The 57,671-nt window shown below is 46.2% G+C and carries 55 protein-coding genes and 1 tRNA gene (1 of these 56 cut by a window edge); 40 read left to right on the top strand and 16 right to left on the bottom strand.

Annotated elements, in window-relative coordinates:
- The 6 genes from BLV62_RS07005 to BLV62_RS06980 form a co-directional block, all read right to left on the bottom strand.
- Window positions 1-177 carry the start of a GNAT family N-acetyltransferase gene (locus BLV62_RS07005; RefSeq protein ID WP_089760085.1) on the bottom strand. Its footprint begins 333 nt before the window's first position, so the window shows 177 of its 510 coding nt (coding positions 1-177); the start codon lies at window positions 175-177; its stop codon lies off the left edge, out of view.
- A 158-nt stretch (window positions 178-335) separates the two neighbouring features.
- Window positions 336-1,049 carry a DUF4625 domain-containing protein gene (locus BLV62_RS07000; RefSeq protein ID WP_168927819.1) on the bottom strand — a complete coding sequence of 238 codons (714 nt, stop codon included), beginning with the start codon at window positions 1,047-1,049 and terminating at the stop codon, window positions 336-338.
- A gap of 41 nt (window positions 1,050-1,090) precedes the next feature.
- Window positions 1,091-1,576, bottom strand: a complete 486-nt coding sequence (locus tag BLV62_RS06995) for a DUF4625 domain-containing protein (RefSeq protein WP_089760082.1) — start codon at window positions 1,574-1,576, stop codon at window positions 1,091-1,093.
- Window positions 1,577-1,587: 11 nt separating this feature from the next.
- A complete protein-coding gene (locus tag BLV62_RS06990) occupies window positions 1,588-3,987 on the bottom strand; it encodes a TonB-dependent receptor (RefSeq protein WP_089760080.1) in 2,400 nt (799 codons plus the stop codon).
- 124 nt (window positions 3,988-4,111) lie between these two features.
- Entirely contained in the window at window positions 4,112-4,459 is a 348-nt protein-coding gene (locus BLV62_RS06985) for a hypothetical protein (protein WP_089760078.1), read from the bottom strand.
- Window positions 4,460-4,638: 179 nt separating this feature from the next.
- A complete protein-coding gene (locus BLV62_RS06980; RefSeq protein ID WP_089760076.1) occupies window positions 4,639-5,424 on the bottom strand; it encodes an AraC family transcriptional regulator in 786 nt (261 codons plus the stop codon).
- 121 nt (window positions 5,425-5,545) lie between these two features.
- Between BLV62_RS06980 and BLV62_RS06975 the strand changes: the two genes are divergently transcribed.
- The 5 genes from BLV62_RS06975 to BLV62_RS06955 all read left to right on the top strand — a co-directional run bounded on the left by BLV62_RS06975 (window position 5,546) and on the right by BLV62_RS06955 (window position 10,415).
- Window positions 5,546-6,883, top strand: a complete 1,338-nt coding sequence (locus tag BLV62_RS06975; RefSeq protein ID WP_089760075.1) for a TolC family protein — start codon at window positions 5,546-5,548, stop codon at window positions 6,881-6,883.
- A 4-nt stretch (window positions 6,884-6,887) separates the two neighbouring features.
- The gene (locus tag BLV62_RS06970; protein WP_089760073.1) at window positions 6,888-7,952 is read left to right on the top strand and encodes an HlyD family secretion protein; all 1,065 of its coding nucleotides are present in this window, start codon (window positions 6,888-6,890) and stop codon (window positions 7,950-7,952) included.
- Entirely contained in the window at window positions 7,945-9,534 is a 1,590-nt protein-coding gene (locus BLV62_RS06965) for an MFS transporter (RefSeq protein WP_089760071.1), read from the top strand. Before BLV62_RS06970 ends, BLV62_RS06965 begins: the two co-directional genes overlap by 8 nt.
- A 115-nt stretch (window positions 9,535-9,649) precedes the next feature.
- Window positions 9,650-10,129: a hypothetical protein gene (locus tag BLV62_RS06960; RefSeq protein WP_139169994.1), complete on the top strand. Its 480-nt coding sequence runs from the start codon at window positions 9,650-9,652 to the stop codon at window positions 10,127-10,129.
- 1 nt (window position 10,130) lies between these two features.
- The gene (locus BLV62_RS06955; RefSeq protein ID WP_089760068.1) at window positions 10,131-10,415 is read left to right on the top strand and encodes a hypothetical protein; all 285 of its coding nucleotides are present in this window, start codon (window positions 10,131-10,133) and stop codon (window positions 10,413-10,415) included.
- Between the two features lie 238 nt (window positions 10,416-10,653).
- On the opposite strand, the gene BLV62_RS06950 is transcribed toward BLV62_RS06955, so the two are convergent.
- On the bottom strand, window positions 10,654-12,255 hold the full coding sequence (locus tag BLV62_RS06950) for an NAD(P)/FAD-dependent oxidoreductase (RefSeq protein ID WP_089760066.1): 1,602 nt from the start codon (window positions 12,253-12,255) through the stop codon (window positions 10,654-10,656).
- Between the two features lie 304 nt (window positions 12,256-12,559).
- Entirely contained in the window at window positions 12,560-13,408 is an 849-nt protein-coding gene (locus BLV62_RS06945; RefSeq protein WP_089760064.1) for a hypothetical protein, read from the bottom strand.
- Between the two features lie 76 nt (window positions 13,409-13,484).
- Here BLV62_RS06945 and BLV62_RS06940 point away from each other — a divergent pair.
- Window positions 13,485-13,555, top strand: a tRNA-Gln gene (locus BLV62_RS06940).
- Window positions 13,556-13,636: 81 nt separating this feature from the next.
- Here the strand turns inward: BLV62_RS06940 and BLV62_RS06935 are convergent.
- Entirely contained in the window at window positions 13,637-15,745 is a 2,109-nt protein-coding gene (locus tag BLV62_RS06935) for a RagB/SusD family nutrient uptake outer membrane protein (protein ID WP_089760062.1), read from the bottom strand.
- A 535-nt stretch (window positions 15,746-16,280) separates the two neighbouring features.
- Between BLV62_RS06935 and BLV62_RS06930 the strand changes: the two genes are divergently transcribed.
- From BLV62_RS06930 to BLV62_RS06895, 8 genes are all read left to right on the top strand, one after another.
- Window positions 16,281-16,520 (top strand): hypothetical protein, encoded by a 240-nt coding sequence (locus BLV62_RS06930; RefSeq protein WP_089760060.1) that lies wholly within the window; start codon window positions 16,281-16,283, stop codon window positions 16,518-16,520.
- A 230-nt stretch (window positions 16,521-16,750) separates the two neighbouring features.
- Complete coding sequence (locus BLV62_RS06925) at window positions 16,751-17,599, top strand: hypothetical protein (RefSeq protein WP_139169992.1); 849 nt, start codon at window positions 16,751-16,753, stop codon at window positions 17,597-17,599.
- Window positions 17,600-17,686: 87 nt separating this feature from the next.
- On the top strand, window positions 17,687-18,238 hold the full coding sequence (locus BLV62_RS06920) for an RNA polymerase sigma factor (protein WP_089760057.1): 552 nt from the start codon (window positions 17,687-17,689) through the stop codon (window positions 18,236-18,238).
- A gap of 70 nt (window positions 18,239-18,308) precedes the next feature.
- Window positions 18,309-19,358, top strand: a complete 1,050-nt coding sequence (locus tag BLV62_RS06915; RefSeq protein WP_089760055.1) for a FecR family protein — start codon at window positions 18,309-18,311, stop codon at window positions 19,356-19,358.
- A 99-nt stretch (window positions 19,359-19,457) separates the two neighbouring features.
- Entirely contained in the window at window positions 19,458-22,811 is a 3,354-nt protein-coding gene (locus BLV62_RS06910; protein WP_211117724.1) for a TonB-dependent receptor, read from the top strand.
- Between the two features lie 11 nt (window positions 22,812-22,822).
- Window positions 22,823-24,220 (top strand): RagB/SusD family nutrient uptake outer membrane protein, encoded by a 1,398-nt coding sequence (locus tag BLV62_RS06905; RefSeq protein ID WP_089760053.1) that lies wholly within the window; start codon window positions 22,823-22,825, stop codon window positions 24,218-24,220.
- 8 nt (window positions 24,221-24,228) lie between these two features.
- Window positions 24,229-25,266 (top strand): cyanophycinase, encoded by a 1,038-nt coding sequence (locus BLV62_RS06900; RefSeq protein ID WP_089760051.1) that lies wholly within the window; start codon window positions 24,229-24,231, stop codon window positions 25,264-25,266.
- A gap of 12 nt (window positions 25,267-25,278) precedes the next feature.
- Window positions 25,279-26,307, top strand: a complete 1,029-nt coding sequence (locus BLV62_RS06895) for an isoaspartyl peptidase/L-asparaginase family protein (protein WP_089760049.1) — start codon at window positions 25,279-25,281, stop codon at window positions 26,305-26,307.
- A gap of 29 nt (window positions 26,308-26,336) precedes the next feature.
- Here BLV62_RS06895 and BLV62_RS06890 read toward each other — a convergent pair whose 3' ends face one another.
- The 5 genes from BLV62_RS06890 to BLV62_RS06870 all read right to left on the bottom strand — a co-directional run bounded on the left by BLV62_RS06890 (window position 26,337) and on the right by BLV62_RS06870 (window position 28,925).
- A complete protein-coding gene (locus tag BLV62_RS06890; protein WP_089760047.1) occupies window positions 26,337-26,702 on the bottom strand; it encodes a helix-turn-helix domain-containing protein in 366 nt (121 codons plus the stop codon).
- An 18-nt stretch (window positions 26,703-26,720) separates the two neighbouring features.
- Window positions 26,721-27,029, bottom strand: coding sequence for a type II toxin-antitoxin system HigB family toxin (locus BLV62_RS06885; protein ID WP_089760044.1), 309 nt, complete (start codon window positions 27,027-27,029; stop codon window positions 26,721-26,723).
- Between the two features lie 199 nt (window positions 27,030-27,228).
- Window positions 27,229-27,984, bottom strand: a complete 756-nt coding sequence (locus BLV62_RS06880; RefSeq protein ID WP_089760042.1) for an SOS response-associated peptidase — start codon at window positions 27,982-27,984, stop codon at window positions 27,229-27,231.
- A 4-nt stretch (window positions 27,985-27,988) separates the two neighbouring features.
- Window positions 27,989-28,483 (bottom strand): hypothetical protein, encoded by a 495-nt coding sequence (locus BLV62_RS06875; protein ID WP_139169990.1) that lies wholly within the window; start codon window positions 28,481-28,483, stop codon window positions 27,989-27,991.
- A gap of 22 nt (window positions 28,484-28,505) precedes the next feature.
- Complete coding sequence (locus tag BLV62_RS06870) at window positions 28,506-28,925, bottom strand: LexA family protein (protein ID WP_089760038.1); 420 nt, start codon at window positions 28,923-28,925, stop codon at window positions 28,506-28,508.
- A 431-nt stretch (window positions 28,926-29,356) separates the two neighbouring features.
- On the opposite strand from BLV62_RS06870, the gene hisG reads away from it, so the two are divergent.
- The 22 genes from hisG to BLV62_RS06760 all read left to right on the top strand — a co-directional run bounded on the left by hisG (window position 29,357) and on the right by BLV62_RS06760 (window position 50,753).
- Window positions 29,357-30,211, top strand: coding sequence for an ATP phosphoribosyltransferase (hisG, locus tag BLV62_RS06865; protein WP_089760036.1), 855 nt, complete (start codon window positions 29,357-29,359; stop codon window positions 30,209-30,211).
- Between the two features lie 12 nt (window positions 30,212-30,223).
- A complete protein-coding gene (gene hisD / locus BLV62_RS06860) occupies window positions 30,224-31,489 on the top strand; it encodes a histidinol dehydrogenase (protein WP_089760034.1) in 1,266 nt (421 codons plus the stop codon).
- Window positions 31,490-31,510: 21 nt separating this feature from the next.
- Window positions 31,511-32,584 (top strand): histidinol-phosphate transaminase, encoded by a 1,074-nt coding sequence (hisC, locus tag BLV62_RS06855; protein ID WP_211117723.1) that lies wholly within the window; start codon window positions 31,511-31,513, stop codon window positions 32,582-32,584.
- Entirely contained in the window at window positions 32,581-33,717 is a 1,137-nt protein-coding gene (gene hisB / locus BLV62_RS06850) for a bifunctional histidinol-phosphatase/imidazoleglycerol-phosphate dehydratase HisB (RefSeq protein WP_089760031.1), read from the top strand. The genes hisC and hisB overlap by 4 nt, the downstream gene beginning before the upstream one ends.
- Window positions 33,718-34,156: 439 nt before the next feature.
- Window positions 34,157-35,566: an anthranilate synthase component I family protein gene (locus BLV62_RS06845; protein ID WP_089760029.1), complete on the top strand. Its 1,410-nt coding sequence runs from the start codon at window positions 34,157-34,159 to the stop codon at window positions 35,564-35,566.
- Window position 35,567: 1 nt separating this feature from the next.
- Window positions 35,568-36,137 (top strand): anthranilate synthase component II, encoded by a 570-nt coding sequence (locus BLV62_RS06840; protein ID WP_089760027.1) that lies wholly within the window; start codon window positions 35,568-35,570, stop codon window positions 36,135-36,137.
- A 42-nt stretch (window positions 36,138-36,179) separates the two neighbouring features.
- Entirely contained in the window at window positions 36,180-37,175 is a 996-nt protein-coding gene (trpD, locus tag BLV62_RS06835) for an anthranilate phosphoribosyltransferase (RefSeq protein ID WP_089760025.1), read from the top strand.
- A gap of 10 nt (window positions 37,176-37,185) precedes the next feature.
- The gene (trpC, locus tag BLV62_RS06830; protein WP_089760023.1) at window positions 37,186-37,989 is read left to right on the top strand and encodes an indole-3-glycerol phosphate synthase TrpC; all 804 of its coding nucleotides are present in this window, start codon (window positions 37,186-37,188) and stop codon (window positions 37,987-37,989) included.
- A 4-nt stretch (window positions 37,990-37,993) separates the two neighbouring features.
- Window positions 37,994-38,629, top strand: a complete 636-nt coding sequence (locus BLV62_RS06825) for a phosphoribosylanthranilate isomerase (RefSeq protein ID WP_089760373.1) — start codon at window positions 37,994-37,996, stop codon at window positions 38,627-38,629.
- 6 nt (window positions 38,630-38,635) lie between these two features.
- Window positions 38,636-39,844, top strand: a complete 1,209-nt coding sequence (trpB, locus tag BLV62_RS06820) for a tryptophan synthase subunit beta (protein WP_089760021.1) — start codon at window positions 38,636-38,638, stop codon at window positions 39,842-39,844.
- Window positions 39,845-39,852: 8 nt separating this feature from the next.
- Complete coding sequence (gene trpA, locus BLV62_RS06815) at window positions 39,853-40,623, top strand: tryptophan synthase subunit alpha (protein ID WP_089760019.1); 771 nt, start codon at window positions 39,853-39,855, stop codon at window positions 40,621-40,623.
- Window positions 40,620-41,213: an imidazole glycerol phosphate synthase subunit HisH gene (gene hisH / locus BLV62_RS06810; protein ID WP_089760017.1), complete on the top strand. Its 594-nt coding sequence runs from the start codon at window positions 40,620-40,622 to the stop codon at window positions 41,211-41,213. The genes trpA and hisH overlap by 4 nt, the downstream gene beginning before the upstream one ends.
- A gap of 1 nt (window position 41,214) precedes the next feature.
- On the top strand, window positions 41,215-42,360 hold the full coding sequence (hisA, locus tag BLV62_RS06805; protein ID WP_089760015.1) for a 1-(5-phosphoribosyl)-5-[(5-phosphoribosylamino)methylideneamino]imidazole-4-carboxamide isomerase: 1,146 nt from the start codon (window positions 41,215-41,217) through the stop codon (window positions 42,358-42,360).
- 12 nt (window positions 42,361-42,372) lie between these two features.
- On the top strand, window positions 42,373-43,128 hold the full coding sequence (gene hisF, locus BLV62_RS06800) for an imidazole glycerol phosphate synthase subunit HisF (RefSeq protein ID WP_089760013.1): 756 nt from the start codon (window positions 42,373-42,375) through the stop codon (window positions 43,126-43,128).
- Window positions 43,129-43,145: 17 nt separating this feature from the next.
- The gene (gene hisIE / locus BLV62_RS06795; protein ID WP_089760012.1) at window positions 43,146-43,739 is read left to right on the top strand and encodes a bifunctional phosphoribosyl-AMP cyclohydrolase/phosphoribosyl-ATP diphosphatase HisIE; all 594 of its coding nucleotides are present in this window, start codon (window positions 43,146-43,148) and stop codon (window positions 43,737-43,739) included.
- Between the two features lie 156 nt (window positions 43,740-43,895).
- Complete coding sequence (locus tag BLV62_RS06790; RefSeq protein ID WP_089760010.1) at window positions 43,896-44,978, top strand: TlpA disulfide reductase family protein; 1,083 nt, start codon at window positions 43,896-43,898, stop codon at window positions 44,976-44,978.
- A 69-nt stretch (window positions 44,979-45,047) separates the two neighbouring features.
- Window positions 45,048-46,181: a TlpA disulfide reductase family protein gene (locus BLV62_RS06785; protein WP_089760009.1), complete on the top strand. Its 1,134-nt coding sequence runs from the start codon at window positions 45,048-45,050 to the stop codon at window positions 46,179-46,181.
- Window positions 46,182-46,560: 379 nt separating this feature from the next.
- The gene (locus tag BLV62_RS06780) at window positions 46,561-46,920 is read left to right on the top strand and encodes a BlaI/MecI/CopY family transcriptional regulator (RefSeq protein ID WP_089760007.1); all 360 of its coding nucleotides are present in this window, start codon (window positions 46,561-46,563) and stop codon (window positions 46,918-46,920) included.
- Between the two features lie 18 nt (window positions 46,921-46,938).
- Window positions 46,939-48,549, top strand: coding sequence for a M56 family metallopeptidase (locus tag BLV62_RS28765; protein WP_089760005.1), 1,611 nt, complete (start codon window positions 46,939-46,941; stop codon window positions 48,547-48,549).
- Between the two features lie 114 nt (window positions 48,550-48,663).
- Window positions 48,664-49,119, top strand: a complete 456-nt coding sequence (locus tag BLV62_RS06770) for a redoxin domain-containing protein (protein WP_089760004.1) — start codon at window positions 48,664-48,666, stop codon at window positions 49,117-49,119.
- Between the two features lie 2 nt (window positions 49,120-49,121).
- Window positions 49,122-49,280, top strand: coding sequence for a DsbA family protein (locus BLV62_RS06765; RefSeq protein ID WP_089760002.1), 159 nt, complete (start codon window positions 49,122-49,124; stop codon window positions 49,278-49,280).
- 117 nt (window positions 49,281-49,397) lie between these two features.
- Window positions 49,398-50,753, top strand: a complete 1,356-nt coding sequence (locus tag BLV62_RS06760; RefSeq protein WP_089760000.1) for a GH1 family beta-glucosidase — start codon at window positions 49,398-49,400, stop codon at window positions 50,751-50,753.
- Window positions 50,754-50,968: 215 nt separating this feature from the next.
- Here BLV62_RS06760 and BLV62_RS06755 read toward each other — a convergent pair whose 3' ends face one another.
- Together BLV62_RS06755 and BLV62_RS06750 are read right to left on the bottom strand one after the other, a co-directional pair.
- Complete coding sequence (locus tag BLV62_RS06755) at window positions 50,969-52,198, bottom strand: hypothetical protein (protein ID WP_139169988.1); 1,230 nt, start codon at window positions 52,196-52,198, stop codon at window positions 50,969-50,971.
- A gap of 9 nt (window positions 52,199-52,207) precedes the next feature.
- The gene (locus BLV62_RS06750) at window positions 52,208-53,527 is read right to left on the bottom strand and encodes a DUF4270 family protein (protein ID WP_089759996.1); all 1,320 of its coding nucleotides are present in this window, start codon (window positions 53,525-53,527) and stop codon (window positions 52,208-52,210) included.
- 247 nt (window positions 53,528-53,774) lie between these two features.
- Here BLV62_RS06750 and BLV62_RS06745 point away from each other — a divergent pair, with 247 nt between their 5' ends.
- From BLV62_RS06745 to BLV62_RS06730, 4 genes are all read left to right on the top strand, one after another.
- Window positions 53,775-54,773: a Kelch repeat-containing protein gene (locus BLV62_RS06745; protein WP_168927818.1), complete on the top strand. Its 999-nt coding sequence runs from the start codon at window positions 53,775-53,777 to the stop codon at window positions 54,771-54,773.
- Entirely contained in the window at window positions 54,766-55,107 is a 342-nt protein-coding gene (locus tag BLV62_RS06740; RefSeq protein WP_168927817.1) for a DUF4907 domain-containing protein, read from the top strand. Before BLV62_RS06745 ends, BLV62_RS06740 begins: the two co-directional genes overlap by 8 nt.
- Window positions 55,108-55,354: 247 nt before the next feature.
- On the top strand, window positions 55,355-56,539 hold the full coding sequence (locus BLV62_RS06735) for a sensor histidine kinase (RefSeq protein WP_168927816.1): 1,185 nt from the start codon (window positions 55,355-55,357) through the stop codon (window positions 56,537-56,539).
- A complete protein-coding gene (locus BLV62_RS06730) occupies window positions 56,536-57,261 on the top strand; it encodes a LytR/AlgR family response regulator transcription factor (protein WP_089759989.1) in 726 nt (241 codons plus the stop codon). Before BLV62_RS06735 ends, BLV62_RS06730 begins: the two co-directional genes overlap by 4 nt.
- The last annotated feature ends 410 nt before the right edge of the window (window positions 57,262-57,671 follow it).

The following is a 57,671-nucleotide window of genomic DNA, read 5'->3' as shown; positions in this document are numbered from 1 at the left end:
ATCTGCTAATACATAGCCATATCCTTTCTCTATGTCGTTGCGTACAACATCGGGGTTGGGATAACCATCCTGCCATTGGTTGCTGCCTTCTGCTTTTCTTCTTGCTATGCCGCCTTCCAGGATTTCCCAGATCTGGCCCAGCTCCGCTGGTACTGCTTTTCTGAATGTATATTCCATAACCTGATTGTGTTTAGATGGGCTGATATGCGCCGGTCAAAACTCCCGCAAAGGTCCGAAGACTGTTCAATCTTCCCAAACAATATTTTCCAATCAGATCTATCGGTAAAACCGATTTGAAAAGCCTGCCGGGAACGACCGGCAGGCTACCGTACAGCTTAAGGTTTGTCGAAATGCGTTTCAAATTCTTTTTGCTTTCCCTTCTGATCAGTAATGTTCAGGTGAACATGATAATGCCCTGCGGGCGCTTCACTGATGTTGATATGTTTATGAAGATGATAAGCAGTTTGACCTACCATCGCGGCATCCGTATAGGTAACAGACTTCTCCCAGTTACCATGGATCTCCACTTCTACTTTTGCGATCTTATTAGTGGCCGCAATTTCAGCTTCCAGGTGCAGATCTGAACCGTCGCTGTTCAAGCCTACTTCAAAACCGGTAGCAGTTGGCAAAGTAGGATCGGTTTTGATCTCAATCTCTGCTTCATGCGTTTTTTTCTGTCCACGTTGGTCGGTCACGGTTAACCGAAGTTGATAATGACCGGTAGCAGCTTCGGCAGGTATAATAATATGCTTATGGAATTCCGCATTTTTCAGACCTGCAAAACCGGCGGTGTATACAGAATCAAATTTCCATCCTGTACCTGAGGCAGGCTGAATGGTTACTTGTACGTTGGCAATAGTACCCGGCGCTGTTACCTGTGCTTCCACATGGATGTCGGAACCCGTATAGCCGGTCATGTTATTGCCGGAGCCTATTTCTATATCAGCCAGCGAAGGGCCGGGCGTCACTTCATCCTTGTCTTTGGAGCAGGATGTGAATAGCAGTGACAATGCAATTACCGGGATAAACCATTTTGAAATACGTCTCATAGTTTGTTTTGAATTTTTGATATGTGTGAAAATGTTTACGCTTACCTGATCTTGATGCTTAATCCTTTTATCGTTTGCCATCCTTCCGCGTCCGTTACCAGGATCATAAAGTGATAATCGCCCGGCTCAATATCCGCTGGCACGGGGATCTCGACGCTGGCGGAGTAGGAAGAAGAACCCGCCGGAATAGGAAAGGATTTAATGTAGAGGAAAGGGTTCACCGGCGTTTTTACCGGGTCCATCGTACAGTCATTTACCTCGGTGCTGTGCGAATGATGATCGAAATTATGATGCACGTCGAGCGAGAAGGAACCCAGTTGTACATTGTCTTTCAGCCGGGCTTTGAATACAAACGTTTCCCCACGTTTGATCTCGCTGCATTGTTTTGGAAAGGCATCGGCTGCACTTACGTCAATTGTCGGGTATTCGGTATCTACCGCTTTATCATCTTTTTTACAACTGCCCAGGAATAATATTCCCAACAGGCCGAAGGCTCCTAACGTTTTTACAAGATTTTCTCTCTTCATACTTATACTTTTTAATCTTTTATTTTGAATGGCACTTTCAGGCTCAATACTATATTTCTTCCCTGCTCCGGCAGTTCTATCAGCCTGTAGAAGCTGGTATGGTTCAGGTAACGGGTATTCAGTAAATTCTGCACCTGCAGGTTTACCTGCACTTCATGCCTGCCAACCGCTATCCTGCTGCCTGCCTGGAAATTGAATACCTGGTATCCCGGCGTCTTTTTCTCAGGAGGTACAATGTTGTTCTGGGCGCCGGTTATCCTGCAATCAAGCGAGCAGTAATTTTTTCTGAAAACCTTTCCCTGCCCTGGTTGCCAGGTAATATTGAACAAGGCCGAAGGGGGTGGAGAAAAAGGAAGCGTGTAGCCTTTCTTGTTACCTGACAGCTGCTCGGCATGCAGGTATTCTCCGCTTACTTCTGCCGAAAGGCATTCAAAAACCTGGTATCTTGCCTGTATTTCCCCACCATAGCGGAATACCCGGCTTTGAGCGTACTGGAATACCTGGTTGCCCGCGCCATAATTATAATCATGGGCAGAAGTCGGATTCAGGTAGATGTAATTAGGGAAGAAGTTGATGAATGGACTCACCTGTACCGACAACCTGCCGCTTGTCCAGCCAAGGCTCAGGTCTGCCTGGTACGATTGTTCCGGCGCTAAAGAAGGGTCGCCTTTCTCATAGCTGAAATAGTGATAGTTGACCCCATTGGCGGATAATTCTTTCGCAATAGGCATACGGAAGCTTTTCCCGATGTTGAACTTTGCATTGAAGTGATCTGCATTGTAATTCACGCCGGCCGACCATACCCAGCTATGGAATGTTCTGGCAAGATTTTCGGCCCTGGTAAGTCTTTTTGTTGTGGTTTCGCCGTCCTGCTCTATGGAGGAAGGGAACCAGTCGTCGTACCGCTGCATTGCCAGGCGCCCGTAATCGTAACGCATGGCCGCATGCAACAGGAACCGGTCATTCAACGTGATCTTGTCGTACAGGAAAATACCAGCCGTATGTTGGTAGAACGATGGTACCAGGAAGCTCCAGCCGCCTATCTTATTGTCCTGGTATTCTGTGTTCAGGCCTGCGGTAATGCGATGTTTGCCGGCAGTGAAATTATCCCGGAAATTGAGGGAGTAAACATGTTTATCGAACTGCCTTTCCAATGCAGCGGGGATGCCAAGCGTATCGGGATATACGGAAGGCATATAACCATGGTTCACATATTGGTTGAATTCCTGCCTGAAATTTCGTTGATATCCCAGCTCCAGTTCCAGCAGGTGCAGGCCTGTTTGCAGGCTGCTTTTGTTGATAACTTTGAAATGATTGACTTCCTGGCTGGGGTGAAGTATATCCCTGGATGACCTGTCGTGAAGCGCGTTATTTACCCGGCGAGGTTCAAGCCCGTGGGCATTGGCGAAGAAGCCGCTTTTACTGTATACGTTGCTTATATAGAATAAAGACCTGAAATGTTCCCCTAAGTAGCCGGTAGAGAGGTGCAGGCCTGATTCGCGCCCGGCGGTATTCCGGAGAAAGTTCTTGTGCAATCCCGCTGCATAACTGTATACATACACGGTATCGGCAGGTACGCGGTAGTCTGCATAGTTTTGATAGGTTACCCGTCCATCGGCCATCCATTTTTTATTGCGGGCATAGAAGTTGGCAGAACCTCCATAGAGGTTATTGTTGGTTTTGCCTATGAGTTCTATGGAGCCGCCCATGGTATTAGGCCCGGGCGGAGGAGGAGGGAGTACATTGATCGTACCGGCAATGGCGTCGGAGCCATAAATGAATGAGGCGGCGCCTTTAACCAGTTCAATTTCCCCGGCCGCAAACTGGTCTATCTCCAGGCCATGATCCGCTCCCCATTGCTGCCCTTCATGTTTGATCCCATTGTCGATAACCGCCACCCTGTTGAATCCCATTCCCCGTATCAGGGGTTTCGACTGGCCGGAGCCTATTCCAATGGTCTTGACGCCAGGCAACCGTTCCAGGGTTTTCATCAGGCTGCCGCCCAGGTGTTGCCTGATGAAGTCTGTTTTTATCACATCAAGGTTCAGCGATTCTTCATTTTTCCGGGTAGTGATATGATTATCTTTCACTACCACTTCCTCCAGCTCCGTTATACGCTTGTGCATAACGATCTCTACTCCCGCCCCGGGAATAACTACGGGAATTTTCTTTTCCCTGTAACCGGCCCGGGTAGCCGTGATCACGAATTCGCCGGCTTTGAGCCCGGCTACTGAAAAGTTCCCCGAAGGACCGGATGTAACAACATGATGCCCGGGGGTAATTAGGATCTTTACACCCGGTAACGGGGCGCCCTGGGCTGTCAGTACTTTTCCATGCAAGCCGGCATCCTGAGCAAAGGCTTTCGCCAGCCCCAGCAGGCAGGATATCAGAATATAGTATTTCTTAAACATACGGCACTAAACCTTGCAGGCAGGAACTGCCTGTAAAGCGGATTACGATGCATCTCCACCGGAGATACAGGTATAATTGAATGAATTACCGGCCGCTGTACCGCGGCCTGGCGTGGGAGAATAATTACGCGGCTACAGCAGGCGGGCCTTTGTTGGTAAAGGCGTTGAGCGTCATTTTATAGATACCTGCACAAACACGCCCGTTATGTTCTATAATGGCAGGTAATGGCGCTTCCAGGGTTGGAGGATAGGGCAGGTCAAAATCTTTGCCCTGGTGATGTATGTGATAGCTGCATGCCTTGCAAAGGGAAGTGATTGACCCCGATTTGCTATCCTTGAAATTTTCTGTATGCTCAATACAGGTATGAGAATGAAAGAAAGGAAGAAAGGTGGCATAGGTAAAGCAAACCAATAACAGGATCGCGAGAACCTGCCTGCCAAGCTTTATGATATGTGATAAATTCTTCCTCATTTATGCAACAAAGTTGCAAAATAAATTTTAAAAACCAAGATTATATTTTAAGGAAGAAAAATATTAATCGGGTCTGCTAACGGGAAGGGCGGCTGGCCACAAGACCAGCCGCCCTGGTATATATAGAAACTAAAGGCTTTTTATAGACATGAAGACGATTGGCATTTTAAAATATTGTATCAGTTCTTCCTGAAATCTGTAGGTCTGGAATTGGTGAATTCGTGGAATGCGTCGCTGAACGAACTGATGGAAGTATAACCCACGCTGTAGGCGATATCGCTGATAGGTTTGTTGGTTTTCAGGATCAGTTCAATGGCTTTAACCATTCTCAGGGTTTTTAAATACTGGAGGAATGAAATATGTAAAGATGCCTGGAAGAGCCGGGAGAGGGAGCGTTCACTGATGTTGAACCTGCGGCTTACCCCTTCCAGGGTTAAGCGTTCGGCGATATTTTTTTCCAGGTAGCGGGTGATCTGCTGCATGTGTTCATCGTCTGTTGTTGGCAGGATGATGGGGAGAGCTTTGTTGTTTAGTTCAGGCAGCAGTTTCTTTAACGCCACCAGGAACTCGAAATTTTCGTCCTTCTGGGTAACATGCCGGCCATCCCAGCGCTCAGAATAATTGATCATCTGGATCAGCAGCTCGCTGGCGGGGTAAATGCCCAGCTTTGTGTAAAAGACGTTACGGTCGTCGTCGTGGGCGTAAAAGTATAAAGAACGCAATACGGTGGCCGAATTAGCTATCCGGAGGATATGCGGCATGCCCTGCGGGATCCAGAAATAATGCCTCGCCGGCACCACATAGGTCTTGTAGTTGATGGTGATATAGGCGATCCCGCCTTCTACATAACTCAACTGACCTTTATTATGAGAATGCAAAGGGATCAGTTTTTCGGATTTCTCGTGCATTACAAACACCGAATTCCTTTGTTTATTAATCTCAGGTAAGGATGCTATTAAACCCATAATGCAAAGGTAAAAACAAATTGGCCGGAATGATGAAAAAATTGACTATTTATCGGAAACTGCAAATTATCAACCTGCCTAATTTTGCGCCACAGAATTGAACACACAGGTCCCAATTTTTATGAATCACAGAGCTAGGATCGCTGTCATGTGGGTTTTAATGGCAGTTTATGCGATCCCGATTTATGCACAAGATGCTGCAACGGAAGTAAACGACACCCTGAAAATTTCGTTATCACAAGCCTGGCAGAAAGCGGAATCATACAGCCGCAAAATAGCCATCAGTAAAAAAGCTACCGCCATTGCCGGCGATGAGATCAAAGACGCCATACGCGAACGCCTGCCGGAGCTGGAAGTAATGGGAAGTGCTGAAAAAGCTACCAACATACCTGTTTACGGTAACGGGATATTTACCAATCCTACCTCCCAGCACGAAGTGATACATAATCTTTACAAGGTCGGCGCAGACCTCTATCTTAATATCTATAACGGGAATAAGCTCAACCTGAAAATTGAAGAAAACAGGATACTACATCAACTGGCAGGTATACGTGAAGCCGAAACTGTTTCCGGTATTCGTTACCAGACCGCCGCATTGTACCTGGAACTGGAACAGGCTCTCATCTTCAGGGAATTGATATTGCAGGATATAGCAGATCAGCAGAAACAGTTAAAAGAAATACAATCGTTTCACCGGAACGGTACGGTGCTGAAAAGCGATGTGCTGCGGGTAGAACTGGATCTCTCCAAACGCCAGTTAACCCTGGTGAAGATCGAGAACGATATCCGGATCGCCAACCAGAAACTGAATATCATCATGGGCGAACCGGATGAAAGAGTTGTAAGGCCCGAGATAACGCAATTGCCAACCGACGCAGGAAGGTATACCGATTATCTTGAACAGGCCTTGCATCATTCTTACGCCTGGCATATTTCAGGTGCAGAAACTGAGATTAGCAGGCTGCACGTGAAGCAGGTGAAAGCGAATGTAAGACCTAAGATAGGCTTGTATGGCGATTTTTACTATGCCAATCCCCAGATCTTCCTTTATCCCTATAACCCGTCCTGGTATTCATTGGGCATAAGCGGCATTAAAGCTTCTTTCCCGCTTTCTTCTCTCTACCACAATACCTACAAATTGCAGTCGGCGCACCTGGAGCTGGAAAAAGAAGAAGAAGCGCATCACGATACGGAAGATAAAGTAAGGCAACAGGTGAAAGAAGCGTTCCTCCGCTACAAAGAGGCATTGGTGCAGATAGATGTTGCAAATACAAATGTAGCAAGGGCAGAAGAGAACGCCCGTATTATCAAAGTGACTTATTTCAACCAGGCCTCCCTGGTAACAGACCTGTTGGATGCAGATGTACAGCTGCTGCAATCCAGGTTCGAACTGGCCGCAGCTAAAGTATTGGCGCAGAACAGGTACTACTTACTCCAGCATATTACAGGCATCCTTTAATAAAATGAAAAAGAATTACATCGTAACAGACAGACTGATTACCCGGATCACAGGCTGGATGGCAGGGCTTATCGTGCTCGCATTGGCCATCTGGGGCGGCTACACAATCTGGCATTATTACAGGTTCGAAGAAACAAATGATGCGCAGGTGCAGGAATATGTTAACCCTGTTATCTCCCGCGCAGGCGGATTTATTGTAGCTGTAAAGTTTGAAGAAAATCAGCCGGTCAAACGGGGAGATACTCTGCTGATCATCGACAACCGGGAGTACGTGTTGCAACAGGAGCAAACGGAAGCGGCTATACGTAAAGCAGAGGCGCAGCTGCAGGTACTGGAGAGCAACATTCATACGCTGGAAAGAACCGCCGGCGCCGCCAGCGCGCAGATCAGCGGGGCCAGGGCAAAGGTCTGGAAACAGCAACTGGACTTCGACCGTTATCAACAGATGTATAAAGAAGAAGCAGCTACCAGGCAGCAACTGGAAAACATGCAGGCGACGCTGGATGTGAATAACAGCGAATACAAAACTGCCACAGAAAATTTCAATGCCGCCAGCTCGCGTATCGCTGATGTCCGCGCGGAAAAAGAGGTGGTACAGGCGGAATTGAAACGCCTGAAAGCCTTGCTCGACAGGCATAAGCTGGATGTCAGCTATACAGTGATCACCGCTTCTTATGATGGCCGTATGGGACGCCGCACGGTGGAAGTAGGCCAGATGATCGATGCCGGTGAAGTGCTTGCCTATATTGTTAACAACGAAACGGATAAATGGGTAGTTGCCAACTACAAGGAAACGCAGGTGGCCAATATGGCCATAGGAGACACCGTGGAAATAGTGGCGGACGCCTACCCGGGTCAGACTTTCAGGGGAACCGTCATCAGTCTTTCGCCGGCCACCGGTTCCAGCTTCTCGCTGCTCCCTCCCGATAACTCTACCGGCAACTATGTGAAGATAGTACAACGTATACCTGTCCGCATCCGGGTAGATGGACAGCGTAAAGAAATAGACAAACTGAAGGTAGGGATGAACGTTAACGTTTATCTGCCAAAACACCAGCATCATGGATAATGCGATTCCTATCTTCAAACAATGGACGCCGGAATGGTTGATCAGGTGCAGTCTTTTCCTGCTCATCCTGCCCAGTATTGTACTGTTCTTTTTGCCGCTTGCCAACGTCAATGCAGCGGCGGGGTTCTATGGTAGCGAACCGGCAGATATGCAGTTTGCAGTAGCCTTGTTTTACGCGGGTTATGTAGGGTTTTACAGCCTGGAAAGGCGTTTCTTCGTATTCATTGCAGCAAAGGAGTATTTTATCATCTTCACTTTCCTGCAGGTGCTGAGCTGTTTTACCTGCTATTTTGTACACGAGCTGTATATACTTTTCCCGGTTCGTTTCCTGCAGGGCATGTTGTTTGCCTGTACTGTGAACCTCTCGCTGTCATTGATGTTTACCCGCCTGCAGAGCGAACGAGCCAGGGAAGTCAGCTTCTCCGTGTTCTTTGGCTTCCTGCTCTGCGCCTTGCCGTTCAATAATTTCGTAACAGCCGACCTGATAGACGCATATAATTTCAACGTTGTTTATAAAGCTACTTTGTTTGCTTATGCGCCTTGCCTGTTCCTGTTGTTGCTGACAATGAACAATGTAAGACTGAATGTGAGGTTTCCCTTGTATAATCTCGACTGGCAAAGTTTTTCGCTTTACAGCATTATTCTAGTATTGCTCGGTTATATTATGGTTTACGGGCAGGAGTATTACTGGCTGGAAGATGTGCGGATCAGGTACAGCGTAATATCCATAGCCGTGGTATTAGTTGTCTACCTGCTGCGGCAGTGGAGGATGCGTCGACCTTACCTGCATTTGCAGATCTTTAGGTACAGGAATTTCAGGATTGGCCTCATCGTATTGTTCGTGATGTATATATGCCGGTTTGCATCGGGGATCACTAATACTTACTATGCTACCGTACTGGGCTTCGATCCGATGCACATATCGTATATCAACCTGTTGAACATGGCGGGTTTGGTTATAGGCGTGATCGTTGCCTGTTGCATGATCCTGCAGAAGAAGCATATACGCAGTGTTTGGGTCCCGGGTTTCCTTTTCCTGCTGGGCTTTCATGTGAGCATGTATTTTTTGTTTGATGTGCAGGCAGATGAATGGAATTATTTTGTCCCCCTGCTGGCGCAGGGTTTGGGAGTGGGGATGATCATGGTGCCTACTATTGTTTACATTATTTCATCTGTGCCGGTGGCTATAGGCAGTTCGGCGGCTGCCACGGGATTGCTCGTCAGGTACCTGGGATTTTGCGTCAGCATTGGCCTGATCAACTATTTTGAACTGTACGGCAAGAGTCGTCACTATAATGCGTTCCAGGACCATCTCAGCCGGTTGGATCCTGTAGTGAAAACAACGCTGCGCACACAGGCGCATCACCTGCAGGCAAAAGGAATGGCTGCGGGTCGTGCTGCCAAAGGCGCAGATAAGTTATTGATAAAAGCGGTCAACGGGCAGGGACAACTTCGTTTTGCCATGGATTACTATGAGTTGATAAGTTGCCTGATCATCGCAACACTGCTGTTAATTGCCTTGTTCCCTTACCTTAACAGAACGGTGGTGTACCTGCGGTCGAAGCGCCTGGGACCTGCTTAACAAAAGTGTGGACGGTTTGGACTTTTCCCCGGGAGGACGAATACACTGCTAGTCCTTCCGGGTTTTTTGTTTATTATTGATCCGGAAAAAGCGATACCGGATCAACAATTTAAAGATGCTGAAGAAATTTAAGGGTAAGTATTATTACCAGGTGATTATTATACTATCGGCCGTGTTAATATTTTCGCAGGAAAGGATTTATTATTGGGCATTTCCGCCGGGAAGGAAATTTGGAACAGCGTTTAATGAGGAAAGAAAGCGTATTGGAATTGCTACCTTGCCTGCTGACTGGGAAACGAAAGACAGGTATACGGAAACTAAGAACTGGCATCCGCCTGTCAGTCCTGATACCGGGGCATTCAGGAGTTCTAAAACAGTAATTGTAAATGACGACGGGGAGATAACTTACGATGGGGATATTTATATGAAGATAAAAGGCAAGGAACATGAAAGCCTGATCGTTGGTTATAAATTTGGCGATAAAGGAGGCTGGGAGTGTAAGTATTACAGTTCTGTGCTTAACAGGCAGGCGCTGGAAATGACTAAACCGCAGGCAGATAGCGTAATACAGAACTGGGGATTAAAAGAGGAATAGTATGAACAAAGTTGAGGTTGCATTTTTGGAGAAGGGGGAGCGGAGGGCTGGCCTGGTGCTTTATTCAAGGGATGTGGCCCTGGCATTCGTAGAAGCATGTAAGGCAGAAAGAATCGTTTTGTTAGGAATAGATGCTTTTTTTCTGACCCCTGATACTGTACAACCTAGAATAGAATACAGCAGGGATTTTTCTTCCGGGTTCTTTAGCGGAGATGCTTATAAAGCTGCGGAAGACTTGCTGTTGCTCGCACCGGATAACCTGTTTTTTGAAATGGTATGTGAATAAATTTTGTACATAAGATTGTTAACACTGACTTACTTTCTTTTATCAGGGATGAGTTTACCTGGTGATAATTATAAGGCGTCTATACCCCTTGATGTTATAATTGAGGCCATAAATTTATGATCGCCTTTCATGCAAATTTCGGGTTAATTGCAAAGTCGATGAAGAAGAACGCATGGTTTAGAAGGGGGAGGGCTAACAGACCCGGGACCTTGATCTGCTAACCCTTTTATTTCTATTTCTATTTTTTTTCTTCGTGGTATTCCTGTTCCGTGTTAATAGACCAGATATTTGATTTCGTTACAATCCCCGCTTCAATATTATCTACTGCAACCATTGCAGTTAACATAGAGTGATCAGAGTTATTGTATTTATGCATGCCGTTGCGGCCAACCAGGAAAAGGTTTTCAAACGTATCAATATAGTTCCTTAGTTCGTCGAAGCGGTTGTAGGTTCCGAAATATGCGGGATATGTTTTTTCCATTCTTAAAACTGTGGCGTCTAAAACGTCCGATTGTTGGGCCAACCCTATCTTGCAGAGTTCTTCGATTGCTTTGATGCGGATGGTATCATCAGGCTGTTCCCAGAATTCATCGCCCTTGTTGCAGAAATACTCCATCCCTACCCATGTGGTGTTGGGGTCTTTCACCATATATGGGCTCCAGTTGTTGAATAATTGAAGCCGGCCTACTTTTACATCTTTCTCCTGGATATAGATCCAGGTGTCTTCCAGTTTGGGAGGTCGTTGTTCGCCTGTTTTTTTATCGGTAAGACTTAGGTTTTTCAGGAGTATGCCGATGGTTACGAAGTCGCGGTACATTAAGCCAGCGGCTACTTCTTTTACATTAGCAGGAACATTCGCGTCGAGATCTGCAACCAGTTCTTGCATAGGCATGGTAGAGAAGAAATAGTCGCCTTCCAGCAATACTGTTTCTCCGGTTGCCCTGTCGAGGGCCGTTACACCCGTTACCTGGTTGCCCTGTGTATGTATCTTTATTACATCATGTTGCATCAGTACTGTGCCGCCTTTTTCGGTTACCTGGCGGGCCACTTCTTCCCAAAGCTGTCCTGGTCCGTGCTTGGGATACAGGAATTTTTCTATGAGGCTTGTTTCCACGCCTTTTTGTTTAATGTCTTTCGGTTTGCCGGCATCAATGGCCGATTTAACAGCATGTGCAATGGCTTTGCCTATAGAGATGCCTTTAATGCGTTGGGCGCCCCATTCGGCGGAAATATCTTTACAGGCAACGCCCCATACCTTTTCCGTATAGTCTTTAAAGAAGAGATGATATAAGGTTGTACCGAACCTGTTTACCATGAAATCTTCCAGGCTTTTTTCCTCCTTTCTTGGGAAGGCCCGGGCATAGAGGTAAGATAGCATAATCTTTACGGTGGTCGCCAGTCCTAATTTTCCCAGGGTTTCTATAGAAAGTTGAATAGGGTAAGTGAAGAACTGTTTAAGAAAATAGATGCGTGAAAGCCTTTTTCTTACCAGCATGATCAGGTCGGGGTCCTGTGCTACCAGCGTATCGGAAGTGGGTTCGGGGCGTTTGGCTTTTACTTCCCTTGTTTTATTCTGGTAGCTGATGGAAAAAATTTCTGCCGCCTCTTTATCCAATGGCATCATTGTCATCCACCAGTCCATTACGCGGTCTGATTTAGAAAAGAAACGGTGACCGCCTATGTCTATCCTGTTTCCTTTGTAATTCACTGTTTTGGAAATTCCACCAATATCTGTACTCTTTTCCAAAACAATGGGAACTATATCTGTGCGTTGTAATAATTCATAGGCAGCAGTGAGTCCTGCGGGGCCGGCGCCTACGATAATTGCTTTCTTTTGCATGAGCGAATGAGGTTATTGATGAAAATGGTTTTCTGAGGTAGTATTGCACAATCTTTCTCTGTTACGTTACCGGAAGGGTATTCCCCGCGTTCGGAAAAACTGGAACCTGTAAAGTGTTGGCATATCAAAATAGTTTTGCTACGAATATTTCAATGTTGAATTATTCGTTTAAGGGTATAGTATATCGATGGGTTTAGCGGCAGCTAACACTAGCTGGAAGCGTTATACAAGTATAGGAGGAGTTACTGAAATGGCATTTCAGCCGGCAGAATTGCCGGAAATTGCAATGGGGTTGGTAATTATGTTAGAATTTCCACTTGTAGAAATATACAGGCGCTTTCTTTCCTTCGCTGATAGTTACATAGCCATTGTTGCGGGGAGTGATGGTAATGCCTTCGCCCTGTTTCTCTACAACGTATGGCAGTTCTTTCGCAGGTTTTTTCATCGCTTCTTCTACCGACTCGCCTTTGTTGCGATGCCAGTAATAGATCTTGGTAAGGGTTTTAATAACGATATGATGGCCATCTTTCGAGATATCGCCTGATACTACCCAGGTGTATGGCAACTGGATCAAAGGTTCCAGCGTAGCTTTATCACCATCGTTGAACAGCAGTTTGGTTTTAAACAAGGTGACCTCTTTTTCCCGTTTACTGATTATGTACAATTGTTTACTGATCGGGTCAAGCATTAGTGTTTCCGCATCCCTGGCGCCATCGGGATATCGCAGTTTTAGTTCGTCAGCTTTTAATTTTATGTATGAGCCGGGTGTAACCTTTGAAGGTTCGGGAAACCTGTAGATCCTGATATGATCCCGGATAGCGTGGTTATCGCCGATATCGCCTACGTATACATAGTGTTTACCGGTCTGGGGGCCTATGCCTTCTGCAATATCTTCCCAATCCCTGTTCTTGGCATTTTTCAGCCAGACAGTTGCAACCAGCGAAGCGTGGTTGTCGAGCAGAAAAACTTCCGGGTCATTTCCGCTATCGTTATGCGTCCAGTAGTGCCCAGCCAGGGGTACACTGGAGGCGATCCCGGAGGCTTCCGTGACCTGCTTGCCGGATAAGTTGCCTAATATCTCGGGTGTTGCTGTTTGAGCGGAGGAGGTATTGACAGCAAGCAACAATGTAATATACAGAACGATCTTTCGCATTGTGGAAAATTACATAAAACCTATGATATTGAATATTATAAGAAGTTATGTATATTTGCGCTGTCAAAATTGACTTTGCCCGATAGTATAATGGTAGTACGACAGACTCTGACTCTGTTTGTCTTGGTTCGAATCCAGGTCGGGCAACGAAAAAGGAGAAACCGAAAATTTCGATTTCTCCTTTTTTATTTTGCGGAATCCCTAGCATATAGAAGTCTTAATATCCGCCTAATACCCTACATTCTGCATCATACCACTATACGAGTTCATATAATCAGCCGGTATAGGAAGCAATTCATTCTTAGGACTGGTGTAGCCTTTCGCGCCGAGCATCAACTGGGCCATTCCCCAACGCTGCAAACACACAAAGCGGTTGCCTTCCCGGAGCATTTCCTGCTGCCAGATATTCCTTAATGCATTCCTTACCTGGGCTATAGTATTGTTGGTAGATACAACCTGGCTGCTTGTCAGGCGCAGGCTCAGGCGGTTGATATAGTTTACAACGTCGGCTGTCACCCCACCCCCAGGCTGTTCCAACAGCCCTTCTGCAGCTATCAGGTACATCTCCGCAAGCCTGATAGTTGGGCACCTGCTGGAAGCTGAGTTGCCATGAAGACCGCCATATATAAAATAAGCATTGAATTCGGGCATTTGCATCCTGTCTGAAAGATCCCAGATCACTTCCGCATTAGGCGCGGTAGTGAATACACTGAGATAAGAGGGGAGTAGTTGGTAGTTACCACTGTTCAGCACTGATTGTGCATAGATAGCGGCATTTTTATAATCCTTCTGCACCAGCGCAGTCCTGGCAGCGAGTGCGGTAACAGCGCCTTTGGTAGGCCTGAAAACTTGATCCTGGGGCCATTGGGCAGGCAATACGGTCGAGGCTTCGTCCAGGTCTTTCATTACCTGCTGGTAAGCTTTCTGGCGGCCATCGGTATTCGACAGGTCTGGCGGTAGCACTACACCGTTCAATATAGGGACATTCCCAAAGTAGGTGAACAACTGGAGGTAGATATAGGCGCGAAGGTATTTGGCTTCCGCTATTACAGTTGCCTTTTCAGTGGCGTCAGGTAATCCCGGTACGTCCCTTATTATCCTGTTCAACTGTGGTAATGCCGATAGGTAGGCGCTGTTCCAAAGGCTGGTGAATATCGGTTCCTGCGGGGTAAACGTAAAATTGTCTATCGCTTGCCATTTAGCGGCAGTAGCATCTGCGTTGTCGCTCAGGTAGCTGTCCATCATTGTAAAATTGAGAAAGGCGGTAGCATCCAGTGAGTAGCAACCCTGCAGCAATGCCTTAGCGGCTAACAGGTCGGGAATGGTTTTCAGGTTGTTGTTATTGCTATAGCCGATCAATACATCGCGGGTAGCGGTCAATCCTTGTTCTGCCTTCACCGAGGTGTATGGTAACGCCACAAAATCATTGTTATCGATACGGCCATCTGCATTAGCATCCCATAATCGGAAATTCCCTGGGGCGCCATTGGGTTGCTGTGGGCTGGCGGCTACTTCGGCCGTGGTTTGGAAAACCGAATCAAATCCATATCCGGCCAGTAATCCACCCACTGGTTGGGGGTTCCAGAATCCTTTGTCTTTGAGGATATTGCTCATATCTCCCTTGGTGGCAACAATAAAATAGACACCTGCATCAACCTTGCTGAACTTCGCTTTCCCGTTGAGATCTGTTTCTGCAGTATAGGCTGGTGCATTGCTTGCATAATCTTCACGGGAACGGTACAACGCTACTGTGGCTCCGCCGGCCACAGCTCCCCTGGGTTGGGTTGCAGACCATTGCGTAGCATCCCATACGGTGATAACCAGCGAAGGACTCTTCTTTAAAAGCCCGTTAATGGTATAGATCATCGTTTTATCGCCGCTGATCCCTTGCTTACCTGTCAGCAACACGCCGTTCACCCGGAGATCGTCTCCTGTTTTGGTGATGGTCAGCGTTTTCCCGTTAAGAGTGGTAAAATGCGCGTTGTTGGTCAGTGCGCTGGTGTTGATAATTCCTTTTACCACATAATCCTGAACGTCAGTAGAGTCGGGCAACGCTTCGCGCAGTTCTCCATTCCCTGCCGCCTTACGACCACCGGGGTCATTAAATGCGCTATTCACGGGCGCAAATACGGTTACGCCCTGGGCAGCGTCTGCATTGTTTAACTCAAGATCTTTCAAATAAGGGGCAAAGCTGCTAAGGCTATCTATTTTCGCTACTTGCCCGTTCAGGCCTTTTACCAGGTTTTCGGCATCGTGGTTCTCTGCCGGTTGCGGTTTGTCTTTTTTACAGGCAACTGCAAGCAATACTATGGAAATCAATAGTGCAGTGTATTTCATTGCGAAAAAATTAAAGGTTAGTTAAAGCGTAACCAGGTTGGGCATACGGAAATACAATCCGCATGTTTTCCCTGTTATTGAAGAATTTTAAACAGATATCAATTTTACAGGATGATGCAGCCTCACGGCTGATTATGATAGGGAGCAGTTTTTTTAGTTCATGTAGTTCTGGAAACAGTAAAGTGAATCAATGAAATAAGAATTAAACCATTTATATACATATTTAGATTTCAGATCTTTATCGTTCTTACATTCCCGCTACAAAACTAAAAATACAGGCTGCCAGGGGCAATAGCCATTTATAACTATTGTTTTTGAAAGAAGTCCTTAATAACTATCTTGGGGAAGGCACTCTTTATTGTAGTATGCAAAAGATCCTTTTCTTCCACGGAGGCCCGGGCCTCAACTCAAATCCTGAAAGACATCTACTTACTGAAATGTACCGGGAAGCGGGTTTTGAGCTTCTTTGCTGGGACGAGCCTTCACGCCAGCGGCCCGAGGGCCATCTTTTCAGCCAGGACAACGCTTTCGGAAATTGCAGGAAATACTTAGTGCTCCTTCGGCCACCTTCGGGGAGAAAATAGCGCGCGGATGGCAGTTGGCGGCTGTCAACCCCCGGCTTTTTAATTATTACTGGCAGGATATGCAAAAGATGCAGGAATTCGTTCAATATTATAATAATGAGTATGTACCCGATGCTGAAAGCTTTTTCAGTGTACGCAGGTCGTGGTATGCAGTGTCAATGCCCCGTCAACAGAAGTTCCGGTTATTGTAATATATGGCAAACATGATAACATTATTTCAGTCGAAGAAGAGTTGGCTGTTTTGCCAACTTATTTTGTTGATCCAAAGATCATAGAAATGCAAGGGTCGGGGCACTACCCGCATATCGAAGAACCGGAGAAAGTGTTGCAAATATTGCAGGAAGAACTCAAAGTTCATAACCATCAATCCCAAAACTGATTATCTTTGCCCCGGAACAAAGACCGTAAACCCGTTTTGCCCATGAAATATCTGTTGTCCCTTTGCTTGTTTTTTGCCTGCTGTACGTTGATCTCCTGCGATCAGAAAATGGTACACGATGGAAGTTTTAACAATACCTCCCTGGGAACAGCGGTAGGAACTTTGAAAGATGACAATAATTCCTGCCTGCCAGCAGCAGTAAAAGGAACTTTCAGTACCGGAACAGTAAATAGCGACGCATACCTGGAAATATCTGTAAACGTGGCATCCCCCGGCTCCTATCTTATTACTACCAATACTGTCAACGGGGTATTCTTCTATGCCAAAGGAGTATTTTACCAGAAAGGTATCCAAAAGGTGCAGTTAACAGGAAAAGGTGATTTCCAGGCAGGCGGTACTTTCCCTTTTACTTATACCTTTAACGATATGTCATGTACCCTGGACGTTCCCGTTGCCGGCACTCCAGCTAATCCAGGTAATGGCAATGGCGGCGACGGCGATATTGTCAGCGGCTCATGGTCGGTAACCATTGCCGGTGTAAAATACAGCGGTACCAAGTTCCAGTTGACAAAAAGCACCGCTCCCAATACTTATACCTTTTCATTCTTCACAGATGATCTGGCTTATATGGGAGGCTTCCTGCTTCCTGCACCCGGTGGAAAACCTGCAGCAGGTACATACAGGACAACCGACAACGTATACACGATTTTTTCCTGGATGAAAATGTCCAGTATGGACAATACCATAGGCGCCGGCGTTTCCAGCGGTTTGGTAGAGATCAGGATCACAGCTGTGAACGGGAATAAGGTTGAAGGAACTTACTCCGGAACTGCTGTTAATATGAACGGTGATGATGTAAAAGTTGCCGACGGTAAGTTTAAAATGAACTAAGAAGACTGTTTATAAACTATACGGGCCGTCTCTACCTGGTAGAGGCGGCCTTTTTCTTCCCTGTAAAGAATTGTATATTTATCCCGTATGTCGTTTGATACGGAAAACAGCCAGCACTGGGAAAAACTTAGGAAAGGGGAGAAACAGGCTTTATTTGCCCTGTATAACAATACCTATTCCCATCTCCTCCGGTTTGGCCTCAGGATCTGCGCAAACGACGAACTGGTAAAAGACTGCATCACCCAACTGTTCCTGCAGCTATGGAACAAACATCCGCAACTGAACCCTGTTGCTAATGTAACCGCCTATCTATTTACCGCCTTAAAACGCCAGTTGATAGACCAGCTGATATTACAGGAAAAGATCCATTCGGCTATCCATAACCTGGCCGAAGAATCGTTCGGCCAGGAGCTGTCGTATGAAGAGATCATTATCCAGGGCCAGCAGGATGAAGAACAAAAACTCCGGTTACAGAAAGCTATGAAGGCCTTAACTCCCCGGCAAATAGAACTGATCCGGCTAAAATTCTTCGAGGGACTGTCTTACGAGCAGATCGCCCAACAAACATCCCAAACGGTCAAAACCGCCTACAACACCATCTACGACGCTATTAAAATGCTCCGGAAACAACTGAAATAAAAAAAATCTCTTTTTTTCTTAGGAAAAACGAAAGGTAACTCCGTCTGTATACTTAAAGGACGTTTCTTACATGGATTTTCTAACAGCTACTGTCGAAGATTTAGTGTGCAATGAGTCATTCCAGCTATATTGCCTGGAAGATCCATCGGCTGATGTTGCATATTGGGAAACGCTGATCTCCGCACATCCGGAAATGGCGCCGGTTGTTAATGAAGCCAGGCAACTGGTCATTACTTTATCTGCCCGCCAGGGCGACCGCCTGAAACAACTGCAGCACCTGAAAGATGGAATAGAAAGGTTTGATCTCTTACAGCAGGTGATCGGCGAAGAAGAGCCGGGACCCGCTTCATCAAAGAAGCTGTACTGGCTCGCAGCGGCCGTGGCAATAGGAGCCATCATAACAACCATCATCTTTTTTAATAATCACACCACTTCAACACTTACGAGTTCATCAAAAGCGCCTGAAAAAACTATCAGCTCAGGAACGGCGCCCAGGAAATCGATGGTGCTGCCCGACGGTACAACGGTTGTACTCCGGTCGAACAGCGCCCTAACCCTCTCGCCAGGCTTCAATACCACCGACCGGCAGATTGCCCTGACTGGAGAAGCGTTCTTCGATGTTTCGTCGAGCGCCACGCTTCCTTTCAAAGTGCATACCTCCGCTATGGACGTACAGGTACTGGGAACCATTTTCAACATCAGCGCCTACCCGGACAGCCGGGCCGCCGAGGCTTCCCTTTTTAAAGGGAAGATCGCTGTTCAGCTGGCAGGCAGCAAACAGGAACCTATTATCTTAAAACCAAATCAAAAACTATCTGCAAACCTTAATACGCCATATACTATTTCTCCTTTAAAAGCTGATCCTGTCAGCCATAAGGCTACAGAAATAGCCTGGGTACGCAACCGGCTGGAAATAGAAAATGAGCCGCTGGAAACTATTGCATCCAGGCTGGGAAAGTATTATGGCGTACCGATCAGGTTTGCAGATGAAGAAGTAAAGCAATACAGGTATTCCGGAACGTTCGAGAGTGAATCTGTCTGGAAAGCATTGGACGCGTTGCAACTGTCTTACCCTTTTACTTTTAAAATGGTAGACAGTACGATCATTATAAGTAAGTAAAAAGTCAACCAAAATAATAAGAGAGGTGCTGGCACACCTCTCCTGTAATTGGCCTAGTAAACATCCGGAATGAATTATTAACTAAACCAAACCAAAGGTATGTTAAAACTTGTAATCCTGGCAAGGAAAGGGCTTCCTGTTCCTGCCGGTAAACTGCTGCTAACTATGAAATTGACGGCCTTCCTTTTTTTACTCAGCTTACATGTTCAGGCCACCTGTTTAGCCCAGGAAACCATTACATTGAAGGCTAAAGAAGTAAGCATCAGGCAACTGTTAAAAACTTTAGAGCATCAATCCTCTTATCGTTTCGTATTTCACGATAAAACGCTCCCGGATAGCAAAAAAGTAACAGTAGCCGCCAAAGAAGCATCGCTCGACGCTGTGCTGTCACAGGCTTTTGAAGGAACCAACCTGGCCTATTCCGTTAAAGACAACGGCCTGGTGGTTGTTTATGCCAGGGAGGTACTGGAAAAGAATGCTGAGAATATTACCATTAAAGGATTGGTGACAGGTGCATCCAACCTGCCGCTTCCCGGCGTAACGGTAAGGGCAGTGGGAACTAACCTTGGAACCACTACCGGCGCTGATGGCGCTTACTCGCTCAGCGTACCGTCAACTACCCAGTCGTTGCAGTTTTCCCAGGTCGGATACCTTAGCCAGACAGTGGCTATAGGAGGCCGCCAGGTTATCAACATAGCTTTACAGGAAGATGTTAAAACCCTGAACTCCGTTATCGTTACCGGCTATACGAATTACACGCGCAACAAGTCGGTAGCCGCAGCGGGAGTAGTAGGGGCAGATAAGATCACCCAGGTGCCTATGGCGTCTTTCGACCAGATACTCCAGGGCAGGGTGCCGGGAATGGTGGTAGCCGCAGGATCAGGACAACCTGGCGCCAGCGCCAATGTAACCATCCGCGGGGTCGGAACATTGAACGGCAGCACCAATGTATTGTATGTGATGGACGGTATTCCTATTGAAGCTAACCAGTTCCAGAGTATCAACCCTTCAGACATCGCTTCCGTTAACGTACTGAAAGATGCCAGCGCCAAAGCGTTGTATGGTTCCCGCGGCTCCAACGGTGTAATAGTTATCACCACAAAAAAAGGGAAAGCAGGTAAAATAGCAGTCGATTACAAATCCCAATACGGTTTCTCTACGATGACCACACCAAAATTCCAGATGATGAATTCTGAACAGCGTATGCAGTTCGAAGAAGAGATCGGCCTGGAAAGCGGGGACGATATAGGACCGGGATGGACTTATTCAAAGAAGAATCCTGAATATGCGAACAAAACTCCTGAAGAGCAACGGGAAGCAGACCGGATTATCGACAGCCTGACTCATCATAATACCGACTGGCGTAAACTGTTCCTGCAGCATGGACAGTTCCAGGAACACCAGTTAAGCGCCAGCGGCGGAAATGAATTTGTTCGTTTTTACAGCGCCGTGAACTATTTCGATCAGCAGGGTATTGCCAGAACAACAGGCCTGAAAAGGTATAGCCTGAAGAATAATATCGATTTCAATGCAGGCAGGCTTACCGCCAACCTGAATGTAGGACTGGCTTATTCCAAATCCAACTACATAGAAAAAGAAGCTACCAGCCGGGCTTATAACCCGCTGGCTGCCGTTTATTACGCTTTGCCGTATGAATATCCTTATGCTGCCGACGGAACGCTGGTTACGAACTTTAACGAAGATGAATACCCGGTGCTGGATTACAGGGAAGGCAGCAACGCCCTGGAAGCCATGCAGAATATTTCCAATAAAATGGACCAGTTGAAAAGCATTATAGGCGGTTCATTGAACTATACCCTGGCCAAAGGCCTGGTAGCTAAAACCCGTTTAGGGCTCGATTTCGGTCAGAACACCACTGTGAGATTCGTAAACCCCGATTCGTATGCCGGATATAAAGAAACAGGCCGTAAAGGCAGTTATGCGGAAGGGGTAACGAGTAACTTCTCACTTGTTTCAACTTCAGGTTTAACCTATTCAAAAACGGCAGATAAACATGATTTCGAAGTTTCTGCCTTTTATGAATTTGTAAAGAGAACCTACCGCGCTTCCAAGTTTACAGGTTTTGATATAGACGGGCGTTTGCCTAACACGCCGGCAGGAATTAATCCGGGTTCTCCCTTCCGTCCTTTGCTGGAAGGAGGCCGCACAGAGTCGGCGCTGGCAAGTTACATAGCCGTTGGCCGCTACACGTATGCCGACAAGTATACGTTGAACCTGAGTTATAGGTACGACGGATCATCGACTGTTGCACCAGCCAACCGCTGGCATGGTTTCTATTCTGTTGGTTTAGGATGGGAAGCGAAAAAAGAAGGATTTCTTGAGTCTGTGGATTTCATTACAGACCTCCGATTCCGCGCCAGTTACGGTACTTCCGCCAATCCTTTCTTCCAGGGTAACCCATATACTTATTTCGCCACTTACGGCGCAGGGCAATACGGCGGAAATGCGGCCATTGTACCTACTGCACCGGGTAATCCCTACTATGATTGGGAATATGCCAAAGAATTCAACGTTGGGTTTGATCTTGCAATGTGGAATAACCGCATCCGCGTGATCACAGATGTTTATAATAAACTCACCAATAACCTGTTTGTCAGCCAGCCGATTTCCATTACTTCAGGGTTCTATCAACTGTCGCTTAACTCCGGCGCTATGCGCAACAGGGGTATAGAGATGGATGTGCAGGCAGATGTTCTGAAGATCCGCGACTTCACCTGGAACGTAGGGTTCAACTTCGCCTACAATAAGAACGTGATCACAGACCTGGGCGGCGCTGATGAATTTCCACAGGGCACTACACAGATCGTAAGAGTGGGATTGCCTTATGGTTCGCACTATGCGCCTAAATGGGCGGGTGTAGATCCTGAAAATGGCAACCCCTTGTATTACGATCGTAAAGGCAACAAAACCACTGAGTACAACGAAACTGAAATGAGCGTTGCCGAATTTGGAACCTATATTCCGCCATTCACCGGCGGCTTCAGTACAGGATTTTCCTACAAAGGCATTTATGCCAATGCTTTCTTCACATTTGCAGACAAAGCAATGCGATACCTGAATGAAGATTATTATAACGAGAACAGCAACTTCGCTACCAGTAATCAAACCATCCGCATGCTTTACGACCGCTGGAAAAAACCTGGCGACAATGCGATACTGCCAAAATATGGTACTACCAGGGGATATTCATCCAAAGACATCCAGGATGCTTCTTACCTGCGCCTGCGAAACGTGAATATCGGTTACATCTTCCCTAAATCGGTAATGTCGCGTATCCATTATGTACAAGGCATCCAGGTGTTTGTACAGGCACAGAACCTGGTTACATGGACGAAGTGGAAGAGCTTTGATCCGGAAGGGAATAACGGCGACGGACGTTTCGATTATCCAAGCGCCCGTACCTATACTGTTGGATTAAATGTGAATTTCTAAAACTAACCGTCATGACTATCCGATATATTAAATATAGCTTATTATTACTGGTTGCAGGAACGTTCATGTCCTGTTCTAAAAAACTGGATCTCTCGCCTATCGATAACATTGATCCATCCAAAGCCTTCAGAACGGTAGCCGATCTCAATGGCGGATTGCTGGGCGCATACGATGGGATCACCAATAATACCATTTACAATGTTTCCCTGGTAACTGATGAATGTAATTTGCCCAGTGAGAATAATACCGGAAGAGGAGTGGCTACTTACCGCTGGCAGATCCATCCAAGCAATACTACTATCACCGCATCATTTGATGAAAACTATATCATCATTGACCGCCTGAACAGGGCGCTGGCAGCTGTAAATACAGTTAAAGTGAAAGCGGGAGAAGAGCAAAGCCGTGATCAGTATCATGGGGAATTGCTTGCGCTCAGGGCTTATTGTCACCTGGAACTTTTGCGTAGTTATGCAGAAACCTATGAGCCGCAGGCAATGGGCGTAGCCTATATGGATAGTTCCTATATCGGCAAACCTTCCCGGAACAGCGTAGCGGAAGTTATTTCATTTATGGAAAGAGATCTTACTGCCGCTAAAAAGCTGATACCAGCCGGGTTCAAGGATAATAGCCGTATTACGTTGGCTGCGGTTTCAGCTATACAGGCAAGAGTATCCCTTTATGCCAAACAGTGGGATAAGGCCATTGGCTTCGCAACAGAAGCTATAAATGCGGTTCCGCTGGCTACAGTTGCCCAATTCCCCGGAATATGGAAAGATGAGGAAGAAGCTGAAGTGATCTGGAAGATAAAACAGGTATCAGGGAATGATGATCTTATAGGCAGCCGTTACAACGATGTGGGAGGTATAGTGTTATATGCGCCGTCTTTCAAATTGCTTAATCTTTTTGATAAAAACAATGACATTCGCTATACCAGCTACGTGAAATTTGATGATACCCGTGGCGCTGGCAAATCTTTATACAGCGTTATAAAATATGCAGGATCAAAAGAAGCCAACCTGGCTGATATCAAGTTGTTCAGAACTGCGGAAATGTACCTGATCCGTGCGGAAGCGCTGGCAGAAAAAGACAGGGTAGCCGACGGGGCAAAAGATCTGAACACACTCAGAACGGCAAGGATCAGCGGGTACCAGGATCAGACCTTCGCCGATAAAACCACCCTGATCAATGCCATCTACGACGAGCGGTTTAAAGAACTCGCATTTGAAGGGCACCGCCTTTTTGACCTGCGCCGCAGGAACCTGAATGTTGCCCGCAGCAACGAAGACGCTGCCAACACCAATGGCGCATTGCTGATGAAACCGGGCGATAAGGGATATGCTTTTCCGATCCCCGACCTGGAAACCAAGGCCAATAAGAACATGAAACAAAACCCAGCTTATCTTAAATAGGAACACTTATGAGAAAAAGTATGCTAACAGCAGGGATGCTGCTGCTTATAGCTATGGCATCGTGTCAGCAGCCGGAGAAACAGGTTACCGTACCTGGCCGCCCTGCCTCCATCGGGTTGGTTGGAGACACGGCTAACGTTAACACGCCGGTAAAAGGAGGAGTGGTATTGATAGGTGGAGGAGGAAATGTGAACAGTGCTTTTCAATGGATGATAAACAGGAGCGGGGGAGGAGATGTAGTAGTGCTTACGGCTTCAGGCAACGGAGGATACAATGTGGAGATCGATTCGCTGGGTAAGGTAAATTCAGTGGAAACGTTGAATATCACCAGCCGGGAACTGGCCAATAATGATACCGTGGCGTATATTATCAGGAATGCGGAAATGTTGTTCATTGCAGGAGGCGACCAGTCGAGGTATATGAACCAATGGAGAGGTACAAAAGTAAACGACGCTATCAATTACCTGCTGCAGGAAAAGAAAGCGCCTGTAGGCGGTACCAGCGCAGGTTGTGCAGTACTGACCGGATGGTATTACAGCGGGGAAGGCGGCAGCGCCGTTTCGGATTCTGTGCTGGCCAATCCTTTCGATTCCCTGGTGACCTTGTATAACAACGATTTCCTGCACGCGCCATACCTGAAAGATGTGATCAGTGATCAGCATTACCTGAAAAGACATAGGGAAGGGCGTCATGTAACTTTTATGAGCCGTATTGTTAAAGATGCGGGCATATATCCCAAAGGCATTGCACCCGACGAGAAAACAGCGGTATGTATTGATGAAAACGGCATGGCTACCGTATATGGTGCGAGCAAGGCGATCTTCCTGCAAACCGATAGTACAAAAGGTCCTGAATCTTGCGAAAAGAACCGACCTTTGGAATGGAACCATGGAGGAGCAGCTATCAAGGTATATGAAATACAGGGGAGTGATACAGGTAGCGGTACCTTTTCGGTAGCCGATTTCGACCCGGCAAAAGCATCAGGTGGCGCCTGGTATTGGTGGTGGGTAGAAAACGGGCAGTTAAAAAAGAAACAAGCGTTATAAAATTTATCGGATATGAAAGGTTTAGGTTTTTGCTCATTGATCATTTTCTTGTTCCTGGGTTTTATGCCGGCATTTGCCCAGCAAGGATCTTACGTGATGGTAGTACATGGAGGTGCGGGAACTATCCTGAAAAAGAATATGAGCCCGGCACAGGAAGCTGCTTACAGGGCGGGGATAACCAGGGCTTTACAGGCAGGTTATAAAATATTGAGCACTGGCGGTACCAGCCTGGACGCTGTTACTGCCGCAGTAAAAGTACTGGAAGACGATTCCCTGTTCAATGCAGGTAAAGGAGCTGTATTTACCCACGACGGCAGGAACGAAATGGACGCTGCGATTATGGACGGCAAAACCCGTGCAGCCGGCGCCGTTGCTGGAGTGACCATTGTACGGAACCCTATTACCGCAGCAAGAGCGGTAATGGAAAAATCGGAACATGTGATGATGGTTGGACCAGGCGCAGATAAATTCGCCAGGGAAGCCGGGCTGGAAATTGTGGACCCTTCTTATTTCCGGACCGAAATGAGATGGAGAAGCCTGCAGCAGGCGTTGAAAGATGATTCTCTGAAAAAGATACAGTCTAATGCGGCTGTTGCTCCTGGAAAGCTGGGCATCAAAAACCGGGACAATAAGTTTGGCACCGTAGGTGCGGTAGCGTTAGACAAGCAAGGTAACCTGGCTGCGGCTACCAGTACAGGCGGCATGACAGATAAGAAGTTTGGCAGGATAGGGGATTCCCCCATCATAGGAGCGGGTACTTATGCCAATAACCAGACGGTAGCTGTTTCCTGCACCGGATGGGGCGAATATTATATCCGCAATGTAGTAGCTTACGACCTCTCTGCCCTGATGGAGTATAAAGGGCTGCCAGTTCAGCAGGCGGCCAGGGAAGTGATCACTAAAGTGGGTAATATGGGGGGAGACGGCGGATTGATCGCCCTGGATAAGAATGGAAATATGGCGATGCCGTTTAATACAGAAGGGATGTATAGAGGTTCAGTTACTAAAGATGGAAAGATAGTAGTGGAGATCTATAAATAGTTTTCTTTTTAGAGAGCTTAATATGTGAATTATATTAGGCTCTCTAAAAGTAAATTACCATCGATCTGGAATTTTGTATGAATTGTTTTTAGAACCTCTGTATTGGGAGATTTACTTCCGTGTAGAAGTTGGTTTAGAAAACCTTTCGAAATATTTAATTCCTCAGCTAGGTCCGATTGAGACATATGCTTACTATTCAATAAATATTCAATTATCTCCGGAAAGCGAGGATTTATAGGCATAGGATAATGTATAGATTCCCAGACTTCCACTGCTTCAGCTAACAGGCTTAATCTTTTTTCCTCAGTGCTGTTTAGCTTTGAAAAGCCTTTTTGGTAAAGCCCTTCAATTTCTGCCATCGCTGTAAAGTAATCCTGTTTAGTTTTAATTTTCATATAATACAATTGTCCTTGTTATAAATTGAGCAAGGTTCCATTTTTGTTGTGTATATCATACTCCTTATGTGTTAGGACCGCCCTAATGTAAACTAGCTGGGTATTAAAATGAATACCTGCTACTATCCTAAAGTTATTGCCGCCAATATTAAAAACGTATAAGTCTTTATCCACATAATCGACAGAGCCCGAAACTTCTTTTTTTAATTCATTAAAATTACGGCACTTAGCTTGTTTGATTTTTTTGCACCAGTCATTTAACGACGTAGCTGCAACCGGATGCTTTGCCTCAAATGCATAGATTGGAGGCATGGATATAATTCTCATCTATCCTAGGTTTTAAATAGTTAGTTTTTGTCACAGCTATATAGTTTCAAATCAAACTCCGGTTTACCACAGACGTTTTTATAGAGCAACTGTGTTTTTGCTCTTTACAAAAATAGATATTTATTTTCATTTGAAAAAAAAATTTTCAAATGAAAATAATGTTTTCATTTGAATGGTAAAATGAGAAATATCTAAAACATCAAACCAGTTGTAATCCCGGCAGCCCCTCATACACCGCCGGCGCGATCACACTTTCATCGTCGGGCTTCACTTTCCTGACAGAATTAACCGGCCAGAAATCCAGTAACTGGGAAGGAAATTCGTATTGAAGGATCGCCTTGATATCTTCATCATTTAACCTGGGATCTACCCACTTTTCAGCCAGTTCGTTGGAAAGCATCATAGGCATCCTGCCTGCATTATCCCCGCCATTATGTATCTGCGCCATTACAGCATTAGCCTTGCGGGTAAGTATGGTGAAGGTTGGGATACGTTCAGGTTTATCTGCATCCCAGGAGTTGGAAAGCGCCCATAAACCGGCAACAAAGAAGATATCCTGTTCCTTGGATTTGATGTAATATGCTACCTTGTTTTTCCATCCGGGTATCTGCCGGTATTCGAAAAAGCCGGTTGCAGGCACCAGGCAACGCTGATGCCGGATGGCATGCCACAAAGTGCCGGGTTCCTGCACTTTTTCACTACGGGCATTTAGAAAGAGCTGTCGTTGTTTTTTTACTTTTTCTACAGTGTCCAGCATTTTAGGAATAGGCCCCCATGTGAATTTATTTAGCTGCAATCCATCCTGGAAGGTAATTACAGGCCATTGGGGAAAAGACATACCGATCTTATGCCAGGTAGGACTGAAATTTATGTCCAGGTTCCCTTCGCGTTTCAACTGTGGTAAATACTGGTAAATACTTTCTATGTTGGCGGTAAAGGCGATGTCGTAACACATACTGTTAAAGGTTATCTAACTCCGATAAAGGTACTCTTATTTCCTGATGCACATAGTGCAGTGTAACATACAATTCTCCATACTGCAGCAGCAATCCTGCTCTCACCCTTCCCAGTGCTGTTTCTCCCCATTTAGTTCTTTGTACCACATATTTATGGATCATAGGCAATAGCTGCTGTATAATAGCAGTTGTAGAATCCTGGATAACGGCTATGTATATTTTATAACCGGCAGGTTGACGGGCGGCATGGTATAATTTCTCTACTTCCTCGGCATGATGGGTTTGATAAATATACTTCCTCTTATCGAACCGGATATGCTGGAAATGTAAATTGGCTTCCCCTATATTGGTATAAGGCGTTACCAGTAATGCTTCTTTAATATGCTCATCGTTACTGTTTCTTCCCGCGGGATAGCTTTGCCTTACAAATAATGTAAAGCCATTTTCTAACATAGCTTTTAACAAAGCCTCTGTTAATAGTGCTAAAGGTTGCTCCATTGTTCAGTGATTCTCAGGTCTGTTATTTACGGATATCTACAATTACGGCGGTTACCACTCCCCAAACCTGGAAGTCTGTTTCTTCAGTGATCGCTATCGGTTTATAAAACTCATTTTCCGGATGCAATATCCAGCTGCGCCCGGCTTTTACTAATCGTTTTACTGTAAAATCACCGTCCAGCGCCGCCACGACGATATCGCCGGTGTTTGGGCGTATGGACCTGTCTACCACGGCCAGGCAACCGTCGGGAATATTAGCGCCTATCATGCTGTCGCCCTTTACCTTTATAATGAAGGTATTGCTGGGATTGGGCTGCAAAATGCGGGAGAGATCTATTTCATCTTCCTGGTAATCGAGGGCAGGAGTGGGGTAACCGGCAGGTATACTGGTATCAAAGAATGGCAGGGTTACATCCAACTCACTCAACTTCAATGCTTCCATGTTACTATGATTTTTGTGAATACTAATATTATTAGCAAAATAAAGCTAAAAATATTAGTTTGAAAAGCCCGTTAACACATTATTTACAAAAGAAAAAAGCCGGCGCCAAAGACTGCAGTGGCAAGGAATGAAGTGTCAGTCGCTTAGCCCGGGAACTGCTAAAAGCAGCGCAGGGGATATTTTTTGGATTTTTACATTTTTTAAACAAATGATAACATTAGGAGATATTTATTGAAGATTTGATAAAAAAGCTTTGTTTTATCATTTTACTTAGTATTTTTGCACACGAAAATTATGATCATCAACATCCACATACATCATCACCATCATATCTTACCGAAACGGTAGGCAGGGGATGATTTGTGAATTCATCATATTACATCATCAACGAGGGCTTACCGAAGAGGTAAGCCCTTTTTATTTTATCCGGGATGAAACTTAAAATCGCAATCCAGAAATCTGGCCGCCTCCACGAAGATTCTATCAAACTGCTGAAAGAATGCGGCATCGACATCAACAATGGCGTTAACAAGCTGAAGACAGAAGCCAGTAATTTCCCATTGGAAGTATTTTTCCTGCGCGACGATGATATTCCTCAATACATTGAGGATGGAGTAGCCGATATTGGTATTGTGGGTGAAAACGTTGTACTGGAAAAACAAAAGCAGGTCAACATCGTACAAAAACTGGGATTCGGTAAATGCCGCCTCTCTATGGCTGTGGAGAAGTCGTTCGATTACACCGGAGTACAGGACCTGCAAAATAAAAGGATCGCTACCAGCTACCCGGTGATCGTGGCAGACTTCCTGGAAAGCAACGGCATCACTGCCGAAATACATGAGATCAGCGGATCTGTGGAAATAGCCCCGGGTATTGGCCTGGCGGACGCGATCTGCGACCTGGTGAGCAGCGGTTCTACCCTGTTCATGAACGGGCTCAAAGAGGTTGAAACCGTACTGAAATCAGAAGCTGTACTGGCTGCCAACCATAACCTGCAACCAGCGCAACAACAGCTGCTCGATAAATTACTGTTCCGTATCCAGGCTGTAAAGAAAGCAAAGAATACCAAGTATATCCTCCTCAATGCACCGAACGATAAACTGAATGAGATCATCAGTTTATTGCCCGGCATGAAAAGTCCTACCGTGCTGCCATTGGCGGAAGCGGGATGGAGCTCTGTACACTCCGTATTAAGTGAAAACGAATTCTGGGACATCATCGAAAGCCTGAAAGCCGCCGGCGCAGAAGGTATCCTGGTAGTGCCAATCGAAAAAATGGTGATCTAAAAAGAAACTATCATGCAAGTAATCAGATATCCCGATAGCTCTTCCTGGAACACGCTGCTGCAACGGCCGGTGATGGATACGTCTACCCTGGAAGCGAAGGTAGCGGCTATCCTGGAAGAAGTGAAGAAAGATGGCGATGCAGCGATCAGGAAATTTGCAGCCGCTTTCGACAAGGTAACGTTAACAGATATACGAGTTCCTGCAACTGCTTTTGAGGAAGCCGCAGCGGCATTGGACCCTGCGCTGAAAGCAGCTATACAGCAGGCGGCAAAAAATATCTCCGCTTTCCACAGCGCCCAGAAAGAACAATCGAAGGTCATTGAAACAATGCCGGGAGTGGAATGCTGGCGGAAATCAGTAGCCATCCAGAAAGTAGGGCTTTATATCCCCGGGGGATCGGCTCCTTTATTCTCTACCATCCTGATGCTGGGTATTCCTGCTAAACTGGCTGGCTGTAAAGAGATCGTGTTATGCACTCCATCCCTGCACCCGGCTATCTTATACACCGCTCAACTGGTAGGCATTGACAAGGTATTCACGATCGGCGGCGTACAGGCGATCGGCGCAATGGCGTACGGAACAGAAACCGTTCCGCAGGTCTATAAAATATTCGGCCCCGGCAACCAGTACGTTACCTGCGCCAAACAGCTTGTCAACAAAAGCGGCCTGGCTATCGACATGCCTGCTGGTCCGTCTGAAGTCGCTGTACTGGCAGACGATTCCTGCATACCTGATTTCGTAGCTGCCGACCTGCTCTCACAGGCCGAGCACGGCCCCGACAGCCAGGTGCTGCTGGTTACAACCAGCGAACAGGTGATCGCCAATGTTACCAATGCTTTGGAAGCTCAACTGGCCCGGCTGCCGCGTAAAGACATCGCTACCGGCGCGCTGGAAAACAGTAAAATGATCCTCGTGTCTGATACCGATACCGCGGTGGAGCTGCTGAATGCCTACGCACCGGAACATCTCATCCTGGCTTGCGATAAGGCGGCGGAGATAGCGGAGAAGGTAACCGACGCCGGTTCCGTTTTCATCGGCAATTTCACTCCCGAAAGCGCCGGCGACTATGCTTCCGGAACGAATCATACATTGCCGACCAATGGCTATGCAAGAGCATATAGTGGCGTATCTTTAGATAGTTTTGTTAAAAAGATTACCTTTCAACAGATCTCTCCTTCCGGTTTGCAGCAAATAGGAGCCACTATTGAGGCCATGGCCGCCGCCGAAGGATTGGACGCTCATAAAAATGCAGTAAGTATTCGTTTATCTTCCATTTGATCATTTCAAAAACTGGTAAGTATGTTCGACTTAAACGCCCTCACAAGGGACAATATAAAAAGACTGGTACCTTATTCGACCGCCCGGGACGAATTCAAAGGCAAGGCAGAAATATTCCTGGATGCCAACGAAAATAACTTCGGCTCCCCGCTGCCTGTTAACTATAACAGGTACCCCGATCCGCTGCAATGGAAACTGAAATACAAAATGGCCGATGTAAAAGGCGTGCCTCCGCAGAATATCTTCATAGGTAACGGAAGCGACGAAGCCATCGACCTGTTATACCGTTGCTTCGTAAATCCCGGTGCCGACAATGTGATCCTCTGTCCGCCTACCTACGGCATGTACGAAGTAAGCGCGCACATCAACGATGCGGTGATCCGTAAAGTAAGCCTGACGCCCGAGTTTCAGCTGGATATCCCGGCATTGCAACAGGCGATAGACGATAATACAAAACTAATCTTCATCTGCTCTCCTAACAATCCTACCGGTAATACTATTAACCGTGCAGATATTGAGCTGTTGCTGAATAACTTTAATGGTATTGTAGTGGTAGATGAAGCCTATATCAACTTCTCCCGTCATAAAACCTTTATTCAGGAACTGACAGAGTATCCTAACCTGGTTGTGCTGCAAACCCTGTCCAAAGCCTGGGGGCTGGCAGGTTTGCGTATAGGGATGGCGTTTGCCGGGGAAGAGATCATCAATACATTCAATAAGGTGAAAGCGCCTTACAACATCAGCCAGGCAACAATGGAGCTGGCTATGCAGGCGCTCGACAATGTAAGCAAGGTAAATGAGTGGATCAGGGAGATAGTGATCGAACGCGACCTCTTGTCTGCAGCCCTCATCCAGTTGCCGATCATCACCGAGATCTACCCCAGCGATGCCAGCTTTATCCTGGTTAAAACAACCGATGCAAAAGGGATCTATGAGTTCCTTATCAACCAGGGCATCGTAGTTCGCGACCGCAGCAAAGTAGAGCTTTGCCTGGGTTGCCTGCGTATCACAGTTGGTACAGCCGAAGAAAATGTACGTTTATTAGAAGCCTTAAAAACCTTTCACCTCTCAAAAGAAACATCAGTATCTGCATGAAAAGGGTCCTGTTTATAGATCGTGACGGTACGCTGATCAGAGAAGTACCGCCAACCTACCAGATAGATAGCCTGGATAAAATAGAATTTTACCCGAAGGTGTTTGTAAATATGGCCAGGATAGCTGCAGAGCTGGATTATGAGCTGGCAATGGTCACCAACCAGGATGGCCTGGGAACCAACTCCTTCCCGGAAGATACTTTCTGGCCCGCCCAGCAATTCATCCTGAAAGCTTTTGAGAACGAAGGGGTGAAGTTCGATGAAATATTCATCGACCGATCTTTCCCGGCCGACAATGCGCCTACCCGCAAGCCCCGTACAGGCATGCTCATCAAATACCTGGATGGCAGCTACGACCTGGCTAATTCCTTCGTCATAGGCGATAGGATCACCGACGTTGAACTGGCCAAGAACCTTGGCGCCAAAGCCATCTGGATGAACGAAGGTACCGGCCTGGGAAGCGGGGAGGTCAACGACTCCGCCGCCGCGCTCAGGGATGTTATCGCCCTGGAAACGACCGACTGGAACCGCATCTACGAGTTCCTGAAAGTAGGTCTCAGAACAGTAACACACGAACGCAAGACCAATGAAACAGATATCACTATTTCCCTGAACCTCGACGGTACAGGAAAAGCGGATATCCACACCGGGCTTGGCTTTTTCGATCACATGTTAGACCAGATCGCCCGCCACGGCTCTATAGACCTGGCTATTAACGCCAAAGGCGACCTGCATATCGACGAGCACCATACCATAGAAGATACCGGTATTGCGCTGGGAGAAGCCATTGCAAAGGCGTTGGGCGATAAAAGAGGGATAGAAAGATATGGTTTCTGCCTGCCAATGGACGATTGCCTGGCACAGGCGGCTATCGACTTCGGCGGCCGCAACTGGCTGGTTTGGGACGCTACCTTCAAACGCGAAAAGATAGGAGAAATGCCCACAGAGATGTTTTACCACTTCTTTAAATCATTCTCCGATGGCGCTAAAGCCAATCTCAATATTAAAGCCGAAGGGGAAAATGAGCATCATAAGATCGAAGCAATATTCAAGGTTTTCGCCAAGGCGATCAAAATGGCGGTAAAGCGCAACCCTTACCGGATGCAGCTTCCGTCTACCAAAGGAGTGTTGTGATTTTCACGCAAAGGGGCGAAAGAAGCAAAGCCCGCAAAGGAATTTTTTTAAGTGAAATAAGATATTAAGGAAATAGCTAAGAGAGCAAAGGAAGCGAAGATTATATTATATAACATAATCTTCGTTCCCTTTGCTTCCTTATTTTCCTTAAAAAAATTTCTTTGCGGGCTTTGCTTCTTTGCGCCTTTGCGTGAACCTTCCACAAAAAAATTTGCATTTATAAGAAAATTGTTACAAATTTGTCCCCGTTATGCAAAATATCGCTAAAAATATAAACAAACATTGGTGGTGGCACGGAATCAATTCCTGATCTGTGTTACAGTGCCATGTTTCGTATAGAAATATATTTAATTAGAAGGCTCGCTGTTACACAGCGGGCCTTCTGACTTTTTAGGCCATTCTGAAACCAAAAAAAAACAAACCTTTCACCCAATACATCATGCGTACCATCCAAGTAAAAACGAGATCCAAAAAGATGTTGGCCGATATATTCACACCGGTTGGAATATATCTGCGGTTACGAGACAAATTCCCAGGCTCTATTCTATTGGAAAGCACCGATTACCGGGCAAGTGAAAACAGTTACTCTTTTATCTGCGTAAAGCCAATAGGCGGTATAGAAGTGACTTCTACCAGCAAATTTGAATTTAAATATCCTAATCAACCTGTTGAAAAAAAGGAACTGAATAACAAACAACAGGTATTAGACGAATTGCAACGTTTCCTCGGCAATTTCTCATTCGAAGGAAAACACCCTGTACCAGCCGCCCAGAGCTTATTTGGATATACGACCTATGATGCAGTGCAATTCTTTGAAACCATCAACTTCAATAAAGATAAACAGAACGGTAATACCATCCCGCTGATGCGCTACCGGTACTACCAATACATCATCGCTATCAATCACTTTAAAGATGAACTTTATCTTTGTGAGAACCAGGTAGACGGGCTCGATAGCGACTTTGAACTGATAGAATCGCTGATCCGCCACAAAGACTCGCCAGGTTATCCGTTCCAGGCGATAGGAGAAGAGAAAAGCAATATGACCAACGAAGAATACATCGCCATGGTCGAAAAAGGGAAACAACACTGTTTCAGGGGCGATGTTTTCCAGGTAGTACTCTCCCGCGCTTTCCAGCAATCTTTCAAGGGCGACGAATTTAACGTATACCGCGCACTCCGCTCCATCAACCCTTCACCTTATCTCTTCTTCTTCGATTACGGCGATTACAAATTAATGGGCTCCTCTCCTGAAGCGCAGATAGTGATCAACAACGGCAAAGCTACCATACACCCGATTGCAGGTACTTTCAGGAGAACAGGAGATGACGCACAGGATAAACTGCTGGCAAACAAACTGCTGGAAGATCCTAAAGAGAACGCAGAACATGTAATGCTGGTAGACCTGGCAAGAAATGACCTGAGCCGCAACGCTTCAGATGTGCAGGTAGCGTCTTACAGGGAAGTACATTTCTATTCACATGTGATCCACCTGGTGAGCGAAGTGATAGGAAAGGTTGATCCTAAGATGAATCCTTTCGCTTTACTGGCTGCTTCTTTCCCGGCAGGCACCCTGTCGGGCGCCCCTAAATTCAGGGCAATGGAGATCATCGATCAGTACGAACCCACTGCAAGAGGGTTCTATGGCGGATGTATCGGCGCTGTGGGATTCGACGGCAACTTCAATCATGCCATCATGATCCGCTCCATACTCAGTAAAATGAACACACTCTACTATCAGGCCGGTGCTGGCGTTGTTGCTAAATCAGTAGCTACTTCAGAACTGGAAGAAGTCAACAATAAACTGAATGCATTAAAACAAGCCATCATCCTGGCACAAAATATCTGATATGAATATTCTTGTTTTCGATAACTACGATTCATTTACATATAACCTTGTTCACCTGGTTGAAAAGATCATCAACGGAAAGGTAACCGTTGTCCGCAACGATGAAATTCCTTTGGAGAAAGTGAATAACTACGATAAGATCATTTTATCGCCCGGCCCCGGTATCCCGGAAGAAGCAGGTTTGCTGCTGCCGCTGATCAAAGAATATGCGCCTACGAAATCCATCTTCGGCGTATGCCTGGGGCAACAGGCCATAGGGCAGGCTTTTGGCGCTTCTCTCACCAACCTGAAGGAAGTGTACCACGGCGTGGCTACCGATGTGAATATAATTGCTGAAGATGGCCGCCTGTTCAAAGGACTGCCAAAACAACTGAAAGTAGGGCGCTATCATTCATGGGTGATCGATGAAGCTACCATCCCCGCCGGGTTGATTGTAACCGCGAAAGACGACGAAGGATTTGTAATGGCAGTACAACACGACAAATACGATGTGTGTGGTGTGCAGTTCCATCCTGAAAGCGTATTAACTCCGCAGGGCGAGCAAATAATGAGGAACTGGTTAAATAACTGATGTTTCACTATTTGATTAGACTGGCTTTTAAAAGTTATCACCATGAAAAAAATTCTGAATTACCTTTTCGAACATAAAACATTCAGCCGCCAGGCGGCTAAAGACATCCTGACAAATATTTCAAAGGGTGTGTATAACGAAAGCGAGCTGGCAGCTTTCATGACGGTTTACCTGATGCGCAGCATTACCATCGACGAGCTGCTTGGTTTCCGCGATGCATTGCTGGAACTCTGCATTCCTGTGAACCTCGACGGCTACGATGTACTGGATATTGTAGGAACAGGGGGAGATGCAAAAAATACGTTTAATATTTCTACATTGTCGTGCTTTGTTGTAGCCGGCGCCGGTGCAAAAGTGGCAAAACACGGTAACTATGGCGTATCATCGGTAAGCGGGGCTTCTAACCTGATGGAATCCGTAGGGTACAAGTTCAAGAACGACGATGCAAAACTGAGAACTGAACTGGAAGAAGCTGGCATCTGCTTTTTACACGCGCCATTATTCCATCCTGCCCTGAAAAATGTGGCTGGGGTACGCCGTCAACTTGGCGTTCGTACGTTTTTTAACATGCTGGGGCCCCTGGTGAACCCCGCTTTCGCCAAACACCAGCTGATAGGGGTATATAACCTGGAAATGGGAAGAGTGTATAATTACCTTTTCCAGCAGACAGATAGCAAATTCGTGATCGTTCACAGCCTGGACGGATATGACGAGATTTCCCTGACTGCCGATACCAAAGTGATCACCAACCAGGGAGAGCAGGACTGGACGCCGGAGCAGTTGGGTAAACGTAAGGTACATCCTGAAGATATTTATGGCGGAAACTCGGTAGAAGACGCTGCAAAGATCTTTATGAAGATATTAAAAGGAGAAGGTACCTGGGCGCAGAACTCCGTAGTGCTGGCCAATTCGGCGATGGGGCTTTATACCCTCGGCAAATACGGCTCGTACGACGACTGTTTTGCCGCCGCCGTAGAGTCGCTGGAATCAGGTAACGCATACAACGCATTTAAAAAATTGATTGCATCGCAATCGTAGTCGATACATCATGAAAAATATCTTAGCAGAAATTGTAGCACATAAGAAGATAGAAGTGGCGGCAAGGAAAGAAGAGAGAAGTGAAGAAGTGCTGCGCCAGTCATCAGCTTTTAACCGCCAGCCATTCTCCCTGCGCGAATTCCTGCAACGCCCGGATAAAACAGGTATCATAGCAGAATTCAAACGCCGTTCTCCCTCCAAAGGATTGATCAATGGCGAAGCAACAGTGGAAGCGGTTACAGGAGCTTACTGCCGTTATGGGGCTTCAGGACTTTCAGTTTTGACAGATGAGCAGTATTTTGGCGGCTCAAGCGCCGATCTGATAGCTGCCCGGAGTATCAACCAGATACCTATCCTGCGTAAAGATTTCGTGATAGACGAATACCAGATCCTGGAAGCGAAGGCTATAGGTGCAGACGTGATCCTGCTCATAGCGGAATGCCTGGAAGCAGCGGAAGTGGCCCGGCTGGCGAAGTTTGCCGATAGCCTGGGACTGGAAGTATTGCTGGAAGTGCATAGCGAACCGCAGCTGGAAAAGATAACAGCGCATACGCACCTGGTAGGAGTGAATAACCGCGACCTGATCACTTTCAAGGTCGATTTTAACCGCTCCTGCGAGCTGGCGCCAAAGATCCCTGCCGATAAAGTAAAGGTAGCGGAAAGCGGGATCAGTGATCCTGCTGCTATTGTTACCCTGAAACAAGCCGGGTTCCAGGGATTTCTGATAGGAGAGTGCTTCATGAAAGAGAGCGATCCTGCTTATGCATTTGAGCAGTTTGTGACTACACTGAATGCTTTGCAACAGAAAATATAAACCTATGCAGATTAAAGTTTGCGGAATTACAAGAATAACGGACCTGAATTCGTTGGTGGAAAACGGGGTAGACTACGCTGGTTTTATCTTTTACGAAAGATCTCCGCGTTTCGCGGGAAACAAGATAGATGCCCGCTCTGTAAGAGAAACAACGAATATTAAAAAAGTAGGCGTTTTCGTGAACGCGCCTGTTGAACAGATCCTGCGCACAGTGGCAGATTATGGTTTGGACATGGTGCAGCTGCATGGAGATGAATCGCCCGCTTTTGCCGCCGCGGTACGGGAACATGTACCGGTGATCAAAGCGTTCAGGATCGGGGAAGATATGGAATGGGAAGCAACCCTGACCCCTTACCTCGAGGTAACCGATTATTTTTTGTTTGATACCGCAGCTCCAAATTCATACGGTGGTACCGGCAAAAGGTTCAACTGGCAGTTGCTGGCCGACTATCCCTTCAAACATCCTTTTTTGTTAAGCGGAGGGATCACCCCGGACCAGGCAGACGAAATATTGACACTGGAACTTCCGGCTATGAGCGCTGTAGATGTTAACAGCAAATTTGAAGATAGCCCGGGTATTAAAAATATTCCGCTGGTTGCACATTTTGTAAAACAAATTCAATCATCAACAACTAAATAACTGGTCATGGATATTGCGATCAATACAGGCAACTCCAAATATCATGTAGATAAGAATGGCTATTATGGCAGGTTCGGAGGCGCTTATATCCCTGAAATGTTGTATCCCAACGTCGAGGAATTGCAAACAAAATATTTTCAGATCCTGAGTGATCCTTCTTTTCAACAGGAATTTGATGCTTTACTGCGTAACTATGTTGGCCGTCCAAGCCCCTTGTACCTGGCCCGCAGGTTATCAGAAAAATATAACGCCAATATCTACCTGAAAAGAGAAGATCTGAACCATACAGGCGCGCATAAGATCAATAATACCATCGGGCAGATACTGCTGGCTAAACGCCTGGGCAAGAACCGCATCATTGCAGAAACAGGAGCAGGACAGCACGGGGTGGCAACAGCTACTGTATGCGCCCTGATGAACATGGAATGCGTGGTATACATGGGAAGTATCGATATTGAGCGCCAGGCGCCTAACGTGGCCCGTATGAAAATGCTGGGCGCCACCGTTGTTCCTGCAACCAGCGGAAGCCAGACGCTGAAAGACGCTACCAATGAAGCGATCCGCGACTGGATCAATAACCCGGTAGATACCCATTACATCCTGGGTACCGCGTCAGGACCGCACCCGTATCCTGACATGGTAGCAAGGTTCCAGTCGGTGATCAGTGAAGAGATCCGGAAACAGTTGAAAGAACAGACAGGCAGTGAACTGCCGGATTACCTGGTCGCCTGTATAGGCGGCGGAAGCAATGCAGCAGGCACTTACTTCCATTACCTGGATGAACCTTCCGTTAAGATCATTGCAGTAGAAGCCGGCGGTAAAGGAGTACACAGCGGATTTTCGGCGGCAACCACGCAACTGGGCAAGCTGGGTATTATCCATGGCGCTAAAACATTACTGATGCAGACAGACGACGGGCAGATAGTGGAACCTCACTCTATTTCCGCAGGGTTAGACTACCCGGGCATCGGGCCAATGCATGCTCACCTTTATGAATCCGGCCGCGGACAATTCCTGTCGGCAACAGACGAGGAGGCGCTGGAAGCGGCGTACGAGCTCAGTAAACTGGAAGGCATTATCCCCGCTATGGAATCGGCTCACGCCCTGGCAAAACTGAAAGATCTTCCTCTAAAGAAAGATGATACAGTAGTGCTGTGTTTATCGGGCCGCGGAGATAAAGACCTGAACACCTATATCCGTCACATGTCTAAATAACCTGGAGTATGCAGAACCGTATTGATCAACTTTTTGCAAAAAAGCCTAACGGCGTTTTAAATATATATTGTACAGCCGGATTTCCTGAACTGAACGATACCTTGCCGGTAATGAAAGCATTGCAGGAAGCAGGCGCTGATATCATTGAACTGGGTATGCCTTTTTCCGACCCGCTGGCAGATGGACCGGTGATCCAGGACAGCAGCGCCCAGGCCCTTAAAAACGGGATGAGCATTCCTGTATTGTTCAGCCAACTGGAAGGTTTCCGGAAAGAGATACAAGTACCGGTGATCCTTATGGGATACCTGAACCCTGTTATGGCATATGGAATTGAAGCTTTTTGTATAAAATGTTCAGAACTGGGGATAGATGGCGTAATTTTGCCAGACCTCCCGATGGCTGAATATGAAAGCGAATACAAAGCCTTATTCGAACAACATAATCTTCATTTCATCTTCCTGGTAACCCCGGAAACCAGCGAAGCCAGGATCAGGAAGATCGATAGTTTAAGCAGGGGATTTGTTTACGCCGTGTCTTCTTCTTCCACTACAGGAAAAGATAAAGAAATGGGCGACCAGAAAGCATACTTCGAAAGACTGAAAGGATTGCAACTGAAAAACCCGGTGCTGGTAGGTTTTGGAATAAAGGATAAAAAGACCTTCGACGCGGCTGCTGCCAATGCCAACGGGGCCATTATAGGAACCGCTTTTATCAGGGCGCTGTCGGGCAGCCAGGATATCAATAAAACAGTGAAAGATTTTGTTGGAAGCATAATATGAAAACAGTTATTATAAAATACAATGCCGGTAACATACGCTCTTTGCAATTTGCATTAGAGCGTTTAGGCGTTAACGGTATTGTGACAGATGATCACGAAGAGATCAGGTCGGCTGATAAAGTGATCTTTCCCGGGGTTGGCGAGGCGAGTACTGCTATGCAGTATTTGAAAGAACGCAACCTCGATAAAGTGATCGCAGACCTGAAACAACCCGTATTGGGCATTTGCCTGGGTATGCAATTGCTTTGCAGGTATTCTGAAGAAAATGATACGCCCTGCATCGGGGTATTTGACGTGGATGTGAAAAAATTCCAGTCGCCCGTCGAAAACCTGCTGAAAATACCGCAGATAGGATGGAATAACATTGCCAACCTGCACAGCGTATTGTTCGAGCACGTACCGGAAAATTCATACATGTATTTCGTACATAGCTACTATGCCGCGCTGGGCGCCGATACGGTTGCTATCACCAACTACGTGATCAACTACAGCGCGTCGCTGCAGAAAGATAATTTTTACGCGGTGCAGTTCCACCCCGAGAAATCGGCGGAAGCAGGCGCCCGTATTATCCAGAACTTTTTGAATATCTAGTATGCAGATAAGACTGATCAGTGCCGATGATACTTTGCAATTGCGCAGGGATGTGCTGTATCCTGGCGAATCGCTGGCCGCTATGAAAATGGACCACGATGCCGATGGATTGCATTTCGGCGTATTTGAAGGAGCGGAGCTGGTAACAGTGGTTTCCCTGTTCCTGGACAGAGGAGGCAGTGCGCAGTTCAGGAAACTGGCCACCGCTCCCGGCGCCAGGGGGAAAGGCTACGGGAAGGCGTTATTGGCGCACCTGGCAGAAATATGCCGCAAAGAAAAGATCTCCCTACTCTGGTGCAATGCACGGGATACGGCAGTGAGCTTCTATGAGCAACTGGGATATAAAAGCAAAGGCGATTACTTCATCAAAGGCGGTATTAACTTCATCAGGATGGAATTGCCGCTCAACCAGATTATGACCAACAAAAAATTCGAAATAATTCCGGCCATCGATATCATCGACGGCAAATGCGTTCGCCTGACGCAGGGCGATTACAGCCAGCAAAAGATCTATAACGAACATCCTTTGGAAGTAGCAAAGGAATTTGAAGATATTGGCGTGAAACGCCTGCACCTGGTAGACCTGGACGGAGCCAAGAAAGGCGCAGTAGTGAACTGGAAAGTACTGGAGAATATTGCCGGGAAAACCAGCCTGGTAACAGATTTTGGCGGAGGAATAAAAACCGCGAAAGATATCGATATCGTATTTGAATGCGGCGCCTCCCTGGCTACCATCGGCAGCGTGGCAGTGAAGGAACCTCAGCTCTTTTTCAGTTGGGTAAAGCAATACGGAGCCGAAAAGATATTTCTCGGGGCAGATGTGAAGAATGAAATGATCGCCGTAGGCGGATGGCTGGAAACCACTGAGCTTTCAGTGTTCGATTTCCTGGAAAGCAATATTGAGGCGGGAGTGACCAACATTTTCTGTACTGATATTGCCAAAGACGGTTTATTGCAAGGCCCGTCGGTAGACCTGTATAAAAAGATCCTCCGGCAATTCCCGGCTATCAATTTTGTAGCCTCAGGCGGGGTAAGCAACGTTGCCGACCTGGTTGCACTGCAGGAAATTGGTTGCAGCGGCGCTATTGTCGGGAAAGCTATTTATGAAGGAAAGATCACATTGGAAGAATTAAAACAATTCCTGTAAATCATTGAAGATATGTTGACCAAACGTATTATACCATGCCTTGATATTAAAGATGGGCGAACAGTTAAAGGAATTAACTTCGAGAATATCAGGGATGCCGGCGATCCTGTAGAATTGGGCGCATTGTATGCCGCCCAGGGAGCCGACGAGCTGGTGTTTCTCGATATCACCGCTACAAACGAAAGACGTAAAACCCTTGCAGAACTGGTTACAGACATTGCAAGGCATATCAATATACCGTTCACCGTTGGAGGAGGTATCTCTTCTGTGGCAGATGTAAGCGTATTGCTGCAATCCGGCGCCGATAAGATATCCGTAAATACTTCAGCATTCAGGAACCCCGAACTGATAGACCAGCTATCCAGGGAATTTGGAAGCCAGTGCATTGTGCTGGCTATAGATACCCGCTTTGAAGATGGCGACTGGTATGTTTACCTGAACGGGGGCCGGGTGAAAACGGATATAAAAGCGTTCGACTGGGCAAAAGAAGCGGTGAACAGGGGAGCGGGCGAGATCCTGTTAACCTCCATGAATAACGATGGAACCAAGAAAGGATTTGCATTGGATATTACAGGCCAGCTTGCGCAGCAACTGAACGTTCCGGTAATAGCATCGGGCGGAGCCGGTAATATGGAGCATTTCCAGGAAGTATTTGAAGTAGCGCAGGCAGATGCCGCACTGGCTGCAAGTATTTTCCACTATAAAGAAATAGAAATTCCGGCGTTGAAAACCTTCTTGTATAACAATGGGGTAAACATTCGCTTTTAAATTTATAATCGGCAAACATGCAAATAGATTTTCAAAAATCAGCGGATGGTCTGGTTCCTGCAATCATCCAGGACGATAAAACCGGTAAGGTATTGATGCTCGGTTTTATGAACCAGGAAGCATTGGAAAAGACCATGCTGGAAAGCAAGGTCACTTTCTTTAGCCGCACGAAAAACCGGTTATGGACAAAAGGAGAAACAAGCGGCAACTTCCTGATAGTAAAAGATCTGAAAGTAGACTGCGACCAGGATACCATTCTCATTAAAGCCAGCCCTGTTGGCCCCGTATGCCATACAGGCGCCGATACCTGCTGGGATGAGCAGAATGTCAGCAACGATTTCCTCTATACCCTGGAAGGCATCATCGCCGACAGGAAGAACAATCCTTCTGAAAAATCTTATACCGCCAGTCTCTTCGCCAAAGGCATCAATAAAATAGCCCAGAAGGTTGGAGAAGAAGCAGTAGAAGTAGTGATAGAGGCAAAGGACAACAATGATGAACTGTTTTTAAATGAATCGGCAGACCTGCTGTTTCATTACCTGATATTGCTCCAGGCTAAAGGCTTCCAGCTCTCGGATGTCATTAATGTGCTGCAGAAAAGGCACAAATAAGGCGGACGGATTAACTGGTTTGTTGGCTTCCCGTTGGTTATTAAGCTGTTAGGGCTTATTGAAACCTTAAAGGAGTCATAAAATCAGTTAATCCCCTCGCTACCACGGGAATCTCTTCGTATATTACACCCCGCAAATCAATTAAAGTATTTTTTAATGAAACGAATATCGCTGTTTGCTGCGATGGCGTTGATGGCATTAAGCGCCGACGCCCAGCAGGTGACTGGTATTGTTAAAGGAGGAAGTGGTAAGACGATTTACCTGTATGACGACCGGGATAATAACCCGGACGATTCGGTAAAAATTGTGAACGACCAGTTTACTTTCAAAGTGAAACACGGAAAAGAGCCCGCCGTATATGCACTCATATTACAGGATGTGCCTTACCCGATGCTGTTTGTAACAGGGGATGCGCCGATTCATATCACTACTGCCAAAGAAACATACCCGATCGCCACTTCCGTTAAAGGAAATGATAATACCCAGGCTATGCAGGATTACCAGAAAGCGATCGCTCCTTTGATCAAACGGGCTCAGGCTTTGAATGCGGAAGCAAAGGAAATAAAGCCGGAAGATGAACCTGCAAAAAATGCTTTCCGCAAAAAAGCGGATGCTTTTAATGACGACCTGGTTAAAGTGGGCCGTGATTTCATCCAGGGGCATCCTCATAGTATTGCCAGCATTTGGTTGCTAATGAACGAATTACGCGGCAGGCTGGAGCCCGCAGAATTCCAGTTGCTCTTTAATTCGCTGGACAAAGAACTGAAAGATGGGGTTTACGGGCAGGGAGTACAGTCGTACCTGGCTTCCCTGAAAGCAAATGCTATCAACATCCAGGCAGATGACTTCTCACAGAAAGATACGAAAGGACAAACGGTAAAACTGTCGTCTTTCCGCGGAAAATACGTGCTGGTCGACTTCTGGGCCAGCTGGTGCGGACCATGCCGCCAGGAAAATCCTAACGTGGTGAAAGCCTATCACAAGTACAAGAACAAGAATTTCACCATCCTGGGCGTATCGCTCGACGATAACCGCGACAGGTGGTTAAGGGCCATAGACCAGGACAACCTTGAATGGACGCAGGTTTCCGACCTGCAGGGCTGGGGCAATGAAGTGGCGGTGCAGTACGGAGTACAATCAATCCCCACCAACTTCCTGGTAGATCCTGCCGGGAAGATCATCGCACGCAACCTGCGCGGGGCCGAACTGGAACAGAAGTTAGAAGAAGTGTTGAAATAGCCGTTTATCAAAATCAGGTTGATATTGACAAGTTGATTCTTCAATTTTGTTATTGTAAAACAAAAACCAATGAAAAAAATAATTGTAGGGATTGCGTTGTTGGCTCCGGCAGTGATGTTTGCACAAGAGAAAAAGAGCGTAGCGGGCAAACCGTTTACTATACAGGGTACAGTAGCAAACCAGGGACAACCGGCAACCGTATACTTAAGAATGCGGAAATCCGGGGAAGCATATATCGATAGCGCCGCTGTAAAAGATGGAAAATTTGCATTTGCCGGTACGCTGGAAGAGCCTACGCTTGCCAGCCTGATGCTGGTAAAGAACGGCGCCGAAAAAGTATCCATGGGCCGCGATATGCTGGCCTTCTTCGTTGATAAAGGCACTATCGCTATCAACACTACAGATTCTATCAGCAAGGCTACCGTAACTGGTTCCAAAGCGAATGAGGATTACCAGAAACTGAGCGACCAGCTGAAAGAAGTGAACGAGAAAGGTGCGGAACTGCAGAAGAAATACAGGGAACTCGCTAAAAATAAGGACGAAGAAGGTATGAAGAAGCTGGAAAGTGAATTTGATGCTTTGGATGCTGAAGAAAAGAAAATAGAAGGCGATTTCCTGTCTAAAAACACTTCTTCTCCTATTGCCATGTTTGTGTTGAATCAACTGGCAGGGTACGACATTAAACCGGCTGAAGTAACTCCGCTCTATAAAAAACTCAGCAAGGAAGCAAAGAGCTCACCTTCAGGTAAAGAGTTCGCAAAACGCCTTGAATCTGCCCGTAAAACGGCAGTAGGCCAGATGGCGCTGGACTTCTCACAAGCCGATGCCAATGGAAAAAATATCAGTCTCTCTTCCTTCCGTGGAAAATATGTGCTGGTAGATTTCTGGGCCAGCTGGTGCGGTCCTTGCCGTGCAGAAAATCCTAACGTTGTAAAAGCTTACGACAAGTTCAAATCCAAAGGTTTTGAAATCCTTGGCGTATCGTTAGACGATAAGAAAGAAAAATGGCTGGCTGCAGTAGACGCCGATAAACTTACCTGGACGCATGTTTCGGACCTGAAAGGCTGGAAAAACTCCGTAGCAGACCTTTACGGCGTAAGGGCCATCCCCCAGAACGTATTGATCGACCCTAAAGGCAAGATCATCGCCAAAAACCTCAGGGGCGAAGACCTGGCCGCCAAACTCGAAGAAGTACTGAAGTGATTGCACGCAGGAATTTCACGCAAAGACGCAAAAGAAGCAAAGAGCGCAAAGGATTTTTTTAAGATAAATTAAGAAGCAAAGGGATGAAGATTGTGTTATATGACATGATTTTCATCCTTTTGCTTTTTATATACTTTTATTCTTCTTTACTTCCTTTAAAAACTTTATCCCTTAAAAAATTTCCTATTCTTCTTAATTTCTTAAAAAACTTTATCCCTTAAAAAATTTCTTATTCTTCTTAATCTCTTAAAAAACTTTGCCCCTTAAAAAAAATCCTTTGCGCTCTTTGCTTCTTTTGCGTCTTTGCGTGAAAAAAAAATTTTGGTGGGTTACGAAAACTTCGTAGATTTACGAAAGTTTCGTAAATGAAATTATCATCATGGAAAAACTAACGCAACAGGAAGAGTCAGCCATGCAGGCTGTATGGAAAGCAGGGAAAGGCTTTGTAAAAGATTTCCTCGAAGAACATGCCGACCCGGTTCCTCCATACACTACCCTGGCTTCTACCATTAAGAACCTGGAAAAGAAAGGGTTCCTTCAAAGCAGGAAGATCGGCAACGTGTATGAATATACGCCTGTCATCGCCGAAGCGGATTATAAGCAAAAGTTTATGAACGGCTTCGTAAAGAACTACTTTGAAAACTCCTATAAAGAGCTGGTGACATTCTTTGCAAAGGAAAAGAAGATCAGCCCCGACGAACTGAAAGAGATCATTAACATGATCGAAAAAGGTAAATAGACTATAAAATAAGTTGCCATGGTTCCTGCTATTTTAATCTATCTCTTAAAGGCCAATATCGCACTGACGCTGTTTTACCTGGCTTACCGCTTTGGGTTAAGACGCCTGACGTTTTACACGTTGAACAGGTTGTTCCTGCTGGGTGGAATCGCTTTTTCTGCGATATATCCTTTTATTTCCATCGACGATTTTATAAACCGGCATGAAACATTGTCCGGGGCCGTAGTTACATATGTGCCCGACTTCAGCCAGTGGCAGGTTGCCGAACCTTCGTTCTCCGGCTGGGCCCTTATTGTATATATTTTCTGGGTAGGAGTTGGCGTAATGGCTGTAAGACTGGCAGGCCAGCTATGGTCGCTGTTCGTTTTGCACAGGAAGTCTCATACCCGTAAGGTTAATGAAACAACTGTCCAGGTACTGAAAGAACCTGTGAATCCATTTTCTTTCTTCAATCATATCTATATCAATCCTTCTCTTCACCAACCCGATGAAATTGACGCCATCATTCACCATGAGACTGTACATGTCAAACAATGGCATACCATGGATGTGCTGGTAGGAGAGATCAATAATATTTTCTACTGGTTCAATCCCGGCGCCTGGCTGATGAAATCAGCGATCCGGGAAAACCTGGAGTTTATTACAGACAGGTACCTGCTGCGGCAGGGCGTCGATAAAGTAGCATATCAATACAGTTTGATAAAAGTAAGTGGGATCCCAACTGCGACGGCCATCGCAAACAATTTCAATTTCTCACATCTAAAAAACAGGATTTTTATGATGAACAGTAAACGTTCTTCACGTTACCAGCTGCTGCGCTATTTAGTGTTAGGGTCTCTGGCAGGGGGGATGGTGTTGTTGCTCAACTACAGCAAAGCCTCTTCCTTAATACCGGCCAGCATACTTCCTGCCTCCGGGCATGCAGTTGAAGAAACTGTTCCGGTTCCGCCGGCGGCAGTAGACACAAGTACTCCAAAGAAAGCGCCGGTTGTAAAAAAAGTAACTAAAGACGACGGAGTATCACTAAGAGGAGTGAAGCCAGGAAAAGAACCGATCTACATCATTAACGGCAAGAAAGCGACGCGCGAAGAGCTGGACGCATTGCAAAAAAGCGATAAGATCAAGTCTATCTCTGTATTCAAAGGCGATAACGAAGGCGCTAAAAAGTACATCGATAAGTATGGTGAGCAGGCCAAGAATGGGGTAATTGTAATCGAGTTAAAAGACGGCAGCACTACTTTCACTAACGACCGCCTTGAACCTGTAGTGGTAGAAGGCCACGCAAAGGGTGTAGCTGCCGTAAAGCAGGATACGCCCAGCGTCCGGGTAGTATTAAGAGATAAAGAGAACCAGGATAAATTCCAGGCCCTGGCAGCTGAAGCGCTGGTGATAGTTGACGGCGTACCCGTAGATCCGGAAAAGGACAAGTGGTCGCAGATCAACCCCGACAAGATCAGTTCTATCAATGTCCTGAAAGATGAAAGCGCTATTGCCATCTATGGCGAAAGAGCAAAAAAAGGGGTAATACTGATAACAACCACCAACTCCAAGAATAGTGAAAAAGTTGTGGAAGGCCGCCCTGCTCAAAAAGTGAAGATGTCGGCCGACACCATTAAAGTTAAGTATTAGAAGTGCATATTCATTACTTGCAAAACGTCACGGACCGCCACCGTGGCGTTTTTGTTTGCATCAAACTTTAAAGGGGTTCATCTGTTATATTAGTCCACTAAAACTACGCCGTCTATGTTACAAAAAGGAGATAAAGCCCCCGATTTTACCCTGAGCGCCACCCCGGAACGCACTGTTACGCTCAGCAACCTAAGAGGCAAGAACGTGATCCTGGCATTTTACCCGGCCGACTGGAGCCCGGTATGCAGCGACCAGATGACCTTATACAATGAAATGTCAAGGTATTTTGAGAAATACAACGCTGAACTGCTGGGCATATCGGTCGATGGCGCGTGGTGCCATAAAGCCTTTGCAAAAGCCAGGCAGCTGAATTTCGACCTGTTGTCTGATTTTGAACCCAAAGGCGCGGTATCCGAACGTTATGGGGTATACGAAAAAGGGATCAGCCAGCGGGCGCTTTTTGTAATTGATGCCAATGGGATCATTCAATGGAGCTACCTGTCGCCAATTGGTGAGAACCCGGGTGCAGACGGCATCCTCAATGCTTTGGAGAACTTAAAATCTAACTGATAATGGCTACGCTTACCCCGGCAGTGAATGCAAAAGATCATGCTCTCGGTCCCCAAGAGGCGGCGATAGAAATAGTGGAATACGGCGATTTCCAATGTCCCTATTGCAGGGAAGCCTATTATATCGTTAAGCAGTGGCTAGACGAACATGCAGATAATTAAAGTCTTCACGTCCAATAATATATAATGCTTTTTTAACATTCCTCTCTTCGCTTTTAAGCAAAAACTGTCGTAAACTGCAATTGTTTTGCGGAATTTTCCAATTAACGGGGCTTGCAAATGATTACACGCAAAGATTTTGGTGATGATTTCCTTTGGGGAGTCACCATTTCTGCTTTTCAAAACGAAGGTGCTTTCGATGCCGATGGCCGGGGACTTTCTATCTGGGATACTTTCACCTCCCGTAAAGGAAAGATCAAGGATAACAGCCATGCCCAGGTAGCAACTGACTTTTACAACAGGTATACCCAGGATATATTACTGGCCAAATTACTTGGCTTTACTGTTTTCAGGTTCTCTTTCTCCTGGTCCCGCATCCTGCCTCATGGTACCGGTCCTGTAAACCGCGCCGGCATTGATTTTTACCATAAAGTGATAGACGCCTGCCTGGAAGTGGGACTGGAACCTTATGTAACCCTTTACCACTGGGATTTGCCGGATACGCTGGAAAAGAAAGGAGGATGGGCGCACAGGGGAGTGGTATTTGCATTTGAAGAATATGCGAGGATCTGTGCAAGGGAATTCGGGAGTAAAGTAAAACACTGGATAGTATTAAACGAACCCTTTGGCTTTACTGCCTTGGGATATATGCTGGGCGTACATGCGCCCGGCAAATTCGGGCTTTCCTGGTTCCTGCCGGCTGTGCATCACGCGTTGCTGGCCCAGGCCGCGGCAGCCAATGTATTGAGGGAAGAAGTACGGGGTGCTGTGATAGGTACCGCTTTCTCCTGCTCCCAGATCGTTCCCTATACCAACAGCGAAGCGGATCTTAAAGCCGCCAGGCGGGCCGACGCCCTTTTCAACCGTCTTTTCCTTGAACCCACCCTGGGCATGGGCTACCCGACAGATGATTTCCCTTTACTGAAACGGATAGAAAGGCGCTACGCCCTATGGCGCGACTGGGATAAACTAGCCTTCGACTTTGATTTTATCGGTGTGCAGAATTATTTCCCGCTTGTTGTAAAGTACAATTATTTCATGCCTATCCTTCGTATCGCCGAAGTAAAACCTAAATACAGGCAGGTGCCGGTAACCGCGTTAGGCTGGGAAATAAACGGAGATGGTTTGTATGCAGTGCTGAAGCAATTTGCCTCTTATCCACAGGTAAAGCGCCTGATAGTAACAGAAGGCGGCGCCGCATTTCCCGACGAATTGAACAATGGCCAGGTTGCCGACGATAACCGGATCGCCTACTACCAGGAATACTTACAAGGCGTCCTGAAAGCCAGGAAGGAAGGCATACCGGTTGATGGCTATTTCGCCTGGACGCTCACCGATAACTTCGAATGGGCCGAAGGGTACAGGGCCCGTTTCGGACTGGTATATGTCGACTTCCTCACCCAGCAACGCACCATCAAAGCCTCAGGCTATTGGTTCCGCGACTTCTTGCTCAGCGAGGTTGCACGCAGAGAGTAGTTGCACGCAGAGACGCAAAAGAAGCAAAGAGCGCAAAGGATTTTTTTAAGAGGAATTAAGATTATTAAGGAATAATAAGAAAGCAAAGAGAGCGAAGATTGTGCTAAATAACATAATCTTCGCTCTCTTTGCTTTCTTATTTCACTTTAAAAAAATCCTTTGCGCTCTTTGCTTCTTTTGCGTCTCTGCGTGCCACTACGCTTCTCTGCGTGCAACTACTGGGAGAGGCGTTTGAGGAACCAAAGGTCGCGCAGGCTGAAGTTGAACATGGCGTTGAAGTAGGTTTCTTTCACCATAGCGCCGCCGTTGGAACCGCGTTGGCCCGCTTCCAGGCCTAAGTAATAACGTAGTTGCCCGTTGCGGTTAGGTAAGGAAACACCTAAAGTGCCGCTTACATCTTTTACCTGCGTGGCGCCTATTACCAGGGGGAGTTTGTTATAGCTGAACCCTGCCTGGAGGATGGCTCCTTCATAGGATAGATTATAATATTTTTTCTGGATGGCGTATTCAATACCGGTTGCAAATCTTTCACCGTCCTGGTAGCTGTAGTTCGCTCCTTTTTCTTTTAATGTATTCCATTGCTGGCGGCGGTAATCAGCTACCCAGGTGAATGTTCCGTTGCTGAGGGAAATACCTGAACCTATTTCAGTTGGGATAGTGAAGGAAGAAGGATCCTGCTCTTTGGTATAGAGGGTAGAACCATCCAGCGCTACAATGGCCAGCTTTTCCTGGATCTTCAGCGTTGTTTTAAAACGATAGGTAGCGCCCAGGCCAAGGTTCCAGTCGCCCCATACTTTGCCGGTATATTGAGCGCCGGCTGTAAAGTTTGGATTGAATGCATACTTGTTATACTGGGTCTGAACAGAGTCGTTGCCTATGTATTTGGAAGTATTCAGCGGGCCAAACAGGAAAGCGGTGGAAACACCTGCTGAAAAGTGTTTATTGATCTGGAAACCGTTGGACAGGTAAGCCCTGTTTAAACCGCCCGTTCCTGTAGTGGTAGCGATAATTGGGGCGCCGGTTCCCGACATGTATTGCTGGTTGGTGATCTTGTAATCGATGCTGCTGAAAGGAGTAATGCCGGCGCTGAAGCCCCAAAATTTGGCAGCTTTAAAACCTACGGCCAGGCGTTTGAAGTTCAGGTCGCCGGCGGTTTGCGAGATACCTGTTCCCTGGTAACTAACCTGCTGTCCCCGGATCGCGATGTCGAACATAAAGTTTTGGGAAGGCAAAGCGCCGTAAGATGCCGGGTTTAATTCGTTCAGGTAGCCGGGATGATGCCGTCCTATTCCTGCGCTTCCCATACCGAAATTGCGGCTGTAGTCCCTGGTTTCAAGGTCGCCGATCCCATAGGCGGAATAGATGGAATTCAGACCGTGTTGCGCTTTCGCAGTAAGACTGGTTAAGCTCAATAACAACAAGCCGCTATATAATTTAATGCGCATGAGATTTTCTTATTTATACAGCAGGTAGTACAGCTGAATTTTTAGTTTGTTTTTAGGATTACGCTGATCGCCGATCGCCAGCCTGTCTAATGTTGTTTGTACATCCATTGAACTGGGCGTAACGAACAGGCTCCTTGAATTATAGTCGGTAACTGTTTGTTCTTTTATCACGTAATTGGTGATGTCGAACGTGTAGCTGGTATTAACGTTGAACTCCTTATCTATTCTTAATTCTCCGTAGGCCAGGGTATCTGTTACCTGGTTCAGCTTATCTGCCTGGCAGATGGCGAGCCTGGGCGGCAGCCTGTCGGGCGCTATATAGCTATCCGACAATGGTTGCAGGTACAGGTATACTTTCATGATCTTGAAGTATTGTCCCATAAACGCCAGTGATTTAATATAAGGGATGTCTATACGTATAGCAGCGCCCATCAGCGGTTGAGAAAACGCAACGTTGCCGGTGGCGGTGGATGGAAGACTGTTTACATTACCATTAAACGGCGCCAGGGGAGTGCCTGTATGGTCGGTGATTGCCTGGTTGAATTGCAGGTTAGGCGCCTGCATTTTGAGGTCAATATATTTTACTGTAGTTATCAGCTCATTAACATGATAGTACAGGCGGACGTATAAACTGGTATCCGCAGCCCCGAAACCTGATACGGTAGCACTTTTTGCAGTAGGCCGTATGTTCAGTCCTTTAAAGAAGTCCATAAACTTCGCATTGTCTGTAACATCGGGGCTTTTATCTCTCACCATGGCAAATAATTGCTGACCAAGGTCAGCAGACAGAGGGATAGATAGTTGCTTATCGGTATGCGGTCTTATTATGCCACGGAAGCTGCCCAGGGGCGTTGCTTCTGTAGGGAAGCTGTTGTTGTTATAGAGATAATAGAGGTTTTTAGCTATCTGGATGGTATTGGTAACCCTGTATACCTCGAAAGATTGTTCGATCAGCGAGTCGCCCGCCACATACCCGTTTGGATGCATGATAAGCCGCAGGGAGTCGAACTGCGAGCCGGTTTTAGGTATATCGGTAGCCGGTGGCTGGGCTATCTGGAAATAGCTTTGAATGGTAGTGGTGCCGAAATATTTATCTGCTTTTCTTCCTGTCAGAAGCACTCCTGTTCCGGAAGTGGGAATAGAATCCTGTTTGATGGTACTAACCTGTACTGTGAGCGTATCTGATAGTATATAGTCAGTCTGCTGGTTATTATCTACAATATTATTATAACTAAATCCTGCTTTCTCGCAGGAGGAAAGGATGGCCAGTAACAATACGGCGCTGTAGCTGTAAAGTTGTCTGATTATTTGATACCTGGTACGCTTCATGGTGCGCAATTTTAGACAGGTTAGGTACTTTCAGTTGGTTTAATATGCCAACTGCCAAAATTTATCGATGAACGAACGGATAAACTGGTTATGCTGCTTATCGTATAGAATTGGGGGTTAGTGGCTAAAGAAACCTTTTGGTAGATAAAAAAGGGGTGTCCGTCCGTTAAAATGAGGAAAACAGCTATTTCCTGTTTGATGGAATGCTGCGGCCGATAATTTTGGCTACAGTAAAAAGAACATGCTAATGCGTTATTTAAAAGGTTATTGTTTATTATTGATGGCTTCCCTGGCGGCCTGTTCAAAGAGTTCTACCAGCACTACCTATTTAGGGAACTGGGTGAAGAAGCGTCCTCAATATCGCGGGGTTGCAAGAAGTAATGCAGCTTCTTTTGTTATCGGTAATAAAGCTTATGTAGGAACGGGTTACGATGGGAATGACCGCTTGAAGGATTTCTGGGCTTATGACGTAGATCAGAATATGTGGACGAATGTTGCCCCCTTTGATGGACCTGCAAGAAGTGGCGCAGTAGGTATGGCTATCGGTACCAAAGGCTACATAGGTACAGGGTACGATGGCATAAATAAGCTGAACGATTTCTATGAATATAACCCTGATGCTAATGCCTGGACCAGGAAGGCCGACTTTGGAGGCACCCCTCGTTACGGCGCCGTAGCTTTCGGACTGAAGGACTTTGGATACATCGCTACCGGGTACGATGGCAACTGGCAGGTAGATAATTGGGAATATAACCCGGCTACCAATTCCTGGACGCAGGCGCAGGCCATGATCAGCGGTAAAAGGCAGGATGCATCTGCATTCGTGATCGGCAACAAGGCTTATGTTTGTATGGGTACCGCGAATTCCACCTTTATTACTGATTTCTACGTTTTCGACGGAGATACCAAGAGCTGGGCTACGCTGAACTCTATTGACAATGTGAGCGACAGCAGTTTCGATGATTCTTATAACTTCAAAGGTAGCGGAGCAGCGTCGTTTGCCATAGGGGGCAAAGGTTACATTGTATCCGGAACTAAAGGAAGCCTCTCGTCCGCCGTTTGGGAATACAACCCGCAAAATGACCGCTGGACGCAGAAGACCGATTTTGAAGGAGCTGCAAGAACAGGCGCTACCGGCTTCAATGTTAAAGACCGTGGCTTTGTGGTGTTGGGTGTTTCCAATAACCAGCCTTTTGATGATATGTTGGAATTTTATCCGAACGCTGAGTATAACAAGAATGACTAAACGAAACAAAATAATAATAGGTGTAGGCGCCGCGCTTATCTGTTTGATAGGTTTATGCTGGCTTCCGGGTAAGGAAAGCGACGATAACCGGCAACCGGTAGCGCAGGTAGCGCCGTTTGAAGTGGATGGAGGATGGGGATATAAGATTATCCTCGACGGACAGCCATTCATATACCAGAATATTATTCCCGGCGTGCCAGGCAAACATGTTTTCAAAACAAGGGAAAATGCTGTTAAAGTAGGCCAGCGCGTAGCTGAAAAGATTGTGCATAATGAAATGCCTTCGATTTCCCGGGAAGAACTATTGGCAATGCATATAACGGATTTTCAATAACCAGGCTTACAACGTAAATAACCACGTCATAAAGTAGTTAGATGACCTATCTAACTATTTTGTGCCGTGGTTATACTAGTTTTAATCAGATTTTAATAATAAAATTAAATTTAACAAACCCTTATATAGGATTAACAAACTTTAACACGACGCTAACCTCATCTGCTGTAAGTTTATCGCATTAATTAATGTGATGCCGCCTCTAAAACAAATTATCAGAAGTCGTCCCTTTGTCATATCCTTACACGTGCTCGGCTGGGCATGTTTTTTATTCTTTCCGTTTTTTATTTACAGGATACAGATCCTGCACACAGGGTTTTTCATTAAAGAATTAATTGATAACCTGTTCCTCATCGGTGTATTCTACCTGAATATTTATGTACTGATCCCCCGTTTCTTCAACGGGAAAAAGATAGTTACCTACTTTGCCCTGATGATAGGGGTGTTGTTATTTATCACTTTCCAGCAGGCTACGCTGGATTATTATTTCTTTAAGAACGTATCGCGCCGTGCCCCTTTCATTGCTTTAAGATTAGATAAAAAAAATCATGACGGACTAGTAACAGAGCGGGTGTTTCCTCCGTTCCATATACGTCGGTTTGATACAATCGGGGTGCAGGCGGTTCCGGCTATACCGGCTACATTACACGGAAAGCCCGTACCACCGGCTTTTTCAAGAATGGGCGTTACTTTATCGGCCGGCGAGGAACCGAAACTTTTACAATATTTATTCTTCCCGGAGGTATTACGGCGATCGGGATTCTTCGCATTACTGATGCTTTTTATGAGTGGTTTCATCAAGATCGCCATGGAATGGTTTAAAAGTGAAAAACAGCGGGAAGAACTGAAAGTGGAGAAATTAAACGCGGAATTAAAATTTTTAAAGTCGCAGATTAATCCTCACTTCCTTTTTAACTGTCTAAATACCATTTATTCGTTGGCTCATAAACAGTCGACACAAACAGAACATGCGATCCTGAAGCTATCCACGATTATGAGATATATGATCTATGAATCGAATGAAGACAAAGTGCTGTTATCTCAGGAACTGAAATATTTACAGGATTATATTGATATTCAACGTTTAAGATTGCCAAAAGACATTAACATCGATTACCGGATGTCGGGTTTCCCTGGTTCGTTGCGTATAGAACCTATGCTGCTTGTTCCATTTGTGGAAAATGCCTTTAAACATGGGATCAGTTATACCGAAGATGCCTTTATTGACATAAATATCGACATCGTTGATGAAACGCTGAACCTGGAAGTCAGGAACAGTCATTTCAAGGAAAGAGTGGCAGAAAAGGGCGGGATAGGGCTCCAGAATGTATTAAAAAGACTGGATATGCTTTACAGTAATGAGCATACTATAGACATAAAAGAAATGGAAAGTCAATTTATTGTTGATCTTAAAATTGCGTTGAAAAAATGATAAGGTGTATTGCAGTGGACGACGAGCCACTGGCGCTGGAAATCATGGAGGATTATATCCGCAAAGTCCCTTTCCTGAGCCTGGCAGGTAAGTTTGAGAATGCAGCTACGGCGTTAAGCTTTATCCAGCAGGAGCCGGTAGACCTGGTGTTCCTGGATATCAAAATGCCCGATATTACCGGTATTCAATTTCTGAAATCATTGAAGCATCCGCCTATGGTAGTTTTCACTACTGCGTACGGCGAATATGCCCTGGATGGTTTTAACCTGGATGTAGTGGATTACCTGCTGAAACCTGTGCCTTTCGAACGTTTTCTTAAAGCTGCCGGCAAAGTGAATGAAAGCTGGTCGGCCAACCAGCAGAAAAGCCTGGCGCCTGTTAACATGCCTGTTGAAGAAGCCTGGGTAAACGATTACATCTTTATTAAAACAGAATACAAGATCATTAAGATCAACCTGGAAGATATTTTATTCATCGAAGCATTAAAAGACTATACAAAGATCTATACACATAACCTGCCTGTGCTTACATTGCGCAGCCTTAAATCATTTGAGACCCGCCTGCCGGCGGATAAATTCATCCGTGTTCACCGCTCTTACCTCGTCTCTTTAAACAAAATCAACAGCGTTGAGAAGAATACGGTCATGATAGCCAACCAGTCAATCCCGATCTCTGACGGGTATCGCGACCGCTTCTATGATGTGATAAACCGGTATTCGTGATGGCTTGAAGCGAGTTTGGCATGCAAAGACGCAAAGGGTTTTTTGACCGGAGCGAGTTTCAAGACCGAAGCGGATTTTTAAGACCGCAAAGGAGCGGATGGTATATCGGGGAGAGGATTTTTTTAGACCGGAGCGAGTTTGGGCATGCAAAGACGCAAAGATTTTTTTGGACCGAAGCGAATTTTAAGGCCGCAAAGGAGCGGAGAACATATGGAAGATGGTATGGTAGAGGGAGTAAATACGTATATATGACTAATATATGAGGTTTATTAACTAATAACCATTAGGCAACAAATTATACATTCCTATATATAACATCCGCTCCTTTGCGGTCTTAAAAATCCGCTTCGGTCCTATCATTCGCTCCGATCCAAAAAACCTTTGCGTCTTTGCATGCCAAAACTCGCTCC

It is taken from the genome of Chitinophaga terrae (ex Kim and Jung 2007), assembly GCF_900107795.1.
In the GTDB taxonomy this organism is placed as follows: Bacteria; Bacteroidota; Bacteroidia; order Chitinophagales; family Chitinophagaceae; genus Chitinophaga; species Chitinophaga terrae.
The sequence above is the reverse complement of the archived record's forward strand: the minus strand, read 5'-3'. Positions and strand labels throughout refer to the sequence as shown.

Excerpts from the sequence above, each read along its gene's own strand:
- BLV62_RS07000 (WP_168927819.1), bottom strand. The coding sequence starts at position 1,049 with ATGAGACGTATTTCAAAATGGTTTATCCCGGTAATTGCATTGTCACTG.
- BLV62_RS06995 (WP_089760082.1), bottom strand. The coding sequence starts at position 1,576 with ATGAAGAGAGAAAATCTTGTAAAAACGTTAGGAGCCTTCGGCCTGTTG.
- BLV62_RS06990 (WP_089760080.1), bottom strand. The coding sequence starts at position 3,987 with ATGTTTAAGAAATACTATATTCTGATATCCTGCCTGCTGGGGCTGGCG.
- BLV62_RS06985 (WP_089760078.1), bottom strand. The coding sequence starts at position 4,459 with ATGAGGAAGAATTTATCACATATCATAAAGCTTGGCAGGCAGGTTCTC.
- BLV62_RS06980 (WP_089760076.1), bottom strand. The coding sequence starts at position 5,424 with ATGGGTTTAATAGCATCCTTACCTGAGATTAATAAACAAAGGAATTCG.
- BLV62_RS06975 (WP_089760075.1), top strand. The coding sequence starts at position 5,546 with ATGAATCACAGAGCTAGGATCGCTGTCATGTGGGTTTTAATGGCAGTT.
- BLV62_RS06970 (WP_089760073.1), top strand. The coding sequence starts at position 6,888 with ATGAAAAAGAATTACATCGTAACAGACAGACTGATTACCCGGATCACA.
- BLV62_RS06965 (WP_089760071.1), top strand. The coding sequence starts at position 7,945 with ATGGATAATGCGATTCCTATCTTCAAACAATGGACGCCGGAATGGTTG.
- BLV62_RS06960 (WP_139169994.1), top strand. The coding sequence starts at position 9,650 with ATGCTGAAGAAATTTAAGGGTAAGTATTATTACCAGGTGATTATTATA.
- BLV62_RS06955 (WP_089760068.1), top strand. The coding sequence starts at position 10,131 with ATGAACAAAGTTGAGGTTGCATTTTTGGAGAAGGGGGAGCGGAGGGCT.
- BLV62_RS06950 (WP_089760066.1), bottom strand. The coding sequence starts at position 12,255 with ATGCAAAAGAAAGCAATTATCGTAGGCGCCGGCCCCGCAGGACTCACT.
- BLV62_RS06945 (WP_089760064.1), bottom strand. The coding sequence starts at position 13,408 with ATGCGAAAGATCGTTCTGTATATTACATTGTTGCTTGCTGTCAATACC.
- BLV62_RS06935 (WP_089760062.1), bottom strand. The coding sequence starts at position 15,745 with ATGAAATACACTGCACTATTGATTTCCATAGTATTGCTTGCAGTTGCC.
- BLV62_RS06925 (WP_139169992.1), top strand. The coding sequence starts at position 16,751 with ATGAAATATCTGTTGTCCCTTTGCTTGTTTTTTGCCTGCTGTACGTTG.
- BLV62_RS06920 (WP_089760057.1), top strand. The coding sequence starts at position 17,687 with ATGTCGTTTGATACGGAAAACAGCCAGCACTGGGAAAAACTTAGGAAA.
- BLV62_RS06915 (WP_089760055.1), top strand. The coding sequence starts at position 18,309 with ATGGATTTTCTAACAGCTACTGTCGAAGATTTAGTGTGCAATGAGTCA.
- BLV62_RS06910 (WP_211117724.1), top strand. The coding sequence starts at position 19,458 with ATGTTAAAACTTGTAATCCTGGCAAGGAAAGGGCTTCCTGTTCCTGCC.
- BLV62_RS06905 (WP_089760053.1), top strand. The coding sequence starts at position 22,823 with ATGACTATCCGATATATTAAATATAGCTTATTATTACTGGTTGCAGGA.
- BLV62_RS06900 (WP_089760051.1), top strand. The coding sequence starts at position 24,229 with ATGAGAAAAAGTATGCTAACAGCAGGGATGCTGCTGCTTATAGCTATG.
- BLV62_RS06895 (WP_089760049.1), top strand. The coding sequence starts at position 25,279 with ATGAAAGGTTTAGGTTTTTGCTCATTGATCATTTTCTTGTTCCTGGGT.
- BLV62_RS06890 (WP_089760047.1), bottom strand. The coding sequence starts at position 26,702 with ATGAAAATTAAAACTAAACAGGATTACTTTACAGCGATGGCAGAAATT.
- BLV62_RS06885 (WP_089760044.1), bottom strand. The coding sequence starts at position 27,029 with ATGAGAATTATATCCATGCCTCCAATCTATGCATTTGAGGCAAAGCAT.
- BLV62_RS06880 (WP_089760042.1), bottom strand. The coding sequence starts at position 27,984 with ATGTGTTACGACATCGCCTTTACCGCCAACATAGAAAGTATTTACCAG.
- BLV62_RS06875 (WP_139169990.1), bottom strand. The coding sequence starts at position 28,483 with ATGGAGCAACCTTTAGCACTATTAACAGAGGCTTTGTTAAAAGCTATG.
- BLV62_RS06870 (WP_089760038.1), bottom strand. The coding sequence starts at position 28,925 with ATGGAAGCATTGAAGTTGAGTGAGTTGGATGTAACCCTGCCATTCTTT.
- hisG (WP_089760036.1), top strand. The coding sequence starts at position 29,357 with ATGAAACTTAAAATCGCAATCCAGAAATCTGGCCGCCTCCACGAAGAT.
- hisD (WP_089760034.1), top strand. The coding sequence starts at position 30,224 with ATGCAAGTAATCAGATATCCCGATAGCTCTTCCTGGAACACGCTGCTG.
- hisC (WP_211117723.1), top strand. The coding sequence starts at position 31,511 with ATGTTCGACTTAAACGCCCTCACAAGGGACAATATAAAAAGACTGGTA.
- hisB (WP_089760031.1), top strand. The coding sequence starts at position 32,581 with ATGAAAAGGGTCCTGTTTATAGATCGTGACGGTACGCTGATCAGAGAA.
- BLV62_RS06845 (WP_089760029.1), top strand. The coding sequence starts at position 34,157 with ATGCGTACCATCCAAGTAAAAACGAGATCCAAAAAGATGTTGGCCGAT.
- BLV62_RS06840 (WP_089760027.1), top strand. The coding sequence starts at position 35,568 with ATGAATATTCTTGTTTTCGATAACTACGATTCATTTACATATAACCTT.
- trpD (WP_089760025.1), top strand. The coding sequence starts at position 36,180 with ATGAAAAAAATTCTGAATTACCTTTTCGAACATAAAACATTCAGCCGC.
- trpC (WP_089760023.1), top strand. The coding sequence starts at position 37,186 with ATGAAAAATATCTTAGCAGAAATTGTAGCACATAAGAAGATAGAAGTG.
- BLV62_RS06825 (WP_089760373.1), top strand. The coding sequence starts at position 37,994 with ATGCAGATTAAAGTTTGCGGAATTACAAGAATAACGGACCTGAATTCG.
- trpB (WP_089760021.1), top strand. The coding sequence starts at position 38,636 with ATGGATATTGCGATCAATACAGGCAACTCCAAATATCATGTAGATAAG.
- trpA (WP_089760019.1), top strand. The coding sequence starts at position 39,853 with ATGCAGAACCGTATTGATCAACTTTTTGCAAAAAAGCCTAACGGCGTT.
- hisH (WP_089760017.1), top strand. The coding sequence starts at position 40,620 with ATGAAAACAGTTATTATAAAATACAATGCCGGTAACATACGCTCTTTG.
- hisA (WP_089760015.1), top strand. The coding sequence starts at position 41,215 with ATGCAGATAAGACTGATCAGTGCCGATGATACTTTGCAATTGCGCAGG.
- hisF (WP_089760013.1), top strand. The coding sequence starts at position 42,373 with ATGTTGACCAAACGTATTATACCATGCCTTGATATTAAAGATGGGCGA.
- hisIE (WP_089760012.1), top strand. The coding sequence starts at position 43,146 with ATGCAAATAGATTTTCAAAAATCAGCGGATGGTCTGGTTCCTGCAATC.
- BLV62_RS06790 (WP_089760010.1), top strand. The coding sequence starts at position 43,896 with ATGAAACGAATATCGCTGTTTGCTGCGATGGCGTTGATGGCATTAAGC.
- BLV62_RS06785 (WP_089760009.1), top strand. The coding sequence starts at position 45,048 with ATGAAAAAAATAATTGTAGGGATTGCGTTGTTGGCTCCGGCAGTGATG.
- BLV62_RS06780 (WP_089760007.1), top strand. The coding sequence starts at position 46,561 with ATGGAAAAACTAACGCAACAGGAAGAGTCAGCCATGCAGGCTGTATGG.
- BLV62_RS28765 (WP_089760005.1), top strand. The coding sequence starts at position 46,939 with ATGGTTCCTGCTATTTTAATCTATCTCTTAAAGGCCAATATCGCACTG.
- BLV62_RS06770 (WP_089760004.1), top strand. The coding sequence starts at position 48,664 with ATGTTACAAAAAGGAGATAAAGCCCCCGATTTTACCCTGAGCGCCACC.
- BLV62_RS06765 (WP_089760002.1), top strand. The coding sequence starts at position 49,122 with ATGGCTACGCTTACCCCGGCAGTGAATGCAAAAGATCATGCTCTCGGT.
- BLV62_RS06760 (WP_089760000.1), top strand. The coding sequence starts at position 49,398 with ATGATTACACGCAAAGATTTTGGTGATGATTTCCTTTGGGGAGTCACC.
- BLV62_RS06755 (WP_139169988.1), bottom strand. The coding sequence starts at position 52,198 with ATGCGCATTAAATTATATAGCGGCTTGTTGTTATTGAGCTTAACCAGT.
- BLV62_RS06750 (WP_089759996.1), bottom strand. The coding sequence starts at position 53,527 with ATGAAGCGTACCAGGTATCAAATAATCAGACAACTTTACAGCTACAGC.
- BLV62_RS06745 (WP_168927818.1), top strand. The coding sequence starts at position 53,775 with ATGCGTTATTTAAAAGGTTATTGTTTATTATTGATGGCTTCCCTGGCG.
- BLV62_RS06740 (WP_168927817.1), top strand. The coding sequence starts at position 54,766 with ATGACTAAACGAAACAAAATAATAATAGGTGTAGGCGCCGCGCTTATC.
- BLV62_RS06730 (WP_089759989.1), top strand. The coding sequence starts at position 56,536 with ATGATAAGGTGTATTGCAGTGGACGACGAGCCACTGGCGCTGGAAATC.